Here is a 56,622-nt window from a genome sequence, read left to right on the forward strand (position 1 = left end):
AGTTGAGAGCAGGCTTCGCGCGAAAAACCGTTGCCACTTTTTCGCAGCCTGCTCTAGGCGGCAACCGTCTCGCACGGGAGCGCGACTGCGGTCGAGGGCTTGGGCCATGCGACGAGGGCACGCTCGCGCAGGGTCTGCGGCCCGAGCGTGATCGCGAAGAAGTCGTAGGCGCCGCGCCGGTCGTTCGACATCAGGAATTGGAAGTGCATCCGGAACGGGCGAAACCGGACCTTCCGATAGGTCTCGTCGTCGATGATCTCGCGGAAGCGGGCGGAGCGGATGATCGGGTTGGCGACCACCGGGTCCGGCCCGAGCTGCAGGTCGAGGTCGTGGAGTGGATTGAAGTGCGGGAAGTTCAGCCAGTCCTGCGGCGCCACGTAGTCGACCCAGACGATCCTCCGCGATTGAACGAGGCTGGCGATGTCGGTACGCACGCGACCGGCCTGGGGCTGGAGCGCCACCAGGGGCAGGCCGGAGCCGAGGGTGGCGAGCGACAGGATCGGGCCGCGCGTGCCGATCTCCGGGTCGCGCGCAAGGAGCCGGGCGGCGACCTCGACCGCCGTCAGGCCGCCGCTCGAATGTCCGACGATCAGGATTTCGTCGATCGCCTCCCCGTTCCGCGCGAACCCGTCGAGGCGCGCCGCGACGTGATCGGTGAAGACGTCGAGCCGCGCCCGGTAGTCGGGCCGCCGGCCCTGGCCGTGCTGCCAGTGGAACACCCAGTCGTTCAGGATCTGCCAGAAGAAGATGCGATTGAGCAGCGCCTCCATCGCCCGGACCCAGCCGAGCCCGACCGCGATGCCGAGGGGGATCGTAGCCCAGGCGGGCAGGTGCACAGAATGCGCATACCAATCGCCGAGATGGGCGTGGACGAGGAGCGCCAGGAGCGCGGTCACCACACCGAGTAGCATCAGCATCACGAAGGGGTAGATGATGATGTTCCCGTACTTCCAGTTGAGCCGGTAGAACGTGAACAGCTTGCCCCGGACCATCGCATGCAATGTGCCGATGACGAGGAGCGCGACGCTGATGAATCGCGAACGCGCCGCGTCGCGCGCGACGATGTCGTCCCAGAACAGCACGTCGTAGCTGGCCTCGGCGCCCCCCGTGGCGGTATGGGCCTTGACGGTCCAGCTCTGCACGAGGCCATCTTCCGAAAGGGTGGCGCGACTGATCTCGCGCTTGCCCTCGCCGAAGCGCTTGGCGTGGCGCAGCAACTCCCTCACGAAGAGCAGGCGATAGCGCGTGCGCGCTTCCGGATCGTAGCCCGGCAGATAGAAGACATGGCGGCGGCGGATCGGCGCGGTCACGCGCTGATCGGGCAGATCCGGCGGCGTGTAGCTGACGGGCTTGTTCATCGATCCCGACCGGCGACGGCCGCTCTCTGCAATCGAACGTCGTCGATCCCTGTTGGCCGAGGACGGCAATATTGCGGCCTTCAGTCTTTGCCGTGACAGAATTCTGTCGAGGCGCAGATAGGCGGAAGCCCTGGGTTTACATCGGCTCCGCCGGCCACGCTGTGGGAATCGGGGAGCGCGAGCTCCGTACGCCGGTCCTCGGATCACTGTGACTGCCTCGCCACGGACAGGCTCGGTGGTTTGGGCTAGGCAGCAGGTCCAAGGAAACCGACAGGCCATCCTGTATGCGCTCCATTCCCCTTGCCCTATGCGTCGCGCTGGCGGCCTCGGGCTGCTCGTATCTGCCGGCGTCTGGTCCGACGTCGCGTGCGATCGTGGACGGGGCGGACGTCGCGACGCCCCAGGGGGTGTATGCGCGCTACGAGCTGATCGACGTCGACCCGGCGATCATCGAGGCGCTGCGCTCGCGGCCGCTCGACAGCCTGCTCGCGGCCTTCGGCGACTATCGGAATTCGGCCGAGCCGCTGATCGGGGTGGGCGACTCGGTGGCGATCCAGGTCTGGGAGGCCGGTTCGGGCGGGCTGTTCTCGGGGCCACTGGTGGCCGACCGCTTCTCGGCCGGCTCGAAATCCGCGCAGATCCCGGAGCAGGTGGTGAGCCGCGACGGGGCGATCTCGGTGCCCTATGCCGGGCGCATCCAGGTGGCGGGGCGGCGTCCGCAGGACGTTCAGGTGCTCATCGAGAACGAGCTCGCCGGCAAGGCGATCCAGCCGCAGGTGCTGGTGACGGTGTCGAAGCCGATCTCGCAGTCGGTGACGGTGACCGGCGAGGTGACGAGCGGCGCGCGGATCCCGCTGTCGGGCAAGGGCGACCGGCTCCTCGACGTGATCGCCTCGGTGGGCGGGGTGCGGGGTGCTGTGAGCGAGACCTACGTGCGGCTGTCGCGCGGGCCGACCACGGTGACGGTGCCGATGACCGCCGTGGTGTCGAACCCCCGTGAAAACATCTTCATGCGGCCGAACGACGTGCTGACGCTGGTGCGTGACCCGCAGACCTTCATGGCGCTCGGCGCGCTCGGCAACGCCACCGAGCTGCAGTTCTCGGCCGAGGGCATCACGCTGGCCCAGGGTCTCGCCCGGGCGCGCGGCCTCTCGGACGTCCAGGCGGATGCGGAGGGCGTGTTCCTGTACCGCTTCGAGCCGAACACCCTGGTGCGCCGCCTGCGGCCGGGCTCGCCGCTCTTGAGCACGAAGCTCGTGCCGGTGGTCTACCGCTTCAACATGCGCGATCCCAACGGCCTGTTCCTGGCCCAGGCCTTCCGCATGCGCAGCCGCGACGTGCTCTACGTCTCGAACGCGCCGTTCTCGGAAGTCCAGAAGGTGCTCAGCGTGTTCTCCACCGTCGCATCGCCCGTCACCTCCGCCGCGTCCGTCTACAGCGTCTCGCGGTGATTGCAGGGCCTCGACGGTCGCCGCGGGCGGCCGTCCTCGCGAAAATCGGTTCGCAGCGGCAGGCTTCGTAACATTCGCGTCTTGCCAAAAGCTCCGCTCGCATCGTTCCATGGCGGCCGGCGCCGCCCACGCGCGGGCAGCGCCTTCACGCCCTCCCGCTCGACCTTGACATGGCCTTCCGCCGGCTCGGTTTGGCTGACAGAACAAGAGCGTTAGAAGGGGCGGGATGACGATCGGACGCCTTCTCTCGCTCGGCGCGCGCCTCGCCGGATCGCTGCCGCGGATACTGTTGGGATCCGCCCTCCTCGCAATCACAGCCTGTCCGGCTCGCGCCGACGTGGTGGTGGGTGTCGCGGTGCCGCGCTCCGGCCCCTATGTCGCCATCGGCGAACAGGTCCTGCGCGGCGTCCAGGCGGCGGCCAAGGACACCAACGCCAAGGGGGGCCTCGACGGCGAGCCGATCGTCCTCGACGTGCAGGACGACGCCTGCGACTCGAACCAAGCGACGGCGGTGGCCAACCACTACGTCCAGGCGAACGTGCGCCTCGTCGTCGGCCATGTCTGCTCGAACGCCTCGCTGACCGCCTCCGACATCTACGCCGCCAACGGCATCGTGATGATCACCGCGGCCTCCGTCGCAGCGAAGCTCACTGATCGCGGGCTGCCGACGATCTTTCGCGTGTGCGGGCGCGACGACGATCAGGCCAAGCTCTCGGCGGCCGTACTCGCGGAGCGGTTTCGCGACCGAAAGATCGCGATCCTCTACGACCCCTCGCCGCCGTCGCGGGCGCTCGCCGCCTCGACCAAGGACAACCTCAACCGGATCGGCGTGAACGAGGCCCTGTTCGCGGCCTTCCAGCCGTCCGACACCGACGACGCGGCGCTGGCCGACCGCCTCAAGGGCCTGGGCATCGACGTGGTCTATTACGGCGGCGGCGCACCGGAGATGGGCCGGCTCGTGAAGATCGCCGCCGACCGCGGCTTCCGCCCGCAATGGTTCGGCACCTCGTCGATCGCGACGCCGGAATTCGCCAAGATTGCCGGCTCTGCCAGCAACGGCGTGCTGATGACGTTCTACCTCGACCCGAGCCGCAAGACGGACGCGCAGGCCGTGGTGAGCGCGGTGAAGGCGCAGGGCGGCGATCCCGACGGCTCGCTGATCTACGGCTACGCGGCCCTCCAGGCGCTGGTCGAGGCGGGCAACTTCGCCCGAAGCACCGATCCGCGCGCCATCGCCAAGGCGCTGCATACCGAGCGCTTCGATCTCGTCCTCGGTCCCGTCGGCTTCGACGCCAAGGGCGACGTCACCGCCCAGGGCTACGTGCTCTACGTCTGGCGGGACGGAAACTTCAATTACGCCAAGACGAACTGAGCCGGTTCAGCCGGTGATCGCGGCTTCGACCTCTTCCGAGCGGTTGAGGCTGCGCATCAATGCGTCGAGGCTCGGGTTCTTTGCGAGTTGAATCCCGTGCAGACGGCGCACGGCCTCGACCAGGGTGCCGTCACGGCCGAGCGCGTCGTCCGCGAAGCCGATCATCCGTGCGTTCGGCCAGGCCCCGTCCCGCAGAGCGTGGAGGCGTGCGATCAGCTCGGTTGCCGGGGTCTCCGGCTCGGCCTGAGCGAACAAGCTCGCCAGCGCCGCGGTCGAGCGCGAGAGGCCGAGATGGCAATGGACGAGGACATGGGCCTCTTCGGCCTCGTCCTCGTCCATTGCCCGTCCGAAGGCGAGGATCGCCTCGACGTCGTGACGCTCCGGCAGAACGAGGCCGGGTCCCGGTGCGATGGCGTCGTGGAAGCGCAGGGTGGTCCGCCGATGCGCGCTATAGCCGCCGAAATCCGGATCGGGCCAGCCGGGATCGAGGATCGAGAGCACGTGGCTGACGCCTTTGGCGCCGTGCGCGGGCAGTTCCTCGAGCCCGCAGACGGTGTGCAGGGTGACGCGAGAGTGTTTCACGCGGCCGCTGCTAGCACGGGAGCGATCGATGGGCGAACCCGGCGCGACTTCGCGCCTCGGAGCGTGTATGCCGCGCCGAGCGGATACCGGAGACGAGCGACCAACGATGCCGAACACGCTGCCGCGACGGGCCCTCCTCTCCGCGGGCCTCGCGACCGCCGCCGCGCCTCTGGCGGCGCCTGCCCTCGCCGAGGCCGTGCCCGAGCTGACATGGCGGCTCGCATCGGGCTTTCCCAAGAACCTCGACATCCTGTTCGGTGCGACCGAAAGCTTCGCCCGGATCGTCGGGGAGGCGACCGACGGTCGTTTCAAGATCCAGCCCTCGGCGGTCGGCGAGATCGTGCCGGCCGAGGGCCTGCTCGATGCGGTCGGATCGGGCAAGGTCGAGATCGGGCATGCGTCGGCCTCGGCAGCCGTGGCGAAGGATCCCGTCTTCGCGCTGGCGACGGCGACGCCCTTCGGCCTCAATGCCCGCGGTCAGAGCGCTTGGTGGCTCCAGGGTGGCGCGGCCGAACTGTTCGCCGAGATCTTCGCCAAGCACGGGCTGACGGCACTCCCCGGCGGCAATACTGGCGCGCAGATGGGCGGCTGGTTTCGCAAGGAGATTAAGACGACGGCCGATCTGCAGAACCTGAAGTTCCGCGTCGCCGGCCTCGGCGGTCAAGTGCTGGCGAAGCTCGGCGTCTCGCCCCAGGCGATCGCGGGACCCGACCTCTACGGCGCCCTCGAATCGAAGGCGCTCGACGCCGCCGAGTGGATCGGCCCGCACGACGACGAGAAACTCGGCCTGCAGAAGGTCGCACCAATCTACCATTTCCCGGGTTTCTGGGAGGGTGGCGCGGCGGTGCTGTTCTGGTTCAATGCCGAGAAATGGAAGGCCCTGCCGAAGACCTACAAGGCCGTTCTACAGGCTGCCGCGGCTCAGGTCGCCGCCGAGGTCCAGGCGAAATACGATGCGCGCAACCCGCAGGCGCTGCGCCGTCTGGTCGCCGGCGGCGCCCAGCTGCGCCCATTCCCGCAGGACGTGATCGAGGCGGCGCTGAAGGCGGCAAACGACCTCTATGGTGAACTGTCTGCCAAGAATGCCGACTTCAAACGCATCTACGACGCGATGAAGGCCTTCCGGAACGAAGAATATCTCTGGTTCCAGGTCGCCGAGTACACCTACGACAACTTCATGATCCGCGCCCGCGCGCGAGGCTGAACAGCAACCCGGCCTCGACGCAAAAAAAAGCCGCTCGTGAGAGCGGCCCGTAGTCTAGGGAGGAAACGCCCAAGGAGGGCAGCGGGAGCGAAACGCCATCGATCCCGCGACGCACAATCTGATCCTTCGGCGACGAAATGCAAGGCCGTCCCATCCCAGGGTGCGGCGTTTGGCGTGTTGCCGCGCACATTGATGCGGCGATGTAACCAAAATGTCGCAGGATGTCGCGCGACCGTCCGGTCAATTGTCGTCGACCCGACGGAAATATAGCCACGCTTAAGCGTTTGTGAATGCTGATGTTCCGCTCCCCTTCGGCCAGGCGTCACTGGCAGACCGCGGGTGCGGAGCACTTCGGAGCCGACGAGTTCATGGATCTCCCTGCCCGAAGCAAAACCTTGAACCGGAATGGAGATTTTTGATCGGCATGGCGATTCAAGCGGAGCGTCTCAGGGTCCTCGCCGACGTCGAGCCCCGGGAAAAGGGGGCCTACGTCCTCTACCTGCTGCAGCAGGCGAATCGCGCCGATTTCAACCCGGCCCTCGAATTCGCGATCGAGGAGGCGAACCGCCTCGGCTGCCCCGTGGTCGCCTGCTTCGGCTTGCTCGACGGCAAGAGCGGCTTTCCGGAAGCCAACGCCCGCCACTACGCCTTTCTGCTGCAGGGGCTGGCCGATTGCCGTGAGCGCCTGTCCGCACGCGGTATCGGCTTCGTCATGCGCAAGGCTTCGCCTGCTGCGGTCGCCATCGATATGGCGAAGGACGCCAAGCTGCTGGTGCTGGACCGCGGCTATCTGGCGATCCAGAAGCGCTGGTACGGGGAGATCACCAAGGCTGTCGAGACGCGGATCGTGCAGGTCGAGGGCGACGTGGTCGTGCCCGTCGAGACTGCTTCGGGCAAGCACGAATACGCCGCGCGTACCTTGCGGCCAAAGCTACACAAGCTCTGGGACGACTATCTGGAGCCGCTGCAGGCCCGCACGGTGAAGCACAAGGCCGACGGCTTGGCGCTGAAGAGTGAGATCGACGTCTCGAACCCCGAAAAGGTGCTGGCCGGCATGAGCCTCGACACCTCGGTGGCGCCGGTGAAGCGGTTCAAGGGCGGCCATGGGGAAGCGAAGCGGCGTCTGAAGGCCTATCTCGCCGGCCCGTTCGCGGGCTACGGCGCCGACCGCAACAAGCCTGAGGCGGACGCCGCCTCGCATATGAGCCCCTACCTGCATTTCGGGCAGATCTCGCCGGTCGAGATCGCGCTAGCCGTGCGAGAGGCGAAGGCGGGCAGCAAGGAGGATCGGCAGACCTACCTGGAAGAGCTGATCGTCCGGCGCGAGCTCGCGATGAACCACGTCTTCTACACGAAGGGCTACGACCGCTACGAAACCGCGCTGCCCGACTGGGCGAAGAAGACGCTCGCCGAACAGGCCGGGGACGCGCGGCCTCACCAGTACAGCGAAGCGCAACTCGCGGAGGGCAAGACCCACGAACCCTACTGGAACGCGGCGATGCGCGAGATGCGCGAGACCGGCTACATGCACAACCAACTGCGCATGTACTGGGGCAAGAAGATCCTCGAATGGTCTCCTTCGCCCGAGGAGGCTTTCGCGCGCACGCTCAGGCTCAACAACCGCTACTTCCTCGACGGGCGCGACGCGAACTCCTTCACCAATGTCGCCTGGGTGTTCGGCCTGCACGACCGGCCCTGGCAGCGGCGCAAGATCTTCGGAACCGTGCGCTACCAGAGCGAGAACTCGCTGAAGAAATTCGACGCCAAGGCCTATCTGAAGACGGTGGAGAGGCTCTGCGCTGCCGAGGATTGAGGCCGCCCGGAACTGGCTTATGCCGGCCAGGGCAGGAATGGTGATCCGCCCTCCCCGCTCTCCCGACGCCCGAGACCATGCAGCTACGCCCCCGGCAGATCCGACGCACGCTGCTGCGCCTGCGCGGCGCCTCGCTCGACAGCTGGGAGGTCTGGCGGCGCCGGCTGCTGTTCCTCGTCGGCGGCCTGTGCGTGGGCCTCGCTGCCGTGGTGATGGCGAAGCTCGCCGACGGGGCGCAGGCGCTGTTCAAGCAGGGGCTCGCGCTCTCGCCCTGGTTCACCCTGGCCGCCACGCCCGCGGCCTTCGGGCTCGCGGCCCATCTCGCCCGCACCGTGTTTCCGAATTCGCAGGGCTCGGGGATTCCGCAGGTCATCGCCGCCCGCGCCATCGGCGACGCGAAGGCCCGGCATGCCCTGGTCTCGCTCAAGGTGGCCGCCGGCAAGATCGTGGTGATGACGCTGGGACTGCTCGGGGGCGCCTCCGTCGGACGCGAGGGGCCGACCGTGCAGGTCGGAGCAGCGATCATGGCCGCGTTCGGCCGGTTCTCGCCCGCCCGCATGCCCGGGCTGCTGCTCGCCGGCGGTTCGGCCGGGGTCGCTGCCGCCTTCAACACGCCGCTCGCCGGCATCGTCTTCGGCATCGAGGAACTCGGCCGCGCCTATGACAGCCGGGCGAGCGGGCTGATCGTCGCCGCGGTGATCGCCGCCGGCCTGACCTCCCTCGCGATCCTCGGCGACTATACCTATTTCGGCACGACTTCTGCCACCCTGCCCTTCTCGGCGAGCTGGCTCGCGGTGCCGGTCATCGGCGCGGTCGGCGGCCTCATGGGCGGCCTGTTCAGCCGCATCGTCATCCTGTTCGGGACGGGACTGCCCGGTCGCGCCGGTGGCTGGATCGCGGCCCACCCCGTCTGGTTCGCCCTTGCCTGCGGGCTCTGCGTCGCGCTCTGCGGGCTCCTCTCCGGCGGCACGGTCTACGGCACCGGCTACGAGGAGGCGCGGGCGATCCTGCACGGCGAGGACGCCGTGGACCGGAGCTTCGCCCCGCTGAAGTTCGCGGCCACCGTCTTCTCCTCGATCAGCGCGATTCCCGGCGGTCTGTTCGCGCCGTCGCTTGCCGTCGGGGCGGGATTGGGTGCCGAGGCCGGGTTGCTCTTCGCCGACGCTCCGATCGGCGCGCTCGTCCTGATCGGCATGGTCGCCTACCTCACGGGCGTACTGCAGGCACCGATCACGTCCTTCGTCATCGTCACCGAGATGACCCAGGACCACGCCATGATGATCCCGCTGATGATCGCGGCGGTGATTGCCGATGCCATGTCCAAGCTTGTGTGCAAGGAGGGCATCTACCGCGCTCTCGCCGAAGCGCTCGTTGCCAAGGCCGAGCCGGCCTGCGAGGGTTTTTCCGCGGACGCCGCACCCACAGGGGAACGCGGCGACGCCCGGTCGGGTTGATGCCCGGTTTTCCCTCGACACGTATTCTGGAGTATCCCCGATGAAGCTGCTGCGGTGGGCCCTGATCGCCTTCGTGATCTCGATCATCGCCGGAGGCCTCGGCTTCACCGGCATCGCCTCGGGCGCCCGCTCGATCTCGAAGATCCTGTTCGGCATCTTCCTCGCCATCGCTATCGTGATCGTGCTGGTCGCCGTCCTCATCGGTAAGGCGGTCTTCTGAGCACCCCAGCTTCCATGCAGGGCAAGACCTGTCTCGTCACCGGTGCCTCCTCGGGCATCGGTGCGGAGACGGCGCTCGGACTGTCGCGTCTCGGCGCCCGGGTCGGCCTCGTCGGGCGCGATCGCGAACGCACGGAGGCCGCCGCCGCCGGCATCCGTGCGGAGACGGGCGGACAGGTCGACGTCTTCGTCGCCGACCTGTCGTCGCAGGCGGAAATCCGCCGCCTCGCGGCCGAGATGCTCGGGCTCTATCCCCGTCTCGACGTTCTGGTGAACAACGCCGGCGCGATTTTCGACAAACGCACGCTCACCGTCGACCGGCGCGAGCGTACCTGGGCGCTCGACCACCTCGCCTACGTGCAGCTGACCCTCGCGCTCCTCGACCGGCTGAAAGCCAGCGCGCCGGCTCGCATCGTCAACCTGTCCTCCGCCGCGCATACCCGCGGCCGGATCGCCCTCGACGATCTCGACGCCGCCCGCTCCTTCGGCGGCATGAAGACCTACTCGCAGGCCAAGCTCGGCAACGTGCTCTTCACCTATGCCCTCGCCAGGCGGCTGGCGGGCAGCGGCGTCACCGTGAACGCGGTGCATCCCGGCGTGGTCTCGAGCGGCTTCGCCATGAACACCGGCGGCGCCCTCGGCTTCCTCTGGAGCCTGATCCGCCCGTTCCTGATCTCGACGGAGGACGGCGCCAGGACCTCGCTCCACGTCGCCACCGCGACGGAGCTCGACGGCGTGACGGGCCGCTATTTCGCCAGGAGCCGCGAGACGGCCTCCTCCGCACTCAGCCACGACCGCGACCTGCAGGAGCGGGTCTGGGCGGCAAGTCTCCAGCAACTCGGCCTCGCCGACGGCACGGCATAGTTCCGACCGGTTTGGGGCAAAGCCGTACGCACAAATCGGGCGCCTGTGGACAGTTCGATCGGCCCGTGGATAACCGCGAATGCCGCACCCTGGCGTCGGAACACCGCCGGTCGCGTCCTGTTGCTCGACTCCGCGGAGGCAGACGCCCTCCGACGGGAGTGTTTTGCAGCTACGGACCGCGATGCTTTTTCCCCGTGACGACCACGACCACGTGCGTGCCCAGGCGTTTCGCGACTTCATCGGCAGCCGGCCCTTCCCCTGCGTCGGGGCCAAATCCGCCGTCGCCAAGGGGCGCATGAAGATCGTCGTCGCCCGCGACATCACCTCGGGTTGGGACGACATGCGGATCTATCCGGCGCTGCTGGCCTTCATCGCCCGCTACCGGCGCGATCCGGCGATCTTCCAGAGCTTCGCCGTCGTGTTCGAGGGGCCGGGCGACCTCTCCGAGGAGCAGTTCGAGAACCATCTCTGGACCCGCGCGCAATCCCTGTCGGACAAGGATTCCTGGCTCGGCCAGCCCCTCGACGGCCGGGTGAACGACGATCCCGAGAACCCGCACTTTTCGCTGAGCTTCGGCGGCGAGGGCTTCTTCATCGTCGGCCTGCATCCGCGGGCGAGCCGGCCGGCGCGCCGGTTCTCGTCGCCGGTGCTCGTCTTCAACCTGCATGCGCAGTTCGAGCAGCTGCGTGTGGAGGGCCGCTACGAGACCCTGCGCAGCTCGATCCTGAAGCGCGACGAGGCGCTGGCCGGCTCGACCAACCCGATGCTCGCCCGCCACGGCGACTCGTCGGAGGCACGGCAGTATAGCGGCCGTGCCGTCGACGCGTCCTGGCAATGCCCGTTCCAGGGTCGCGCCAAGGAGGCCGCACTCGATGGCCGCTGAATGCTGCAACCACGAGATTCCGCCGCGCTCCGGCACGGCCTTCACCCTCGATAGAGGCGACCGCCTGACGGTGATCGACCCGCGCGGTGAGCAGGTGGCGGACCTCGTCGCTTATAACCGCCACGACACGGCCGAGGTGATCTCGTCGGGGCGGACTCTCGACTATGCGAGCCGGATTTACCTGACCACGGGGGATCCGCTCTATTCCAACCGCTCGACGATCCTGCTGCGCATCGTCGAGGATACGGTCGGCAGGCACGACTTTCTGCTAACGCCTTGCTCCGCCGACACGTTTCGCATCATCTACGGCGACGCCGACCCACATCGCGGCTGCTTCGGCAACCTCGCTGCGGCGCTGGAGCCCTATGGGATCGGGCCGGATGCGATCCCGGTGGCGTTCAATTGCTTCATGAACGTGCCGATCGATGCGGCGACCGGAGCGATCACCGTCGCGCCGCCCCTGAGCCGAGCCGGGGACCGCATCGTGTTCGAGGCCGAGACCGACCTGATCATCGGGCTGACCGCCTGCTCGGCGCTGCAGTCGAACAACGGCAGCTTCAAGCCCATCCACTACGCGATCGAGCGGGCCGTCGTTTCCTCTAGAGCGGGCATTCCGGGTTCCGCTGCGCGGCCCCAGAAAGACGGTGGAGTGGTTCGTCAGAAGTGACTGAACGACGCCCTTGCAAATGCCCGTTCGGCGCCGTTCTCATCCAGAAAAATAGGCGGCCCCTCCCCGGCTTCGATCGATCCGATATCCGTCATTGCCACGCCGGCAGCCTGAGAACCCGCGAGGAAATCGTCGCGCGCATCGGGCGGAACGGCACAGAGGATCTCGTAGTCGTCGCCGCCGGTCAGCGCAGTTTCGAGCAGGGTCGGGTCGGAGGCTATCACGCGGCGCGCCGCATCCGAGAGTGGCACGTCGGCCAGGATCACCCGTGCGGTCACGCCCGTCAGCATCTTGGCGAGATCCCCAGCCAGCCCATCCGAGACATCCATCGCCACGCGGACATGCCGACGTAAGACCGGGGCCAGCATCAGGCGTGGTTTCGGATGTCGGTAGCGTTCAATCAGGGCAGCACGGTCCGCCGCGTCGACCGGTCCCGTCCAGCCGCGCCGGTTCGCGGGATGCAACCGCAGGCCGAGGGCTGCATCGCCGATCGTGCCGGACACGCAGATCCGGTCGCCGGGGCGGGCGCCCTGCCGCTTCACCATCGTGCCGGCGGGAACCTCGCCGAAGGCCGTGATCGCGATCATCGCAGCGCCGTTGGTGCGCACGGTGTCGCCGCCGAGCAGCGGGCATCCGAAGTCTCGGCTCGCCGCGCCAAGCCCTTCCGCGAAGCCGGCAAGCCAGGTCTCGGTCCAGTCCTCGGGGAGCGCCAGCGTCAGCAGGAATCCGCGCGGCGTCGCGCCCTTGGCGGCGAGATCCGACAGGTTCACGCCGAGCGCCTTGCGGGCGATCGAGGTCGGCGGGTCGTCGGGGAAGTAATGCACGCCCGCGACGATGGCGTCCGCCGTGACGACGAGGTCGTGGCCCGGCGTCGACGTGAGAGACGCCGCATCGTCGCGAAGCTCCTCGGCCCCTGGGCCTGCGAGCGGCGCGAAGTAACGCGCGATCAGCGCCTCTTCGCCGGCCCGCGCATTACTCACCTGCGGCTCACCCCTGGCGGCCGGCGGCCGGCAGCGCCAGTTCCTCGGCGCGCACGTCGCGGGCGACGCGGTCGAGGACGCCGTTGACGAGGCCGGGCTCGTCGCCGTCGTAAAAGCTGTGGGCGACGTCGACATATTCGGAGATGGCCGAGCGGGCCGGCACGTCGCGGCGAAACAGCAGCTCGTAGGCGCCGGCGCGCAGGATGGCGCGCAAAACCGCCTCGATGCGCTTCAACGGCCAGCCCTTCACCAGCGCCTTGTCGAGCACAGGATCGATCGCCCGCTGCTCGTCGACGGTGCCGCGCAGCAGGTCGCGAAAGAAGACGGCGTCGGCGGGGGGGTGCTGGATGCCCTCGACCTCGCTGCCGATCCAGAAGGCCTCGAACTCGGCCAGCGCCTCAAGCGTACCCTTGCCCGAGATCTCCATCTCGTAGAGCGCCTGGACCACGGCGAGGCGGGCGCCGCTGCGCTCGGATTTCGTCTGGGGCGATTTGCTCATCGGGCGCGCTCCGCGTCGCGCTTCAGCGCGAGGATCGTGAGCGCGGCGCGGGCCGCGCCGCCGCCCTTGTCCATGTCGTCGGCCCGGGCGCGGGCCATGGCCTGATCGTGGTTCTCGACGGTGAGGATGCCGTTGCCCAGCGGCAGCCGTTCCCGGACCGAGAGGTCCATCAGGCCGCGCGCGCTCTCGTTGGCGACGGTGTCGTAGTGGCTGGTCTCGCCACGGATGACGCAGCCGAGCGCCACGACGGCGTCGAAGGGCTGGCCGGCCGCCCGCGCCCCGTCGAGCAGGATGGCGATCGCCGCGGGCAGCTCCAGCGCCCCCGGCACCGTGACGAAGGACGCCGCCGCCCCGGCCGCGCTCAGCGCGCGGCGCGCCCCGTCGAGAAGGGCGTCGGCGACGTCGTCGTAGAAGCGCGCCTCGATGACGAGGACGCGCGCGCCGGCGGCATCGATCGGCGCGGCCGCATCCCGGCTGTGTGAGACCATGGAGTCCAAAAATCCGAAGAGGAGAAGCGGCGCATCCTCGCAACGCCCTCGCCGGCTTCGTGGTGGCGCGGCGTCGGGGCGTGGGCGAGCGTTAGCCCGGAACGGGCCGGAGCGGCAAGGCGGGGGGAGCGAGGCAGGCCAGCGTCCGGTTTTCAGGCCGACGGCGCCCCAAACTCCGGACAGTATCGTTCGCGCATTCGCGCCTCGTAGGCCACGAGGTTGGGCTGAGCTTCCATCGCCGTGCGCAGCGGGGTCTCGAATACCGGGCAGAGGGTGGCGGCGACGAAGGCGTAGGCCGTGGCGTCGGCGCCGGAGGGGGTAGGGCCGAGGAGGTACGGCTTGTCGCCGAGGATGTCGCCGAGCGCCGCGATCGAGCGGAGGCCCAGTGCCTCGATCGTGGGCCGGTCGTGCCGGCCGAGGCCGTGGGCGTGCAGGTTGCCGCGGACCTTGCGGCGGATCAGCGCCTGGATGAGCGGCCGGACCGGGGCCGGCACCGCCTTGAAGAAGTTCGCCGGGCCGCGCGCGAAGTTCGCGTTGTCGACCCAGCGGGCATGGACGATCGCCCAGTAGAGGTGGTCCTCCAGCATCTTTTCCACCGTCCAGCCGGTGGCGGTCTTGGCCGGTGCGTAGCCGGCGTCGAAGGCGATGCCGTGGGCTTTTTCGAGGTGCCAGCGGATCAGGGTCGAATCGGCGACCACGGTTGCGCCGTCGCGCAGATATGGCAGCTTGCCCTTGGGGGCCTGGCGAAAACCGCCGCTGTCGGTGGTGAAGGGCAGGCCCGACATGGCGAGCAGCACCTGCGCCTTCATCACGAAGGGGCTCGGATCGGGCAGGCCGAATTGCGGGCCGAAGGTGTAGAGCGTGATCATCGGCCTGTCCGTCCCGGTCGGGGCGGAGCCTCGGCCGGGCCGGCGCGGGTGGTCAAGCCCGGGGCCGGGGGCCGGGAAAATTTTCGAGCGCGTGTCGGCCCGTCTCCCGCTCCTGCGTCTTCAGGTCGAGGCCGGCACGGCCTCTACACCGGGGAGACACGGCGATGCGCGTGATGGTTCTGGTCAAGGCGACGGCGGAGAGCGAGGCCGGCGACATGCCCGCCGCGGAGATGCTCGCGGCGATGGGGAGGTTCAACAACGAACTCGCGGCCGCCGGCATCCTGCTGGCGGCCGACGGCCTCAAGCCGAGCGCGGCGGGCAAGCGCGTCGCCTTCGACGGCTCCGGCCGCAGCGTGAGCGACGGCCCCTTCGCCGCGACGAACGAGCTCGTCGCCGGGTTCTGGCTCTGGCAGGTCAAGGATCTCGACGAGGCCGTGGCCTGGGTGAAGCGCTGCCCCAACCCGATGCCCGGCCCAAGCGAGATCGAGATCCGGCCGCTCTACGAGATGTCCGACTTCGCGGATGTCTGAGGCCGCGCCTCGGTCAGCCGCGCGGCATAGCGGGCGATCAGGTCGACCTCGAGGTTGACACGGTCGCCGGTGCGGCGCTCGCCCCAGGTCGTGACCGCGAGCGAGTGCGGGATCAGCAGCACCGAGAACAGGTCGCCGTCCACCGTGTTGACGGTGAGCGAGGTGCCATCGAGGCAGACCGAGCCTTTTTCGGCGATGAAGCGGGCGATCTCCGACGGGGCGCGCAGGGTGAAGCGGGTGCTCGCGCCCCAGGGGCTGTCGGCCTCGGTCACCTCTTCGCGCGAGACGATCTCGCTGACGCCGTCGACATGGCCGGTGACGAGGTGGCCGCCGAGTTCGTCGCCGATCTTCAGCGAGCGCTCCAGGTTGATCCGGGTGCCCTCCCCCCAGGTGCCAAGCGTGGTGCGGGCCAGCGTTTCGGCTGCGGCGTCGATGGAGAAGCGGCAGCCGGTGCCATGCGGCGCGATCTCCACCGCCGTCAGGCAGGGGCCGGAACAGGCGATCGAGGCGCCCAGCGCGATGGTCGCCGGGTCGTAGGCGCTCTCGATGACGACACGCCGCAGCCGATCGTCGCCGGTAATTGATACGACATGGCCGACGTCGCTGATCAGGCCGGTGAACATTTCTTCTCAGGTTCTCCGCTCGTAGGTGACGGCGTGGTCGGGGCCGAGCATCCGCGCCGCGCTTTCGCACAGGTGGCCATCGCGGATCGCCGTTTCGAGATGCGGGCCGATCGCCGGCAGGCCGCCAGCGGGGCCCAGCGCCTCGGGACCGGTGAACAGGGTCAGCACGTCGATGAGGCCGGCGGCGGCCAGCGCGTCGGCGAGATGCGGGCCGCCCTCGCTGCACAGACGGGTGATGCCGCGCTCGGCCAACGCCGCGAGGGCTGCGTGCAGGTCGACCCGGCCGGCGGGATCGGAGGGGACCAACAGGACCTCGACGCCGAAGGAGGCCAGCATCCGTTTGGCATGGACCGGCGCGGAGCGCGTGGTGAGCACCAGGGTCGGCACTTCCCTTGCGCCGCGCACCAGCCGCGAGGCCGGGTTGAGCCGCAGGGACGAGTCGAGCACGACCCGCAGCGGCGAGCGCGCGTCGAGGCCCGGCAGCCGCACGGTCAGCGCCGGATCGTCGGCCCGCACCGTGCCGATCCCGACGAGGATGGCGTCGGCATGAGCGCGCCAGAGATGCACCGCGCCGTCCGCGATCGGGCCGGTGATGCGCAGGCGCTCGTCGCGGGCATGCGCGGCGAAGCCGTCGCGGGTGCGGGCGAGCTTGAGGTGGAGGCTCGGGCGGCCGCGCGTCACCCGGCTGATATGGCCGCGATGGTCGCGCGCGGCCTCGTCCCGCAGCAGGCCGGTCTCGACAGCGATGCCGGCCTCCCGCAGGAGGGCATGGCCGCGCCCGGCGACCCGCGGGTCGGGATCCTCGATCGCCGAGACGACGCGGCCGATCCCGGCCGCGACGATCGCGTCGGTGCAGGGAGGCGTGCGGCCGTGATGCGAGCAGGGTTCGAGCCCGACATAGAGCGTCGCGCCCCGAGCAAGCTCCCCGGCCATGGCCAGGGCCGTCGGCTCGCCATGCGGACGCCCGCCGGGCGCCGTCACCGCCTGCCCGACGATTTCTCCATTGGCCACGACCACGGCGCCGACCGACGGGTTCGGCCAGGTCCGGCCCTGGTTGCGCCGCCCCAGCGCCAGGGCCAGCCGCATGAAGCGGAGATCATCCGCGGATTCCGAAAAACTCACGCGCGCGACCGGGCCGTGCGGCTGCGCGGGCGGGGGGCGTCCGGTTCGGGCGCATCGCCGAAGGGCAGCGTGCCGACGTCCCCCAGGGTGCCGAGCAGGTCCTTGAAGTCCTGCGCCTCGCGAAAGTTCTTGTAGACGGAGGCGAAGCGCACATAGGCGACGTCGTCGAGGCCCTTCAGCCCCTCCATCACCGCCTCGCCGATGGCCTCGCTGGTCACCTCGCCCTCGCCGCCGCTCTCGAGCCGCCGGGTGATGCCGGAGACGAGCCGCTCCACGCGCTCGGGGTCGGCCGAGCGCTTGCGGAGCGCCACGTCGATCGAGCGCTGCAGCTTGTCGCGGTCGAAGGGTACGCGCTTGCCGGAGCGCTTGAGCACTGTGAGCTCGCGCAGCTGCACCCGCTCGAAGGTGGTGAAGCGGCCGCCGCAATCCGGGCAGACGCGCCGGCGGCGGATGGCGGAAGCGTCCTCGCTCGGGCGCGAGTCCTTCACCTGGGTATCGGGGCCGCCGCAATAGGGACACCGCATCGGCCGGCAACCTCAGTGTCGAAAACGAAAACGGCCGCGGACGAACGATCCGCGGCCGCTTCTAGCGTGGTGACGGAGGCGCCGAAAGGGCGCCCGCGGCTACTGGTAGATCGGGAAGCGCGCGGTCAGGGCGTGGACCTTCTCCTTGACCGCGGCCTCGATCGCCGGATCGCCGCCCTCGCCCTTCTCGACGAGACCGTCGAGCACTTCGACGATGAAGCCGCCGATCTGCTTGAACTCGGCGACGCCGAAGCCGCGCGAGGTCGAGGCCGGGGTGCCGAGGCGGATGCCCGAGGTGATGGTGGGCTTGGCCGGATCGAACGGCACGCCGTTCTTGTTGCAGGTGATGTCGGCCCGCGAGAGCGCGGCCTCGGCGGCCTTGCCGGTGAGGCCCTTCTTCTGCAGGTCGACCAGCATCAGGTGGTTGTCGGTGCCGCCCGAGGTGATGTCGTAGCCGCCGGTCATCAGGGTGTCGGCGAGCGCCTTGGCGTTCTCGATGACCTGCTTCGCGTAGATCTTGAACTCGGGCTTGAGCGCCTCGCCGAAGGCGACGGCCTTGGCCGCGATCACGTGCATGAGCGGGCCGCCCTGCAGGCCGGGGAAGATCGCCGAGTTGAACTTCTTGGCCAGCGCCTCGTCGTTGGTGAGGATCATGCCGCCGCGGGGGCCGCGGAGCGTCTTGTGGGTCGTCGTGGTGGCGACGTGCGCGTGCGGGAACGGCGACGGGTGGACGCCGGCCGCGACGAGACCCGCGAAGTGGGCCATGTCGACGAAGAAGATGGCGCCGACCGCGTCGGCGATCTCACGGAACTTCGCGAAGTCCCAGTGGCGCGGATAGCCCGAGCCGCCGGCGATGATCACCTTGGGCTTGTGCTCGTGGGCGAGCTTCTCGACCTGCTCCATGTCTATGCGCTGGTCCTCGCGGCGCACGCTGTAGGAGACCGGCTTGAACCACTTGCCCGAGACGTTCGGCGGAGCGCCGTGGGTGAGATGGCCGCCGGCGGCGAGGTCGAGGCCGAGGAAGGTGTCGCCCGGTTGCATGAGGGCCATGAACACGCCCTGATTCGCCTGGGAGCCGGAATTCGGCTGCACGTTGGCGAAGCCGCAACCGAACAGGCGCTTGGCGCGCTCGATGGCCAGCGTCTCGGCGACGTCGACGAACTGGCAGCCGCCGTAATAGCGGCGACCCGGATAGCCCTCGGCGTACTTGTTGGTGAGCACCGAACCCTGAGCGTCCAGCACCGCGCGGGAGACGATGTTCTCCGAGGCGATCAGCTCGATCTCGTGCTGCTGGCGTCCGAGCTCCTGTTCGAGCGCCTTGGCGAGCTCCGGATCGGTCTCGGTGACGCGGGCGGAGAAGAACTGGCTGGTGGAATCGTTGGCGGCAGCGGTACCGGCACTCATGGATGGCCTCATTCTTGGTTGTCGGGCGTAACGCACCCATCGTCCCGTGGGCGTTCACGGGGGGCGTTTCTCAGATTGCAGTTAGTACACGCGGCCACGAGGGCCGCCAACCGCAGGGGTTTTTGCCGCAAGGCTCAAAAAAATTAGCCGCGGACCGCCTTTTGCGCGTGGCGACGTGCCGCCGCAGCGTCGTCAGAACGCAGAGACCAACCCCACGCCGACGATCATCAGCGCAGCGCCCAGCAGCCGCCCTGCTCCGACCTCCCGCACCGGCACGCCGAGAAGCCCGAACTGGTCGAAGACCAATGCGCACAGGATCTGGCCGACGATGAACAGCCCGACCACGGTCGCCGCGCCGAGGCGGGGCACCAAGAGGATCGTGCCGACGATGTAGAGGACGCCGAGCAGGCCGCCGGTCCAGGCGTACCAGGGTGCGCGGGAGGCCGCGTCCAGCGACGGAACCGGCTCGCGCATCGCGGCGAGCAGGGCGGCCAGGGCGACGGCGCCGACCACGAAGTTGGTCAGCCCGGCCCAGAACGGCGAGCCGAGCGCGCCGCGAAGGCCGGCATTGACCGTCTGCTGCAGGACGAAGGCGACGCCGCCGAGCAGCGCGGCGAGATAGAGGCCGATCGAGAGGAAGGGCGCCAAGATCCGTTGCTTTCCAAAGATCCGTTGCTTTCTCGCGGGCCGGACAGAGAAAGACCCGCGCCTCCTAGACGAAAGCGCGGGTCTTTCAAAGCCTCTGCCGCCGGGGTCGAGCCACCCCGGCAAACCACCAGAACTAGTTCTCTTCGTCGCCGCCTTCGAACTGCTCGAAGCGCTGCGGGGTGGTGGCGGCGGCGCTCGCCACCGGGGTCGGGGCCTCGATGGTCGAGGGCACGTTGACGCCGTCGCGCTTGTAGATGTCGTCGCGGAACTGCACCGTGCCGTCCGGCGTCGACCAGGCGGTGATGTAGGTCCAGTAGACCGGCACGGGCGTGGTCAGCGTCGCGTCGATGCGCTGGCCGCTCTCCACGGCCTGCTCGACATGGGCACGGTCCCAGCCGGGCGTGTCCTTGAGAAGCCAAGTGATGTACTCGCGCACGTTCTGCAGGCGCACGCAGCCTGACGAGATGAAGCGGAAGTCGTCGCCGAACACGCCGCGCGAGTTCGTGTCGTGCATGAACACGCCGTAGGGGTTCGGGATGTTGATCCGCACCACGCCCATCGAGTTGAAGTCGGCGCCCGAATCCTGGCGGTAGCGGTAGCGCGTGCCCTCGTCCGAGTTCCAGTTCACCGAACGCGGCGAGACTTCGGTCTCACCGGTGAAGATGCGGATCTTGTTGTCGGTGAGGTAGTTCGGATCCTTCTGCATCTTGGGGATGAGGTCCTTCTTCACGATGGAAGCCGGAACCGTCCAGAAGGGGTTGAAATTGATCTGCGTCGCCTTGGTGTTCATGATCGGCGACTGACGGTCGATCTTGCCGACGCCGGCGGCGTGCAGGGTCACGACCTGACCGTTCTCGACCGTCTGGACGAGGGCGGCCGGGATGTTGGTGATGACGAAGCGGTTGCCCAGGTTGCCCGAATAGGAGCGCAGGCGGATCAGGTTGGTCTCGAGTTGGCGCAGGCGGATGTCGGCCGACACGTTCATGGCCGCTTGCGTGGCCGGGCTCATCTGGCCGGTCTGGCTGAGGCCGTGGCGGGCCTGGAAGCGCTTCACGCCGGCCGCGACGTAGGAATCGTAGACGCCGCCGCCGCCGGCCTGGGCGTCGAGGTCGCCGGTGACGATCAGGCGCTGGCGCAGCGCCCCGACCGCGGGGCCGCGCGAGCCGACGCGTAGGGACGCTGCGCCGGAGACCGGCTGCCAGCCGCCGCGGGAGACGATGGCGCGATACTTCTCGATGATCTGCTCGGTCGCCTCGATGGTCAGGGGCGACAGGATCGGGGTCGAGGAGCGGCGCACCTGCATGGTCGCGGGCGAGGCGTAGTCCTGGGCCCATTCGGCCTGGGCGCCGTCGCCGGAATCGCGCGCGAGCGCGGGAAGCGCGAACACGGCGGAGCCGGCCAGCAGCGCGAGGCCGAGGCGGAAGGCGGGGCGGGTGGTGGAGGCCTGATTCAGCATCGATCCAATGCTCTGATCCGGAAGGGGGCGGAGAATACGGATCCGGCCTGATCCGATACGCGCCGGAATGCGTCTACCGCTTGTGATGTCGGTCTCACGTTAAGAACACATGATCTCCGGGCTATAATATGGCGCGCCACAGCTTGACCGTGCGTGGCCGCACGCTCAGATGGATTTCGGGATGGGCTCGTGCGCGATCTGGCGGAACGGCCAGGGCCGGTCTAGAGAAACGGCGATGACCAGGGCGAGCATCGGTGACGGCGGAGGCGTGCGCGGCTGGCGCGTGCTGACGGCCGTCGTGGCGCTCTATGCCCTCGTGATGCAGGCCTTCCTCGGCGGGATCGTGGCTTCGGCCGCCGCCGCAGCGCCGTCCGCCCTGCCCTTCGACGTGCATTGCCTCGACAAGGCCGAGGCGGCCGGGCGGGCCGATCCGTCGACGCCGCAGGCTCCGGCCCACCATCACGCCGGCTGCTGCACGGCCGCGCATCCCGCCGCCGGCACGCCGCCGCCGCTCTCCGCCATGACGTCGATCGTCTGGCCGGCGCGGCGCGTCGTCCGCGTGATCTGGCGGATGGAGGGCTTCGCCTCCGCCCGCGCGCCCCCCTTCACCCTCGCCAGCGCCCGAGCGCCTCCCGCCGCCTGAACCGATCGCACCGCCTTCGTGCTCCAGATCCTTCAGACGCCGGATTTTTCCATCATGTCGAACCGCTTTTATCGGGCCGCCCTCCTCGCCGCCTTCCCCATCGCCTTCGCTTCCGCCGCAAGCGCCCACGCCGTGCTGGAGCGCAAGGAAGCCAGCCCGAACGCAGCCTATCGCGGGGTCGTGCAGATCATGCACGGCTGCGAGGGGGCGGCTACGACCCGCGTCACGGTGACGATCCCCGAGGGCGTGATCGGCGCCAAGCCGATGCCGAAGCCCGGCTGGCAGCTCGGCACCACCAAGGGCAGCTACGCCAAGGCCTACCAGTCCTTCCACGGCAAGGTCTCGGAGGGCGTCACCGCGATCACCTGGAGCGGCGGCAGCCTCGGCGACGACGAGGTCGACGAGTTCACCTTCTTTGCCCGCATCACCGACGAATTTTCGCCGGGCGCCACCGTCTACTTTCCCGTCGAGCAGGAATGCGCCGGCGGGGCCGACAAGGGCGGGATCGCCTGGACGCAGATCCCGCAGGCGGGCCAGGATCCGCACGATCTCAAGACCCCTGCGCCGGGCGTCAGGATCATCGCCGCCAAGGCGATTGAGAAGGTCGGTTCGAAGGGCGACGCGCCGGCTCCGATCAAGGCGGGCGATCTCACGATCGAGACGCCGTGGCTGCGCGCCACCCCCGGCGGCGCCAAGGTGGCCGGCGGCTACGTCTCCGTGAGCAATGCCGGAGCCCAGCCCGACCGGCTGATCGGCGCATCGATTCCTCAGGCGGGACGGGGCGAGATCCATTCGATGTCGACCGAGGGCGGCGTGATGAAGATGGCGCCCGTCGAGGGCGGCCTTGCGGTTCCGGCCGGCGGCAACGTCGCGCTCAAGCCCGGCGGCCTGCACCTGATGTTCCTCGACCTGCACGACGGCCTCAAGGCCGGCGAGACGGTGCAGGGCACGCTCGAATTCGAGCGGGCCGGCAAGGTGCCGGTGAGCTTCACGGTCGCACCGATCGGCGCGCAGGGTCCTGCTGCCCAGGGTCCCGGTATGCAGGGCGCGGCCTCGGCTGCGGCCGAGCACCAGCACTGACCGTTTCCCTGCGCCCGGCCGCCGGCCGGGCGCGACGGCCCCGCCCCATCCCTCTGTCGACGACCCGCAGCCCCTCGCCTTTCGTGGCGGGCGCGGCGCGGGCGTGGAGCCAGCCATGCCCTTCTCCCGTTCTGGCGGAGCCTGCGCGCTCGCCTGCTGCCTGCTGACCTCGCCCGCCGCCCTCGCGGTGCCCGCCACCGAGACCTCCACCACCCTTGCCGAACTCAGCGTCGAGGGCGGTGGCCCGGCGGGGGGCGGCTCTCTCACGGTTCCGAGCGTCGCCGAGCAGCGTAGGGCGGTGAATTCCACCGTCGGCTCCGTCGCCTTCGTCGATGCGGATGCGTTCAAGAACAGCTACGCCAACACGCTGCGCGACGTCCTCAAGGATACCCCCGGGGTGTTCGTGCAGGAGCGCTACGGACAGGAGTTGCGCCTCTCGATCCGTGGATCGGGCATCGCGCGCGGCTTCCACCTGCGCGGCATCGAGCTCCTGCAGGACGGCATCCCGCTGAACTTCGCCGACGGCAGCGGCGACTTCTACCAGGTCGATCCGCTCTCCTTGCGCTCGGCCGAGGTCTACAAGGGCGGCAACGCGCTCACCTTCGGCGCGACCACCCTCGGCGGCGCCGTCAACTTCGTGACGCCTACCGCCTACACCGCCTTCGCGCCGAACATTTTTCGCGTGGACGGCGGCAGCTTCGGCACGATCCGCGAGAACGTGCAGATGTCGCGGATCGAAGGGCCGGTCGACGCGCTCATCAACGCGACGATCACCAATTCCGACGGCTACCGGAGCCACGAAACCCAGCGCACACAGAACTTCAATGCCAATGTCGGCTACAAGATCGCCCCCGGTATCGAGACGCGGTTCTACGCGGGAATCTACCTCACCGACCAGAAGCTGCCGGGCACGCTGAGCCTGTCCGACGCGCTGAACAACCCGCGGCTCGCCAACCCCAGCGCCATCACCGGCAACCAATCGCGCAAGGTCCAGACCGAGCGGCTCGCCAACCGCACCGCGTTCGAACTCGACGTCGGCCGCCTCGACGTCGATTCCTGGGTGATCCACAAGAACCTCTACCACCCGATCTTCCAGGTGATCGACCAGGACGGCCTGACCTACGGGATCTCGCCGCACTGGTCCGGAACCTTCGATGTCGCCGGCTTTCGCAACGACACGATCCTGGGCTTGCGGGCGTTTGCCGGGGTGAATCAGGCGAACCAGTTCGTGAACATCGCCGGCCGCAGCGGGGCCCAGACCGTCAACGCCCTCCAGAGCGCCTCGAACTACGAGGCCTATGGCGAGAACCGCTTCTGGTTCCTGCCCGACGTGGCGCTGATGACGGGGCTGAAGGCGTTCTCCTCGAACCGCACCTTCTCGAACAAGGGCGGCCTGCCGGCGAGCCCGGCCGCCCGCTTCGGCAACGTGACCTACGAGGGCGTCAACCCGAAGGTCGGCCTGCTCTGGCAGCCGCTGCCGGACATCCAGGTCTTCGGCGACGTCACCCGCTCGCGCGACGTGCCCGACTTCTCGGACCTCGCCCAGATGAACACCCTCGGCGTCACCTTCGTACCGCTCCAGGCCCAGCGCGCCTGGACCTACGAGGCGGGCACGCGCGGGCGCATCGACCGCCTGACCTGGGACGTGACGCTGTACCGGGCCGACATCCGGGACGAGCTGATCAACTTCGCGATCAATCCCGGCCTGAACATCCCGGCGGCGACCTTCAACGCGCCGCGCACGGTCCACCAGGGCGTCGAGGCGGCGGTCTCCGTGGAGGTGCTGCGCGACCTCACCGGCCTCGGCGATACGCTCAACGTCGCCCAGGTCTGGACGCATAACGACTTCCGTTTCGTGAACGACCCGACCTTCGGCAACAACAGGATCGCCGGCATCCCGCAGGACGTGCTGCGCACGATCGTGACCTACACGCAGCCGGGCGGCTTCTACCTCGCGCCCTCGATCGACTGGGTGCCGCAGGGTGCCTTCGCCGACCATGCCAATTCGCTGAAGGTGCCGGGCTACGCGCTGTTCAACGTGCGGACGGGCATCGACTTCGCCAACGGCATCTCGCTGTTCCTCGACGCCCGCAACCTCGCCGACGCCCGCTACGTCTCCGACATCTCGGTGGTGACCAATGCGGCGACGGTCGCCGGCGGCCCGGTGGCGTTCTATCCGGGCAACGGCCGCAGCGTGTTCGGCGGGGTCAGGGCGTCGTTCTGACGCCCGTCCCTTCGAAAACCGCGGCGTGCATCGCCCTCGGCACGGGCGCTTGGCCTCGATGCGCGCCCGCGGCTAAGTGCTTCCCACGAAACTCTCGCGTCACCGTTGCAGTCGTGGGATCACGCCCGATGACCGGGCGTTTCGTGAGAGACACGCGACGGAGCCGATGCTCGCCACCCGACAGCAGGACGCCGCCACGCCCTCCTCCTCTGCTGCCGAGGTGCATGTCGGGCGCGACGGCTGGCTCTTCCTCACCGGCGGCCGCAACCGCGTCCTCGACCAGTTCGGCAGGCCGGGCTTCTCGCGACGGACGCTGTGGCGGTGGCGGAGTCATCTCGCCGAGCGGGTGCGGCGGAGCGCGCGGTTCGGGGCGGCCTATCTCCACGTCGTCGCGCCGGAGAAGCTCACGATCTACCACGACGCCGTCGATGGCCTCGCCTTCGACCCGGAGCGGGCTCCGGCGCTGCGGCTCCGGCGCTGGCTGCGCGGTTCGGCGGGCGCGAAGGCGCTGGTCGATCTCGTCGGCCCGATGCGGGCGGCGCGCTGGGAGGTTCCGCTCTACCGGCGCACCGACACGCACTGGACCTTTGCGGGCTGCGATCTCGCCTACCGCACGATCCTCGCCCGCCTCGACGTCGCGCCCCGCGACGACATCGCCGCCCGGCGGCTGCAGGAGACGTTCTCGTATTCCGGGGATCTCGCGACCAAGCTCACGCCGATGCCGGTGGAGACGGTCGAGAACTGCCGGTTCGAGAGTGCGGCGCGGCGCATCCACGCCAACGGCCTGCTGAGCCATTTCGAGGCCGCCGGCCGGCCGATGGACGCGCATATCGGCGCCCATGCGGTCTTCCGCAACGACGACCCCGAGGCCGATCCGCGCCGGATCGTGATCTTCGGCGATTCCTATGCGCAGCACAGCGCCATGAGCCCGGTGGCGACGCTGACGCCATTCCTCGCCGACAGGTTTCGCGAGGTCCATTTCCTGTGGTCGACGAGCATGGACTGGGACTATCTGGCCGAGGTCCGGCCCGATGTGGTGATCGGCGAGATCGCCGAGCGCTTCATGATCGATGCCCCGGCCCGCAACATGCGGATCGGGGCGCTGGCCGACCTCGCCATGGCGCGCAAGGCATCTGTCTGAGGGAGGATCGCAAGCGCCGCGATCCCTGCGGTTCTCCGCCGGAGGCATGGCCGAGACAGCCCGATGACGGGATGATGCGGGGCGCAGGTCGTCACGAACCAAGTCGGTTCCGCGGCGGCCCGCGTCCTGGCCGTCGTGAGGGACCGTTTCGAACGTATGCCGTCGCGTCAGCGTCGCGGCAACGTGGAACGCACCTGATCGTCCGTCTGCATCGCCACCACGGGCGTCTCCATGAAACGGACCTCGAGCTGGAACAGGACGAGCCCCGCCTCGTCGCTGACCTCCATCGTCCAGCCGTTGCCGGATTGAAGCTTGTCGCCCTCGTTGATCAGGATGAGGCCGGCCATGCGGATGGCCTCGCGGCGGGCCTGCTGCCAGTCGATCAGTTCGGTTCCGTCCGTGTCGGTCGTGCCGGTGCCGTCGAAGACGTTGAAGAAGAAACGAGCTATGGCAGGCTCCACGCAGGACAGGCGGGAGCACACGCAACTCTCAGCCACCGGCGCCCAAGATCGTTGGCCGGTGATGGGACAAACATACGACTATGTCGGGTTTCCGACAAATCCTTCGATCCGATTTGTCGAAGTTTCCTCAGGCCCGGTCGAATAGTTTCCGATGTACCGCCGGCTCATGCCGTTTCTGGTTGATTGTATCGGGCATCGAAACAACCGGTGCCTGCTTTCGCAAGGACGGAGGCGGACCTGTCGGTTCCGTCGGAAGCCGTCTCAGGGCGGCGCGTTCGGCGGAAGGCCGCCGCTGCACCGCGACGCAGGACGAGTCGCGCTCGGCCCCTGTCGGGATCAGTAGACCCCGCCGGTCTGCGCGGCGGCGCCGGCGCCCTCGGGCACCATGGTCGGCGCGTCGGGCTGGGCGACGTAGGCGTCCGGCGGTGCGGTGCCCGGCTTGAAGGCTTCGAGGATCGTGCCGGCGCCCTCGCCCGAGCCGGCACGGGTGCCGGAGCCGGCCGAGACGCGGATCAGCTTGATTCCCGGCGGCACCCGGAACGGGGTCGGCGGCTTGTCCTTGAGGGCGACCTTGAGGAAGTCGAGGGCGATGGGCGCAGCGAGCCCGCCACCTGTGGCGCGGTCGCCGAGCGACTTCGGCTTGTCGAAGCCGAGATAGACGCCCACGGCCAGGTCCGGCGAGAAGCCCACGAACCAGGCGTCCTTGGCGTCGTTCGTCGTGCCGGTCTTGCCGGCGAGCGGCTTGCCGATCTGCTTCAGGATCGTCGCGGTGCCGCGCTGGACCACGCCCTCCATGATCGAGACCATCTGGTAGGCGGTGAGCGGATCGAGCACCTGCTCGGATTCGTCGACGAGCTTCGGCTCGTCCTGGCCCGACCACTTCTCCGCGTCGCAGCCGACGCATTTGCGGTTGTCGTGGCGGTAGATGGTCTCGCCGGTGCGGTCCTGGATCCGGTCGATCAGCGTCGGCCTGATGCGGCGGCCGCCATTGGCCAGCATCGAATAGGCGGTGACCATTCGCAGCACCGTGGTCTCGCCGGCGCCGAGCGACATCGGAAGCACGGGGAGCAGATCGTCGTAGACGCCGAAGCGGCGGGCATATTCCGCGATCAGCGGCATGCCGACGTCCTTGGCGAGGCGCACCGTCATCAGGTTCTTCGAGTGCTCGATGCCGTAGCGCAGCGTATGCGGGCCGCCGGACTTGCCGTCGTAGTTCGACGGGCTCCAGGCTTCCTGGCCGGGACCGGCCTCGATGGTGATCGGCGAATCCTGCACGATCGAGGACGGGGTGTAGCCGTTGTCGAGCGCCGCAGAGTAGACGATCGGCTTGAACGACGAGCCGGGCTGGCGCATCGCCTGCGTCGCGCGGTTGAACTCGGATTCGTCGTAGGAGAAGCCGCCGACCATGGCGTGCACGCGGCCGGTATAGGGGTCCATCGCGACGATGGCGCCGGAGATCTCGGGCTTCTGGCGCAGGCGGTAGCGTCCGGTTCCACCCTCGATGGCCTCGACATAGACGATGTCGCCCGAACTCAGCGCCGAGGCGACGCCCCGGCCGGTCCACTTGACGCCGTCGGCGCCGATGATGCCGGTCTCGCGGTCCTTGCTGACGGCGCCGCCGCCTTCGCGTCGTGGCTGCAGGCCGATCTGCGCATTGCCGCCCTGGGTGTTCAGGACGACGGCGACACGCCAGGGGGCGATATCGCCGAGCACCGGCACCTCGGAGACGGCGAGGCCCCAGTCGCGCCCGGTCAGGTCGACCTTGTGCTCGGCGCCGCGCCAGCCGTGGGACTGGTCGTAGCGTACGAGGCCGTCGACCAGCGCCTTGCGGGCCCAGGCCTGCATCTTCGGGTCGACGGTGGCGCGCACCGAGAGGCCGCCTTCGTAGAGCTTTGTCTGGCCGTAGCGCTCGGCGATCTCGCGGCGGACCTCTTCGGTGAAGTAGTTCGAGACGGCCGCGTTCGGGAAGGCGACGCGCGGGTTGATGCCGAGCGGCTTCTTCTTGGCGTCGTCCGCCTCCTGATTGGTGATGTACCCGTTCTGGGCCATCAGGCCGATGATCTCGTTGCGGCGCGCCAGCGCCGCCTGGGTCTTGCGGTAGGGGTGGTAGTTGTTCGGCCCCTTCGGCAGCGCGGCGAGATAGGCCGCCTCGTTGATGGTCAGCTCATGGACCGACTTGCCGAAGTAATCGAGCGAGGCCGCCGCGACGCCGTGCAGGTTGCGGCCCGGGACGATGGTGCCGAGGAAGATCTCGTTGAGGTAGAGTTCGAGGATCTTGTCCTTCGAGTAGGCCGACTCGATCCGGAGCGCGATCAGCGCCTCCTTGATCTTGCGGTCGTAGGTCTGCTCGGCCGAGAGCAGGAAGTTCTTGGCGACCTGCTGCGTGATGGTCGAGGCGCCCTGCTTCTTGCCGGTGGCCTGGTTCGTCACCAGGGCGCGCACGATGCCCTCGGGATCGATGCCGCCGTGCTTGTAGAAGTTCTTGTCCTCCGCCGAGAGGAAGGCCGCGACGATGACCTTCGGCATCGCCTGGATCGGCAGGTAGAGGCGGCGCTCGTGGGCGTATTCCGCCAGCATCGAGCCGTCCGCCGCGTGGACGCGGGTCATCACCGGCGGCTCGTAATTGGCGAGCGCGGCGTGGTCCGGCAGGTCCTGGCTGTACTTCCAATAGAAGAACGCGCCGACGGCCGCCGCGATGCAGAACAGCACGGCGCCGGCCGAGAACAGGATCCCGAAGAACCGCAGGATGAATCGCATCCGGATGTCCGTTCCGTCGCTTGGCCGCCCGCCGACGGCCCCGCGGGGCCGGCCGGTAGTGGATGCGGCCTCAAAGGCTGTGTGCGTCGGCGCGGTCGCGAGCCATTCGGCGGCTTCGGCCCGACCGGGCTTGATCGAGCCCGTATCGACACCGGTTCTATGGTGAAACTGCGGCGACCTCTACCGCGACCCGCCCAACCGCGGCATCGTCATGGCCGAGCCGGTGAAAGCGCTGCCCTTGCCGAAGGGCACCGAGCCGGTGGTGCTCGGCGGTGCGCCGATCGGCTGGGCCGAGGTGTTGCGCCCGGCGAAGAACAGGTCGACGGCCTTGGCCATCGAGCCGGTGACGTTGGTGCGCCATTCCTCGGATTGCAGCTTCTCGAGGTCGCTCTTGCTCGACAGGTAGCCGAGCTCGACCAGCACCGAGGGTACGTCGGGCGAGCGCAGCACCACGAAGCCGGCCTCGCGATGGGGCTTGCCGCTCATCTCCATCACCGGCGACAGCTGGCCCATCAGGCGGTGGGCGAAGCCCGAGGAGAAGCCGCGGGTCTCCCGCAGCGTCAGCTCCTGCAGGATGTCCGACACGTCGGCCGGGCCGACGGCCGAGTCGGTGCCGGCGGCGGAATCCGCCTTGTTCTCGCGCTCCGCGAGCTTGGCGGATTCGGCGTCGGTCGCCTTCTCGGAGCCGGTATAGATCGTGGCGCCCTTCACCTGCGGGGCGGCCGAGATCGAATCCGCATGGATCGAGATGAACAGGTCGGCCCTGGCCTCGCGGGCGATGCGGACGCGATCGGCCAACGGCACGAACACGTCGCGGTCGCGGGTCATGGTCACGCGGTAGCGACCCCCAGCCTTCAGGCGCTCCACCAGCGATCGCGCGAAGCCGAACACGATGTCTTTCTCGAGCACGCCGGTCTTGGCGATGGCGCCGGGATCGGTGCCGCCATGTCCGGCGTCGACCACCACGAGCGGACGACTGTCGACAGCCTCCGCCGGAAGGGTCTTGCGCAGCGACGGCGAGGGGTCGCTCGCGACGGCCGCCTTGCGGAACACGTCGCGCTCGGCCCGCCTGAAGGCGATCGACAGGAGCGTCGCGCCGTCGCGCCGCGTCTTCGTCTCGATCCCGTCGACGACGGCCGGGCCGGCGAGATCGACGACGATGCGCGAGCGGCCCGGCGCGAACAGGCCATAGCGGTAGGAGGTGACGACGCCCTCCCGCTTGATTCCGGCCTCCGGGCCGATTTGGAAGTTGACCTCCGGCAGGTCGATCACCGCCCGGTCCGGCCGCTCCATCACGAAGGCGCGGGCCTCGACGGGTTTGGACAGGATCAGGGTGAGGGTGGTCGCGGTGCCCTGCGTGGCGAGTTCGGCTCCGATCGCCACCGCGCCCATGCGTAGCTTGTCGTTGTCCTGGGCGAATGCCGGCACGCTGGCGGAGAGCGCCAGCGCGAGCAGGACGGTCGGAAACGGGCGGGCGCGTGTCGGCATCGGCGGGCGTCTGGTTCCCCGGGGCCTGTCTCTAGGACTTAGAGCGATCGTGGTTAAGCATTCCTTTTCGGCCGGAATTCGGCCCTCGATCCATCGCTGCCGAGCGGCGGCGTCCGGAACGCGCGCACCGGGCTTTGGTCGCAGGGCTGCGACCATCGCGAAAACCTGTCATCGAAACAGACTCTTGCCAAACGCGCGTGACAAACGCTAATGAAACCGACCCCATCCGGTCCCGATGGTCACACTTGCGGCCTTCGGACGCGGAAAGCCCCCTCGCGTGCTTCTCGCAGCCGGCTCCTCGTGGTGATCTTCGGACACGTTTCGAGGCCGGATCGGTGTCGGCAAGCGCGACGGGGATTTTTGTCCCGCCGCACCTGTTTCGAATGACATGCGGCCGGCATGACCGGTCAGGAATCTTCGTGAGGCCGGAAGGGATGGGGGGACACACAGCATCGGTTGCCGTTGCTCGTGCCTCCCGCGCACGCCCGTCGCGTTGCGCCGTCTCCTTCCTCCCGCCGGCCATGTTCAACCCCAGGCGCGCCGATCACCGGCGCCGAGCGGCGGTTGACGGCAAACCCTTTTCCCGAAGCCTCTCGCCCCTGAGCCTCCAGGCCACGGCGACGAGCCCGACACGCGCCCTCCCCGTTCCGGCCTCACGGCCGCGGAAGGCGCCGCCGGGACGGCAAGGTCCAAGGTGTGCCCCGTCCGCCGCCATGTCGAAAGTTCGTCATGGCCAACACCAACAAGATGCTCATCGACGCGATGCACCCGGAGGAGACCCGGGTCGTCACGGTCCACGGATCTAAAGTCGAGGAATTCGACTTCGAGTCGGCCAGCCGCAGGCCCCTGCGCGGCAACATCTACCTCGCCAAGGTGACGCGGGTGGAGCCCTCGCTCCAGGCCGCCTTCGTCGAATACGGCGGCAACCGCCACGGCTTCCTCGCCTTCAGCGAGATCCATCCCGACTACTACCAGATCCCGATGGCCGACCGCCTCGCCCTGATCGAGGCGGAGCGGCGGGAGGAGGAAGAGCACCACGAGCGCGAGGAACGCCGTTCGCGGGGCCGCCGCCCGCGCGGGCGCCGCGCCGAGGCCGCCACCGCCAAGACCGACGAATCGGTCAGCGCCGAGGACGAGCACGCGCCGGCCTCCGGGGAGCATGACGCGAATCACGCCGACGAGGCGCGGTCCGACGCGACGGCGCACGAGCCGGGCGTCAGCGGCGACGCTTCGGAACTGCCGCCTGGCGTCCTCGACGCCGCCGACCGTACGGACGACGCGCCCGCAGAGACGTCTGCCGACGAGCCATCGCCGGAGCCCGCCGACGTTGCCGCCATCTCCGAGGCGCCGCATCCGGCCGAAGCCGATGCCGAGCCAGCCATCGCGGCGGCGCCGACCGAGGCCGAGTCCGATGCGCACGTCTCCGAGGAAGAGGACGAGCACGACGCCGACGCGGATGAAGACGAGGACGACGATTCCGACGAGGATTCGGAGGACGACGAAGACGAGGACGATTCCGACGAGGATGACGATTCCGTCGACGAGGACGGCGAGCCCCGCGTCGCGCAGACCGGCGGCGCCGGCGATGCGATGGCCGAAATCCCCGAGCGTCCCCGCGCCTATCGTCGTCACTACAAGATCCAAGAGGTGATCAAGCGCCGCCAGATCATCCTGGTCCAGGTCGTCAAGGAAGAGCGCGGCACCAAGGGCGCGGCGCTCACCACCTACCTGTCGCTCGCCGGCCGCTACTCCGTGCTGATGCCGAATACGGGTCGTGGCGGCGGCATCTCCCGCAAGATCACCTCGGCGGCCGACCGCAAGCGCCTGAAGGAGGTCGTGGCCGATCTCGACGTGCCGGAGGGCATGGGGATCATCCTGCGCACGGCCGGCGCCTCGCGCACCAAGCCCGAGATCAAGCGCGACTTCGAGTACCTGATGCGGCTCTGGGAGAGCGTGCGGGAGCTGACGCTGTCCTCGACCGCGCCGGCGCTGGTCTACGAGGAGGGGTCGCTGATCAAGCGGGCGATCCGCGATCTCTACAATAAGGAACTCGAGGAGGTCCTGGTCGCGGGCGCCGACGCCTACCGCGAGGCCAAGGACTTCATGCGGATGCTGATGCCCACCTCCTCCAAGGTAGTGAAGCCCTATACCGACGCGACGCCGATGTTCACGCGCTACGGCATCGAGCAGCAGCTCGACGCGATGTTCTCGACCCACGTCACCCTGCGCTCTGGTGGCTACCTCGTCATCAACCCGACCGAGGCGCTGGTCTCGGTCGACGTGAATTCCGGGCGCGCCACCCGCGAGCACGACATCGAGGATACCGCACTCAAGACGAACCTCGAGGCGGCCGACGAGGTCGCCCGCCAGGTGCGCCTGCGCGACCTCGCCGGCCTCGTCGTGATCGACTTCATCGACATGGAGGAAAAGCGCAACAACCGCGCCGTCGAGAAGCGCCTCAACGAGGCCCTCAAGAACGACCGCGCCCGCATCCAGGTCGGCCGGATCTCGCCCTTCGGCCTCCTGGAGATGAGCCGTCAGCGCATCCGTGCCGGCGTGCTCGAATCCTCGTCGATCCAGTGCCCGCATTGCGGCGGCTCGGGCTACGTGCGGGCCACCTCGTCGGTGGCGCTCCACACCCTGCGCTCGATCGAGGAGGCGCTGGTCAAGAGCGCGACCCACAACCTTGTGCTCCGCACCCGCACGGAAGCCTGCCTCTACATCCTCAACCAGAAGCGCGCGCATCTGCACGAGCTTGAGATGCGCTTCGGCGTCACCGTCACCATCGCCGCCGACGACAGTCTCGTGGCGAGCTCGCCTTACCTGCTGGAGCGCGGCGAACTCGCCGTGAAGGCGGCAGGGCCGGTCACGGGCGTGCGCGCCCTCGCCATCTCTCCGGTCTACGAAGCCGAGGACGACGAGATCGAGGACGAGGTCGCGGAGGAGACAGAGGTCGAGACCGAGATTGAGGCGAAGGACGGCGCGGAGACCCGCGAGGCCGGCGACGAATCGAGCGACGAGAACGGCCGTCGCCGTCGTCGCCGTCGTCGCCGTCGCGGCGGCCGCACCGGGTCCGACGAGGAGAACGGCCGCGAGGGCGACGAGTCGGACGAGTCCGGCGAAGCGTCCGACGAGATCGAAGCCGGCTCCGACGAGGGGAGCGACGCCGAGATCGGTGAGACCGGAGTCGCGGCGAATGCCGACCGCGACGAGACCGCGACCGACGCTGACGGCGACGGCGCAGGACGCCGCCGCCGCCGTGGCCGCCGCGGTGGCCGTGGGCGCGAGCGCGAGCGTGGCGGACGTGGCCGCGCCGACCGGGGTGACGACAACGGATCGGAGGAGTCAGAGTCCGGCGATGTCGCCGCCGCCGAGGAGCCGGTCAGTGCCGAGACGGTCATGGCCGTCTCCGCCGAGGCTGCCCAGGAGCCGGTGCATCAAGAGCCCGTGGCCAATGGCGCCGACGCGGAACCGGCCGCGCAGGCCGACGCTCCGATCCAGGATGCCGTCGATCTGCCGGTCGAGCCTGCCCTGGCCTCTCCGGAGGCCGAGCCGCAGCCGGTCCCCGTGTATCAGCCCGCGCCGGAGCCGGTCGCCGTGGTCCTGACTCCGATCGATCCGGACCGTCCGAAGCGTGCCGGCTGGTGGTCGCGCACGAAGGCCGCCCTGACCGGCGAGTAAGCCCTTCCCGGCGAACCGGATCCCGGTTCGCCGTCGGGACCTGAGAGATTCCAAGGCCGTCGCACCGAAACATTCGGTTCGGCGGCTTCGTTCTGTCGCGACCGCCCCATCACCCAAGTATCGGATCTTCCTCCGAACCGGGATCGCGGGCATGCGCATGTATTTCGCAACCTAAGTTGTTTCTGCGGTGCAGCATCCGTTGGCTATTGCCGAAGGCGTCCCGACAAGTTGCGTTAACCAGCGCTTTGCATCTGTGGTTTAATGGTGGGCGCTGTCGAGCCGGTTTCTGCGGCTTGCGGGGGGACTCCACCACAATGCTCGGACGATTCCGCAAGTCTCGCGTCAGTGTGGACGCCGTAACCGCCTCTACGCTCGTGTCTCTCGTTGCGCCGGCCGTGATCGTCGAGCCGGCGCCCGTCGCCATCGACATGGATCTCCTGCGCCGTCAGGCGGGGATTGCCGCCGACGCTTCCGAGGCCGGTACCGCGATCGGCTGGCTCACCCACGACGCTGCGCAGATCGCCGACCAAGCTCGTACCATCGCCGCCGCGAGCGAGGAGGTTGCGGTCTCGACCGCCGAGATCGCCGCGCGCTCGCAGAAGGCCGCCGCCACCGCCGAGCGCGCCCGCGCCGGCATCTCCGATTGTGCCGGCGACATCGCGCAGGCCGGTGCCCGCATGGGCGCCATCGAGACCCATTCGGCCAAGATCGCCGGCTGCCTCACCGCCTTCGAGCGGGCGGCCGCGCAGATCGAGGAGATGGCCACCGCCATCGCCAGCATCTCGGCCCAGACCAATCTGCTGGCGCTCAACGCCACCATCGAAGCGGCCCGCGCCGGCGAGGCCGGTCGCGGCTTCGCGGTCGTCGCCGGCGAGGTGAAGGCATTGTCGGGTCAGACCGCCAAGGCGACCGAGGAGATCCGCACCCGTCTCGACGGCCTGCGCGGCGAGCTCACGACCATGCGCGATACCGTGGCCCATACCCGCGAAGCCGTCGCCGCCGGTGCCGGCGCCGTGCAGCGCGCCAATCTCCGGGTCGAATCCGAGAGCGGTGCCGTCGCCGAGGCGGCCGCCGAGATGCGCGCCCTCGCCGACGTCATGGACCAGCAGCAGCAGGCCACCGGCGAGATTTCGTCCAGCGTCGAGCGCATCGCCGCCGGCACCGACAAGGCCCGTACGGAAATCTCCGCCGCGATCACCCGCCTCGTCGGCCTGGAGACGGCGAGCCGCGCCATGTTGATCGGCGACGAGGCCGACAAGGCCGGCACGCTCGTCGCGCGGCTGCCCTCCGATCTCGCCACCTGGAAACGCGGCCTCGCCGGACTCCTCGTCGGTCTCGCGCCGGCCGACGCCGCCGCGGCCCAGCGCCCCGGTGCGGACGCGGCAGTGGAATCCGGACTCGACATGGCTCTTCGCAACATGCTCGCCGAAGCCGGCCGTCAGGCCCGTCTCATGGTCGACAGCGTGCGCGCTTCGGACTGGGACAAGGCCTCGACCGCCTTCACCGCGTTCGACGCCACCTGCACCGAGGCCGTCCGTGTCAGCGGCAACGGTGTGACGGGCCGGATGGCCGCCTGAGCGGACGCGATCGAGGGGGCTGTGACGCCGGAGCCGACGGCTTCGTCGTCTTCACTGTTTCCCGTCGCGTCTAGCACAACCACGCCCGCAATCGCCGCACGGCCTCGGTGCACTCGCCCTGGGAGCCGGCGAACGAGAATCGGACGTGATGGTGGCCTTGCGCCGGGTCGAAATCGAGACCCGGCGTCGCCGCCACCCCCGCCTCGTCGAGCATCCGGCGGCAGAATGCGGTGGCGTCGTCCGTGAGCCGCCCGACATCGGCGTAGAGGTAGAAGGCCCCGTCGACGGGATGCGCCTCGCCGAGGCCGAGGCCCGGCAGCGCGTCGAGCAGGATTTTCCGGTTTTCGGCGTAGCCGTCGCGGATCGCGCCGATCGCGTCGAGGGTATCGAAGGCCGTCAGCGCCGCCACCTGCGAGAGATACGGTGCCGAGATGTAGAGGTTCTGGGCCAGCCGCTCGATCGGGCGGACCAGGGTCTCGGGCACCACCATCCAGCCGACGCGCCAGCCGGTCATGCAGTAGAATTTCGAAAACGAGTTGATGACGACCGCGTCCGGGTCGAACTGCAGCGCGGTGGCGGTGGGCACGCCGTAGCTCAGCCCGTGATAGATCTCGTCCGAGATGAAGGGCAGGCCGAGCGCCTTCGTGGTGGCGCAGAGTTCCGCGAGGCGGGCAGGCGCGATCACCGTGCCGGATGGGTTGGCCGGGCTCATCACCAGCACCCCGTCGAGGTTTTCCGCCTCCCGGATCAGCGCGCTCGTCGGCGCGAAGCGGTCGGCCCGGCGCAGAACCAGCGGTACCGGCACGAGGTCGAGGGCATGCAGGATGCTGCGATAGGCCGGATAGCCCGGCTGCGGCACCGCCACCCGCGCCCCGGCATCGAACAGCGCCAGGAAGGCGAGCACGAACCCCGCCGACGAGCCCGTGGTGACGACGACCCGCTCCGGCGCCACCGCGACGCCGTAAGTCTCGGCATAGTGCCGGGCGATGCGCTCGCGCAAAGCCGGCATGCCGAGCGCCTCCGTGTACGGCACCCGGCCGTCGGCGAGGGCGGACTGCGCCGCCGCGATCACCGCCCGCGGGGCAGGGGCCGAGGGCTGGCCGACCTCCATGCGGATCACGCTGTCGCCGGCCCGCACTTTCGCGGCAGCGGCGGCCATCACGTCCATCGCCAGGAACGGCGCCACGGCCTGGACGCGCCGCGAGATTTTTTGGGAGTTGGTCATCGCGTCTCGATCGATCGGGATTCCATTGCTGGCAAGCTCAATCCGCATTGCCGACTTTGCCACCCGCGCCGCCAACCGCTTCGGCGCGATCAGCCGGTAGCTGCGGGTGACGAGTGCCCTCACCTCCTCCCAGTCCGGCGCAGCGTCGAGCCGCATGCCGACCCAGCCCTTGGGGCCGACATAGGGCGGCGCGAAGAAGCGCGCCGGGTCGGCGCCGATCAGGATCTCCTGGGCGTGCGGCGGCGCCTTCATCCAGACCGAGAGGCGGCCGTCACCGGATTTCGGCATCGCGAAGATCCGGTCGCGCACCCGGAAGGTCGGGTCGCCCCAGGCGCGTTTTTCGCTTGCCTCCGGCAGGGCGAGGCAGATCCGGCGCAGGCGCTCGATCGGATCGTCGGACATCGCGACGGACCTTCGCTGCCGGGGCCGGCGGCGAATCCGCCGACGCGCCCGTGATTTGACCACGCGCCGCGAAAACGCCTAACCCCGCCGCTAACGCAAGACCCGAAGCGCACCGCCTCCCAGCGCCCGTTGCGAGGCCCGCCCCGATCTCGTCGAGGACATCGATGCCCCTGCTCCGCTCCGTCTCCGCGCTTGCCCTCGTCCTGGCCGTCGCCTTCGGTGCCGTCTCCTCCGTGTCGGCCGAGGATGCGGCTGCGTTCACCGACTCGCAGCGCAAGGGGATCGAGGCGATCGTCAAGGACTACCTCGTGAAGAATCCCGAGGTGCTCCAGGAGGCCGTCGCCGAGGGCGAGCGCCGCCAGCAGGAGACCCAGAAGCTCGCGCAGGCCGCCGCCCTCAAGGAGGCGAGCGCCACCCTCGTCGATTCCCCCCACAGCGTCACGGCGGGCAACCCGGCAGGCGACGTCACCGTGGTCGAGTTCTTCGACTACAATTGCGGCTATTGCCGCAAGGCGCTCACCGACGTGCAGACGCTGATGAAGGGCGACCCGAAGCTGAAGGTCGTGCTCAAGGACTTTCCCGTGCTCGGCAACGAGTCGGTGGAGGCCAGCAAGATCGCGCTCGCCGCCAAGCAGCAGCTCAAGGGCGACAAGATGTTCGACTTCCACGTCAAGCTTCTGGAGAGCAAGGGACGCATCAACGCGGAGCGCGCGCTCGCCGTCGCCAAGGAGTTCGGCCTCGATCTGGAGAAGCTGAAGAAGGACGCCGCCGGCCCCGAGGTGAAGGCCGCGCTCGCCGAGAACATGGGTCTCGGCGACAAGCTCAGCCTGTCGGGTACCCCGGCTTTCATCATCGGCGACGAGATCCTTCCGGGCGCCGTCGGCGTCGAGCCGATGAAGAAGACGATCGCCGACATCCGCCAGTGCGGCCACGCCAGCTGCTGAGCGCGACCGATCGCGCGACGGGGACATGATCGCGTGTCCCCTTGTCGCAGCCTTCGCCGGTCGTTTAAGACCGGCTCCGCCCCGGCCGGACGCTTTTTCGCCCGGCCGCCGCAACCTTAAGGGTCCATGCGCGCCATCCACGTCCTCAACGGGCCGAACCTCAACCTGCTCGGCCGCCGCGAGCCGGGCATCTACGGCTCGACCACCCTCGCGGAGATCGAGCGGGACTGCGTCGCGCGCGCCGGCGAGCTTGGGCTTGCGCTGACCTTCCGCCAGACCAACCACGAGGGCGAGCTCGTGACGTTCGTCCAGGACGCGGGCGAGGCGGGGGCCGGCGTGCTGATCAACGCCGCCGCCTACACCCACACCTCGATCGCGCTGCGCGATGCGATCACCGGCTCCAGGGTCACCGCGGTCGAGATCCACCTCTCGAACGTCCATGCCCGTGAGGATTTCCGCCATGTCTCGCTGATCGCGCCGGTCTGTGCCGGGGTGATCAGCGGATTCGGCGCCTACAGCTACCGCGCGGGGCTCGACGCGCTCGCGCATCTCCTTCAGGGGCGTCAGCCCCCTTCACCCGACGCATAAGACGGCAGGCGATGGCCAAGAACGAACCCTTCGATCCCGAACTCGTGCGCGAACTCGCCAAGATGGTCGCCGAGACGGATCTCACCGAGATCGAGGTCGAGAAGGGCGACCTGCGCATCCGCGTCGCCCGCAAGATCGAGCAGATCGCGGTGCAGGTGGCGCCCGCCCCCCTCGCCGCGGCCGCTCCGTCGCCCGTGGCGGTCGCCGCCTCCGCTCCCGGCACGCCCGCGGTGCCCGCCAAGGGCGCGGCCCATCCCGGTGCGGTGCCCTCGCCGATGGTCGGCACCGCCTATCTGCGCCCCTCGCCCGAGGCGAAGCCCTTCATCGATGTCGGCTCCAAGGTCGCGGCCGGCGACAGGGTGCTGCTCATCGAGGCGATGAAGACCTTCAACGACATCGTGGCGCCCCGCGCCGGCACCGTCACGGCGATCTTCGTGGAAGACGGCACGCCGGTAGAATTCGGCGAAGCCCTTCTTGTGATTGAGTAAGTCCGAAAAGATGTTCGACAAGATCCTGATCGCCAACCGCGGCGAGATCGCACTGCGCATCCTGCGGGCGGCCAAGGAGCTCGGGATCGCGACCGTCGCCGTCCACTCCACGGCGGATGCCGACGCGATGCATGTGCGGCTCGCCGACGAGAGCGTCTGCATCGGCCCGCCGGCCGCCCGCGACAGCTACCTCAACATCCCCTCGATCATCGCCGCCTGCGAGATCACCGGGGCCGACGCCGTGCATCCCGGCTACGGCTTCCTTTCGGAGAACGCCCGCTTCGCCGAGGTGCTCGGGCACCACAATATCGGCTTCATCGGCCCCAAGGCCGAGCATATCCGCACGATGGGCGACAAGATCGAGGCGAAGCGCACGGCCAAGCGCCTCGGCATTCCCTGCGTGCCCGGCTCCGAGGGCGGCGTCACCGACACCGACGAGGCGAAGAAGGTCGCAGCCGAGATCGGCTATCCGGTGCTGGTCAAGGCGGCGTCGGGCGGCGGCGGGCGCGGCATGAAGGTCGCGCGCACCGAGGCCGACCTCGAAGAGGCGCTGAACATGGCCCGTACCGAGGCCAAGGCCGCCTTCGGCGACGACGCGGTCTATCTCGAAAAGTACCTGGAGAAGCCGCGCCACATCGAGGTTCAGATCCTCGGCGACGGCCGGGGCAATGCCATCCATCTGGCCGAGCGCGACTGCTCGCTGCAGCGCCGCCACCAGAAGGTTTGGGAAGAGGGCGGCTCGCCCGCGCTCAACGCCGAGATGCGCGCCGAAATCGGCGGCATCTGCGCCAAGGCCATGCAGGAGCTGAGCTATCTCGGCGCCGGCACCATCGAGTTCCTCTACGAGGACGGGCGCTTCTACTTCATCGAGATGAATACCCGGATCCAGGTCGAGCATCCGGTCACGGAGATGATCACCGGCATCGACCTCGTCAACGAGCAGATCCGGGTCGCGGCCGGCAATCCGCTCTCGGTCGGCCAGTCGGACATCCACGTCACCGGCCACGCCATCGAGTGCCGGATCAATGCCGAGCACCCCTCGACCTTCCGGCCCTCTCCCGGCCTGATCACCTATTTCCACCCGCCGGGCGGCCTCGGCGTGCGCGTCGATTCCGCGGTGTTCCAGGGCTACCGCATCCCGCCGCACTACGATTCGCTGATCGGCAAGCTCATCGTGCACGGCCGCACCCGCAACGAGTGCCTGATGCGTCTGCGCCGGGCGCTCGATGAGTTCGTCGTCGACGGCGTCGACACCACGCTGCCGCTGTTCCGCACGCTGGTGCGCAACGCCGATGTCCAGAACGGCCTCTACGACATCCACTGGCTCGAAGGGTTTCTGGAGACCGTCGGCCTGGACGGCGTCTGAGGCGGCTGGCGTTCGCAGGCTCGGCGCGCGAGAACGGGGGATGCACGATCGCACTCCCGTGGACATCACGCCGGACATCCTGCTGAAGGCCTATGCCGCCGGCATCTTTCCGATGGCCGAGGACGCGGACGATCCGACGATCTACTGGGTCGAGCCCCGCGCCCGCGGAGTCCTACCGCTCGACCGCTTCCACGTACCCCGGCGTCTTGCCCGCACCGTGCGCTCGGACGTGTTCGAGGTGGTCTCGGACCGCGATTTCGAGGCGGTGATCTCGGGTTGCGCCGCACCCAGGCGCGACACCGCCCGGACCTGGATCAACGCTCGGATCCGCGATCTCTACGGCGCGCTGTTCGATGCCGGCCGCTGCCACACGGTCGAGGTCTACAGCGAGGGCCGGCTGGTCGGCGGCCTCTATGGCGTCTCGCTGGGTGCGGCCTTCTTCGGCGAGAGCATGTTCCACGAGGTCAGCGACGCCTCGAAGGTGGCCCTCGTCCACCTCGTCGCGCGGCTGCGCGCCGGCGGCTATCAGCTGGCCGACACCCAGTTCCTCACCGACCATCTCGGCCAGTTCGGCGTCGAGGAAGTGCCGCGCCACATCTACAAGCGCCGCCTGAACGAGGCGGTGGCGCAGGAGGCGGACTGGGCGATCTGGCCCTGCGACCGGGGTGTCGGTGGGGCCCAGGCCCTTGCGGCACTCGCCTCCGAGCGGCCGTGATTGGGCCGTTCCGCCTTTGAAGGACGGCCAGTGCGGTGGAGCGCTCCACTGGCCGGCTGCCGGCGAGGAACTTGCCCACACGATCGGCATTGCGCCTATGCTGACCGCCTCGGCAGGAGACGCGGCCATGACGGACCAGACGGACCCAAAAGCCCCGCCTATCGGCCCCGGACGAATCTCCGTCGATCTCGGCGGCTATCCCGATCTCGTGGTGGTCTATCTCGGCTTCCGGGTGACCACCTGGCGCGGCCTGAAAGCACTCCTCGGCATCGGCCGCCGGCTCGGAGATCTGAACCGCGAAAAGCCCGACGGGCTGCTGGCGCACGAGAGCGTGCTCTATGCCCTCAACCACGTCGGCATGCGGCAGTACTGGCGGGATTTCGAGAGCCTCGAGGCCTTCACCCGCTCGGAGCCGCACAAGGGCTGGTGGAGTCGATTCGCGAAGGATCCCGCCGGCTCCGGCTTCTGGCACGAGACCTATCGGCGGTCCGGCGGGATGGAGGCGATCTATCTCGGCATGCCGAAGCCGATCGGGCTCGGCTCGTTCGCAGCCGCCCGCGCGCCGGTCGGCCCGTTCATGAGCGCGCGCGGCAGGATCGCGGCTTGAAGCATGATGCGGAAAAGTGGAATCCGGTTTTCCGAAACCATCATGCGATCGCGATAACGCAAAGCGTGCTGCCGTTTCTGTGAAACGGCAGCACGCTTTGATGCCTCAGCGAAAGATCCGGTCGAAGATCGTCTCTTCGCGCTGCGGCGGGGGGGCCGGACCCGGGCCTTCGTTCGTCGGGAAGAATTTTCGGGACGGCTTCTGCTTGGGCTGCACCGGCACGCCGCGCGGACCTTCGACGTCGACCTGGCCCTGCTGGTTGACTTGGGCCGTCGCCTTCGTCGGGTCGCCCGCCTTGTCGCGTTTCTTCTTGTCGGTGCGGGAGGCGAGCGCCGGCGTGTCCTCCTGCTCCTTGAGCTCGGCGATCACGTCGGTGCCGCCCTTACAATCGACGAGCCAGACGTCGTAGATCGGGTGCTCGATGGCGTGGAGGCCGGGGCTCGAGGCGAACATCCAGCCCGTGAAGATGCGGCGATACTTGTTGTCGAGGGTGACCTCGTCGACCTCGAGGAAGGCCGTGGTCTTCGGCGTCTCGGTGGGCGGGCGCGAATAGCAGACCCGCGGCGTCAGCTGCAGCGCACCGAACTGCACGGTCTCGTCGACGGCGACCTCGAACGACACGATCCGGCCGGTGATCTTGTCGAGGCCGGAGAAGACGGCGGTCGGATTCTTGATCTTGTCGGCTTGCGCGGGACCCACGGCGAGGCCGAGGGCCGCCAGCACCAGGGCGGCGGGACGAAGAAAGCGTGCGGATCTGCGGCTCAAGGCGCGCCCCTCTCGAAACTGTGCTGGGCGTGAGGCCGGAGCTGCGCCGGCATGGGGCGCTATGGACACGGGAAGCTTGGTGGAAAAAGGGCGGCTTGAGCAGCGCTCCGCGACGCTTGCAACGGTTCGCGGACAGGAACGATGCGGAGCGGGATCAGGCCGGGGCGTCTATTCCCCCGGCGACCACGGCACGTAATCGCCGGTCGCGGCGGGACGCGCTCCCCGCGAGAGCTGCGACCCCCTCGGCCGATAGGCCTCGGAGGTGCCTGTCGTATTCGCGACGTGGGCCTTCTGCCATTCGCGGGGTTGATAGTCTTCCTCGCTCGGGGGGATGTCGCCGTTGTGGCAGAGCCAGCCGCGCCAGCCGGGCGGCACCTTCGAGGCGTCGGCATAGCCGTTGTAGATCACCCAGCGCCGCTCCGGGCCGACCGATCGGTCGATCAGGGGACCGAGCGCCTTGTAGTACTTGTTGCCGAACTCGTCCGCGCCGACGAACTGACCGCTGCGCGCGGTCATGATGGCCAGCGAAACGGTCTGACCGTTCCACCAGGTGAAGATGCGAAGCAGCGTGTCCTTGAGGGCCATGGTTCCTCGTCGCGGCGCGCGGGCCTGCCGTCGGCGCCGCTCTTATGAGCGGGGCCCCTGCTCAAGTCCAGCGTGGCGGACGGCCCGGGCAGGCGGCGACAGCCCCCGGTCCTGGCCCCGCCAACTGCTGCATGTGCGACACGTCCGCCACATTCCGACGGTTCGAGCGAGGTCTCCGACGCGGCACTTGCCAGGGAGGCTGTGGAGCAAAAATTTTATGCCGGGCAATCGGCGAGGCCGGATCGGCACTTAGCGCGACGCCGGGGTTTTCCACAGATTTTGGTGCGCAAAACACTACATCTTGGGGCAACCAGCCGGCAAAGCACCAGTTGTTGACGAGCCGCGTGCCCCAGCGTTAGGGTCCGGTCAACGCTTCGGACGGCGCGGAGCGGGGTACGCACCCCCCGCACGCATGTCGCGGCGAGGTTCGGCAAATCTCTGCATTTGCTGCCGAATCCGTTGTCCGGCCGGGCGATTGTCTCATGTGTTCAAGCCATGCCGACGGGGTCGTCGGCGGGGCGCGCCCTGCGCGTCCAGGGAGAAGCGATTCATGCGGTTCGAGCGGCGCTACACCACGGCAGGCCAGTCCCCCTACGCGACGATTCCGTTCCGCGAGGCGGTGAGCGAGATCCGCAACCCCGACGGTTCGGTCGTGTTCCGGCTCGACGGCATCTCGGTTCCCGAGAGCTGGAGCCAGGTCGCCGCCGACGTGCTGGCGCAGAAGTATTTTCGCAAGGCCGGCGTGCCCGCGCGGCTGAAGAAGGTCGAGGAGAATTCCGTCCCCTCCTTCCTCTGGCGCTCCGTCGCCGACGAGGCGGCGCTGGCCGAGCTGCCCGAGGCCGAGCGTGTCGGCTCCGAGATCACCTCCACGCAGGTGTTCGATCGGCTGGCCGGCTGCTGGACCTACTGGGGCTGGAAGGGCGGCTACTTCACCTCGGAAGAGGACGCCGCCGCGTTCATGGACGAGCTGCGCTTCATGCTCGCCCGCCAGATGGTCGCGCCGAATTCGCCGCAATGGTTCAACACCGGCCTGCATTGGGCCTACGGCATCGATGGCCCGAGCCAGGGCCACTATTACTGCGACTACCGCACCGGCGAGCTGACGAAGTCGGCATCGAGCTACGAGCACCCGCAGCCGCATGCCTGCTTCATCCAGGGCGTCCAGGACGACCTCGTGAACGAGGGCGGCATCATGGACCTGTGGGTGCGTGAGGCGCGCCTGTTCAAGTACGGCTCCGGCACCGGCTCGAACTTCTCCATGCTGCGGGGCGAGAACGAAAAACTCGGCGGCGGCGGCAAGTCGTCGGGCCTGATGAGCTTCCTCAAGATCGGCGACCGGGCGGCCGGCGCGATCAAGTCCGGCGGCACCACACGCCGCGCGGCCAAGATGGTCATCGTCGACATCGACCACCCGGACATCGAGGCCTTCATCGACTGGAAGGTGAAGGAGGAGCAGAAGGTCGCCGCCCTCGTCACCGGTTCGAAGGTCGTCTCGAAGCACCTTACCGCGGTGATGAAGGCCTGCACCCAGTGCGAGGCCGAGGGCGACGCCTGCTTCGACCCCGAGCGCAACCCGGCCCTCAAGCGCGAGATCAAGGCTGCCCGCAAGGCGATGGTGCCCGATGGCTACACCAAGCGCGTCGTGCAGTTCGCGCGTCAGGGCTTCACCAAGATCGACTTCCCCGTCTACGACACCGACTGGGACTCGGAAGCCTACCTCACGGTGGCCGGCCAGAATTCCAACAACTCCGTCTCGCTGACGGACGACTTCTTGCGCGCGGTGGATGCCGGCGGAAAGTGGCAGCTCAAGGAGCGCAACTCGTCGAAGACGCGTGAAGTCGACGCCCGCCACCTTTGGGAGAAGATCGGCGAGGCGGCCTGGCAGTCGGCCGATCCGGGCCTGCACTTCAACACCACGATGAACGACTGGCACACCTGCCCGTCGGGCGGCAGGATCCGGGCGTCGAACCCGTGCTCCGAGTACATGTTCCTCGACGACACCGCCTGCAACCTGGCCTCGGCCAACCTGCTGACGATGTACGACCGCGCCTCGAAGCGCTTCGACGTCGAGGCCTTCGAGCATCTCAACCGCCTCTGGACGGTGGTGCTCGAGATCTCGGTGATGATGGCGCAGTTTCCGTCGAAGGAGATCGCGGAGCTGTCCTACAAGTACCGGACGCTGGGCCTCGGCTACGCCAATATCGGCGGCCTGCTGATGACCATGGGCCTCGGCTACGATTCCGATAAGGGCCGGGCGCTCGCTGGCGCGCTCACCGCGATCATGACGGGCGTCAGCTACGCCACCTCCGCCGAGATCGCGGCCGAGCTCGGGCCGTTCGCGGCCTACGAGGACAATGCCGACGCGATGCTCAAGGTCATCCGCAACCATCGCCGCGCGGCGCATGGCGAGGCGGAGGGCTACGAGTTTCTCTCGATCGCGCCCGTCCCGCTCGACCACGCCAACATCCCGCAGGGCGACCTCGGCGACCATGCCCGTGCGGCTTGGGATCGTGCGTTGTCCCTCGGCGAAGCCCACGGCTACCGCAACGCCCAGGCCACCGTCATCGCGCCCACCGGCACGATCGGCCTCGTGATGGATTGCGACACCACCGGCATCGAGCCCGACTTCGCCCTGGTGAAGTTCAAGAAGCTGGCCGGCGGCGGCTACTTCAAGATCATCAACCGGGCCGCCCCCGATGCGCTCCGCTCGCTCGGCTATCGCGAGAGCGATATTGCCGAGATCGAAGCCTACGCCGTCGGCCACGGCTCCATGGGCCAGGCTCCGGCGATCAACCCCGGTTCGCTGCGCGCCAAGGGATTCACGGACGACAAGATCAAGGCGATCGAGGGCGGCCTGAAATCGGCCTTCGACATCAAGTTCGTCTTCAACCGCTGGAACCTCGGCGACGACTTTTTGCGGGACACGCTGAAGGTGCCCGAGGAGAAGCTCACGGATCCGACCTTCGAGCTGCTGCCGTTCCTCGGCTACTCGAAGAAGGACATCGAGGCGGCCAACATCCACATCTGCGGGGCGATGACGCTGGAGGGCGCACCCTTCCTCAAGCTCGAACACTACTCCGTGTTCGACTGCGCCAATCCCTGCGGCCGTACCGGCAAGCGCTACCTCTCGGTCGATAGCCACATCCGCATGATGGCGGCGGCGCAGCCCTTCATCTCGGGGGCTATCTCCAAGACCATCAACATGCCGAACGACGCCACGGTCGAGGATTGCAAGGCGGCCTACCGCCTGTCCTGGACCCTGGCGCTCAAGGCCAACGCCCTCTACCGCGACGGCTCCAAGCTGTCGCAGCCGCTGAACTCAGCGCTGATCGCCGACGAGGACGACGAGGAGGATGCGGTCGAGGCCCTGATCCAGGCGCCCGCCGCCGCGAAGGCGACGATCGCCGCCGAGCGCATCGTTGAGCGTGTCATCGAGCGCATCGAGCACATCCGCTCCCGCGAAAAGATGCCCGACCGGCGGAAAGGCTACACCCAGAAGGCCGTGGTCGGCGGCCATAAGGTCTACCTGCGTACCGGCGAGTACGACGACGGGCGCCTCGGCGAGATCTTCATCGACATGCACAAGGAGGGCGCCGCCTTCCGCTCGCTGATGAACAACTTCGCCATCGCGATCTCCCTCGGCCTCCAGTACGGCGTGCCGCTCGAGGAATACGTCGAGGCCTTCACCTTCACCCGGTTCGACCCCTCGGGCTTCGTGCAGGGCAACGACGCGATCAAGAACGCCACCTCGCTCCTCGACTACGTGTTTCGCGAACTGGCGATCTCGTATCTCGGTCGTTCGGACCTCGCCCACGTCAATCCGTCCGAGATCGGCTCGACCGTCCTCGGCGGTGGCGAGAGCGACACCACCCGCGAGGCGGGCAAGCCCGGCCCCGCCGCCTCCAGCGTGGTCTCCCGCGGCCTGCTGCGCGGCTCGGCCGACCGGCTCACGCTGATCCACGGCGGCCCGGCCGGCGCCGTCACCGGAGTCGCAGCCGCCTCCACCGGCCTGAGCGCCCCAGCCGGCGGCACGGTCCACGCCATGCGGGGTTCGACCGCGCTGAAGCTCGACCCGGTTCTCGCCGGCAAGGCCGAGGCCCTCGTCGACGCACTTCCCTTCGCCAAGCCCGAGCGTACGGCTGCCGACCGCCGGGCCGAGGCGAAGATGAAGGGCTATGTCGGCGAATCCTGCCCCGAATGCGCGAACTTCACCCTCGTGCGCAACGGGACCTGCCTGAAGTGCGACACCTGCGGCTCGACGACGGGCTGCAGCTGAAGCCGAGAGCCGTTGGCATCGGAGCAACGAAACTCTCCGCAATTCGGCTGAGGGAATCCTGACGTAAGCGAGCCGGCCCCGCAGCTGCGGGGCCGGCTTCGTCGGTCCTGTCGCGACATCCCGCGGGTTAGCGGCGGGCCGTCCCGTTCTGATGCGACCGCTGCGTGACCGATCCGGTGGTCAGGCTGTCGTAGGTGCCCGGCGTGGCGGCGGTCCAGCCGTGGCCTGCGCCCTGCTCGACGGAGGTGCCCGGTGCTGCTTGAGCCGGGATGCCGGCCGGTGCGTTGTAGCTTTGGGCGAGGGCGGCGGCGGGCACGGCGCCGACGAGCGCGAGGGCCAGGGCGGATGCGGTGAGAAGGCGGGTCATCGTGGTCTCCATCAAGTCCGGGCGGTGGCGGGGCGCTGCCCGCCATCTGATGGAGTGAAGATGACCTTCGCTGGTCTCCCGGAAAACCTGAAAAGCTTAGAAGGAGACGTTTGAGAAAATCGAAAAGCCGTGAGCCGGAAGGATCGCGCCTGCGGATGATGCCGGGTTAGGTTTCGATCTCGCTGACATGGGCCGCGACGACCTTCCAGCCATCGGGAAACCGTATCCAGGTCTGGCTCTGCCGCCCGACGCGATCCGAGGCGCCCTCGCGCGTGAACAACGTCATCGCGACGGCGAGATCGCGTCCGTAGGTGGTGATGACCGTGCCCGAGAGGTTGCGGGCGAGACCTTGCGGCGAGCGGGACCGGCGGAAGGCGCGGATCGCGTCCATGCCGTAGAGGTTTTCTGCCCCGCCGTAGCGGATCGTACGCGGATCGTCGTGGAACAGCGCCTCCAGCGTCTCGACGTCGTTGCCGACGAGCGCCGCCTCGTAGCGGGCGAACGCCGCTTCGACCTCGGCCTTCGCCACGGGATCGTCGATGCGCATCGGTGTCACGCGAGGTTCGCGACGGGCGCGCGGATAATGCCCGCGCATTCGAGGTGGTGGGCCACCCGAAGCGCGAGGTCTTCGCGCCAGGGGGCGGCGATGATCTGCACGCCGAGCGGCAGACCCGCGTCGAGCCGGACCGGCACGGCGACGACCGGCAGGCCGATGAAGGAGATCGGCTGCGTGAACAGGCCGATATTGGGGCGCACCGGTAATTCGACACCGTCGAGCACGAAGGTCGCCTGGCCCGAACGCGGCGCCCGGTAGGGCGTGCTGGGCGCCAGGATGACGTCGACCTCGCGAAACAGATCGAGCACGGCTGCGCGGTACCAGCGGCGGAAGCGCTGGGCCCGTTCGACGAAGGGCGCCGGCAGCATCGCTCCGGCGATCAGCCGGTCCCTGACGGCCGGGTCGAACTCTCCTGCCCGCTCGCGCAGGCGGTCGAGATGCAAGCTTGCGCCCTCGGCGGCCGTGATCACGTAGGCCGATGCCCGGGCACGGGCGGCTTCGGGGATCTCGACAGAGCGCGTGCAGGACAAGGCGTCGGCCACCCGCGCGACGGCCGCGAAGACGTCCACGTCACCGCTGCGGGCGAAATAGCCGCCCGCGACGGCGATTCGCAGATCCGCCATATCCTCGTCGAGGCCGGGAGAGGCGGGCTCCGTGGCTCGGCCGGCGATGGCGGGATCCGCCGGATCAGGCCCCTGCATGGCGTCGTAGGCGAGGGCGAGGTCTCGGGTCGAGCGCGCCATCGGCCCGAGATGGTCGAGGCTGCCGACGAAGGGAAAGCTCCCGGCCCGGCTGAGCCGCCCGTAGGTCGGCTTGAGGCCGAAGCAGCCGCAGAAGGCGGAGGGCACCCGGATCGAGCCGTTGGTGTCGGAAGCGAGCGCCAGCGGCACGAGACCCGCCGCTACCGCTCCGCCGGACCCGCCCGAGGAGCCGCCGGACATGTGCCGGAGATCGTGCGGGTTCCGGGTGTCGCCGTCGTGGATGTTCTCTCCGGTGAAGTCGTAGGCGTACTCGCCCATGTTGAGCGCGCCGACGAGGATCGCGCCCGCGGCCTCCATGCGGGCGATCAGCGTCGCATCCCGTTCGGCCGGCGCCCGCTCCCGGTTGATCAGCGACCCGGCCCGCGTCGGCAGGCCGGCGATGTCGAACAGATTCTTCACCGCGAAGGGGACGCCCGCGAGCGCTCCGGGCGCCTCGCCTCGTCCGCGCGCCGTGTCGAGACGATCCGCACGGGCCAGAGCGCGATCCGCCAGGACGTCGGTGAAGGCGTTCACGGCGGGGTCGATCCGGCCGATCCGATCGAGCGCGGCGGAGACGATCGTCCGGGCGCTCACCGATCCGGCCGAGACGGAAGTCGCGATCGTCGCCGCCGAGGCGGTGGCCCAATCCTGTTCGCTCACGTGTCTCTGCCTCACGCCGTGAAGATCGAAGCGGCTTCGGCCTCGTCCGGCAGAGGGAAGGTGCCGACGTGATCGGCCGCGGCGTGGAGCACGCGCAGGTTCGCCACGATCGTCGGCATCCAGGCGGGGTCGATCGGCAGCGCGAGCATGGCGGCGGCGGCCGAGGCGTAAGCCGCGTGATCGAAGGCCGGGTTCTTCGGTGTATCCGTCATGCATCCCTCCAGACGGTCCGGACGAGGTCCGCCCGCAAATCCTATTCCGCAGGGGCGTGCGCCGGTTGCGCCATCGCCGGAACCGGGACCGCGCCGCGCGCCGCCGCGAAGAGGAGGCCCGCGACGAGCATGTAGGCGAGCGCCAAGGTCGGGGTCACGGCGAAGCCGACGGCCGGTCCGTGCATGAAGCCGAAGAAGGTCAGCACCCCGCCGGCCGCCGCGAAGGCCGAGGCCCGCAGGAAATCCCGCTCGATGATGAAGGCGGCGATGGCGCCGAGGATCAGGCCGCCGAGGATGGCGCCTTCGCCGAGCACGGCGAGCCCGTGATAGAGCACGCCGACTTGCCCGAGCTTGTCGATGCCGACCACCGCCGCGCTGGTGCCGGCCGCCCCCAGTGCCCCGTCGATCAGCGTCTTGGCCCAGGCCGCGAGATGCGGCGCGAAGGCCAGGACGATCGCAGGCGCGTGCGAATGCGGCGTCTCCTGGAAGGCCTGCGCCCCGATCAGCATGCCGATGTAGAGCAGGATCGGCGAGATCGCGACGACCGGGACCACGCTGGAAATGAGCGAGATCAGGTTAAACCAGGCCAGCAGCAGGACGACGATGCCGGTGGCGAAGGAATAGCCGATCCGCCCGCCCATCGCCTTCCAGCCGGGATGGCCGATATAGACCGCGTTGATGAAGGGGTTGCCCATCAGGCAGCCGATCAGGCTGACGACGCCGTCCGCCGTGAGCACCCGCGTGGTCGGGTAGGCATCGCCCGCGACCTCCGCGCTCTCGACGTTGTCCATCGCCTCGACGAGATCGTAGATGCCGAAGGGGATCGCGGTCACCAGGATGATCCCGATGAACTCGAAGCCGCCGAAGACGTGGTCGACGGCCGGCAGCGGCACCGAGAAGCCGATGCCGGAGAGCGCGCTCGTCAGGCCGGGGCCGCTGACCCCACCGATATCGATCCCGAACAGCTTCGCCCCCCAGGCGACCGCCATGCCGAACAGGATGGCCACGAGCCCGGCCGGAAGGCGGCCCGGGTAGCGCACGCCGCCGAACCAGGCGAGCAGGATGATGGCGAAGGCGACGACGCCGATCACCGGCGTCTGGATGAGTTCGAGCGCCGGCCGCATGGCGATGAAGGTGACGGAGACGCCGGCCAGCGTGCCGAGCAGCGCCGCGCGCGGCGTGATGCGGCGGATGAGGGGGGCGATGAAGCCGCCGGCCATCAGCATGAAGCTCTGGATGAACACCCAGGCGAGCCCCGCCTCCCAGGCCTTCACCGGATCGCCGGTGGAGAGCTTGATCGGCAGCATGATCACGAAGACCACGATGAACATGTGCGGCACGCTGATGCCGGAGGGCAGCGCGCAGACGTCGTCGCGGCCGGTCGCCTTGGCGAGGCGATAGCCGAGCCAGCCGTAATAGGCGGTGGAGAGGAAGAGCATCAGGCCGACGGCGGGCAGGATTCGCCCGAAGGTGATCGCGTCGGGCATGCCGAGGACGAAGCGCAGCAGGCCGGTCAGCACCAGCATGTTGACGAGAATGTTGGTGCCGAAGCCGAAGAAGGCGTTCCAGTCGCCGGGCACCCAGAGGGCCGGTCGGCCGCTCGCCGCGGCCGTCGTGGTCATGCCACTTGCCATGATGCCCTCCGTTACGTCCGGCGGGGCGGCGGCACCGCGCCCGCGCAGTGGATCACGTGTGTCGGCTGAGGGCGGCGATCACGCTGCCCGAGTCCGAGACCCAGCCGAAGATGCCGCCCTGCGCCTTGATCATCGCGAGGCCGGCTTCGTGAAATTCTGGGATGTACGACCCGCAGGCGTCGGCGACGACGACGCAGCGATAGCCGCGGTCGTTGGCCTCCCGCACCGTCGTGTGCACGCAGACCTCGGTGGTCACGCCGCAGACGAGAAGCGTCGCGATGTTCCGGGCCGCGAGCACCTCGGCGAGCTCGGTCGCGTAGAAGGCGCCCTTGCCCGGCTTGTCGATCACCGGCTCGCCGTCCCACGGCTTCAGTGCGGGGATGATGTCGTGCCCGGGTTCGCCGCGGATCAGAATCCTGCCCATCGGGCCTGGCTGTCCGATCCGCGCGGTCGGCTCACCGCGCTCCAGCTTGGCTGGCGGTGCGTCGGAGAGGTCCGGGCGATGGCCCTCGCGTGTATGCACGACGAGCAATCCAGCCGCGCGGGCCGCAGCGAGCAGAGCCTGCGTCGGCGGCACGGCGGCGGCGAGGAGCGAGACGTCGTTGCCGAGGCTTTCGCCGAAGCCGCCAGGCTCCAGGAAGTCGCGCTGCATATCGATGATCACGAGAGCCGTGGTCGACGCAGCGAAGGTGAGCGGTGACGGCTGGGCTTCGAGAACGCTGGGCATGCGGACTGCCTCGCAGGCCGTTGAATCGGATCAACGTCCGGCGATCATGTATGCAAGCGGACAGAAACGCCTGCACAAACCATACACTTCTCTGCGCGAAGTTTCGGCCGTTCTGGCAATCCGATGGGCAGTCGGCCCGGTCGAATCGCAGGCCGTCAGCGCGGCGGGCGCGCCTTGCCGGCGCGCACCGGCGCCGCAATCCGCGTGCGACGCTCCCGGACCCGCTCGCCCGCGGCTTCACGCGCGGCCGCGCTTTCGGCATCGACCGCCACGAAGGCATCCTCGACGACGCTCATATGGACGAGCATGGCGGAGTTCGCGGCCGCTGCGTCGCGCGCGAGGATGGCCCGCACGACGAGACCGTGCTCGGCATGCGAGCGGGCGAGCCGCCCTGCGGCCTGGAACTGGATCCGGCGGTAAGGTGTCAGGCGCCGCCGCAGGTTGCGGGCGATCTCGTCGACCACGGAATTGTGGGCGCCAGCGTAGAGAAGCCCGTGAAACTCCTGGTTGGCGACGACGTAGCTGTCGTGGTCGCCGGCCTCGGCGAGAGTTCCCATGTGTTCGTGGAGCACCCGAAGCCCGCCACGTTCCGCCGACGACATGCTCAGCGTCGAGAGGCGTGCGCAGGTCGCTTCGATCTCGCCCATGGCGATGAACAGCATGTCGAGTTCGTCCGGCGTGATCGTCCGGACGGTCGCCCCGAACCGCGGGCGCAGGTCGATCAGGCCGGTTCCGTTGAGCAGCCGTAAGGCATCGCGCACGGGCGTGCGCGAAACACCGAAGTGCTTGGCAAGGATCTGCTCGTCGAGATGGGTTCCAGGCGCGAACTCGCCGGCCAGGATGGCGTTGGCGATCTGGTCCGACAGGCTTTCGGCGCGGGTTGGGGACGCAGGCACTTTTGTCTCGGTTCCCGACACGCGACCTGCACGGCGTTCGTATGCATTCGCCCCGGTGATTAAGACCAGTTTCGCACCGCCTGCAACGTGGCATCGGCAGGCCTCTGGGCGGCCCGTCGGCCGTCGCCGTATCGGTCCAGCCGGTGAGCGCGCGCAGATCGTCATCGGTTCGATCGCGTGCCGGCATTATGGCTACCGATCGCGCAGACCGGCCGCAAATCGCGCCCCGCGGTCTCCGCTGCTTCTTAAGCGTGCATACACAGCCGCGCCGCGTGCCGCACATCGCCTTGCCGTTCACGGGCCGTTTTGAGGGCTGGCACTCGGGCGAGGCTTCGGGCAGCTCAGAAGATGTTGCGGTTTTGTAACAGCAGGATCCGACGTCGATCCGACTGCTTTCGATGGCATATCGGTTGCTGCCCTTCCCTCAGATTTTGCGAATGAGGAGAAGAACGATGTTCGCAAGGGGGCTCACGACGGCGGCTGTGTCGCTCGGGATGATCGGGTGCGCCGTGGCGGCCGATCTCGACACGGTGAAAAGGAACAGGGCCCTCGAGGCGGCACCGGTGAAGGAGGTGCCTTTCTTCCTCTTCGCCGATACGCAGATCAGCTATCGCCATGTCTTCAACGGCTCCGAGCCGGGCGTGCCGAAGCCCGGCTCGACGAACCCGCTGCAGGGCGCCGACATCCCCAAGGACGTGCTCAACATCGCGCATGCCGATGCCTGGGAGTACGGCACCAACTTCTTCTCGCTCGACATTCTGAGGTCGGGCAACCAGGACCCCGCCGGAACCGCGAACGCCCCCGGGGGGCCCCTGCTGTACGACTTCGGCGCCACCGAAGCCTACGGCCTGTACCGTGGGTCTCTCAGCCTGAACAAGCTCACGAACACGACCGCCTTTGCTTATACCGGCATCGTCAAGGACGTTTCGCTGTCCTTCGGCTTCGATGCCAATGCGAAGAATACCGTCTTCGGGCCGATGAAGCGCGACGTGGTCGGCGGTCTCGTCTTCTCGTTCGACGTGCCGATCGGCTTTCTCAACATCGCGGTGCACGCCTACAAGGAGTGGAACCGCAACGGCTTCGTGCCGCAGCCTTTCCGCAGCACGGAATTCAACACCGTCCCCGAATTCGAAATCGTCTACAGCATCCCGCTCGACGGTTTCTTCGGCGGATTCCCGCTGAAGCTCGCCGGCTTCAACAACATCGTCCTGCCCAAGGGCAACGGCCAGATCCCCGGTGCAGCCCAAACGAATGTCGAGTTCCTGTCGCGCACCAACCTCGTCCTCGACGTCGGCAAGCTGATCTGGGACCAGCCGGGCAAGCTCGATGCCTTCATCGGCTTCGAATACTGGCGCAACAAGTTCGGCGTCGACCAGGACATCACCTTCGCCCAGGGCGGTGCCGGGCCGGGCGCCGAGCAGAAGGCGTTCTTGGCCGGCATCGCCGTGCACGTATTCTGACGATGGATCCGCCGGCCGTTCGGCCGGCAGCTCCCACGACAACCGAGAGAGGCTGGATGACGGCATTGTCGAGGAAGGGTTCGCGCCTCTGGATCAAGAACCCGCTGGCGATCCTGGCGGAGGACGCAGCCGGCGGCATCGTCGTCGAGGGGACGCGCATCGTCGAGCGGGTACCCTCGGGCGGCCAGCCGTCGGCGCCGGTGCACGAGACCTTCGATGCCGCGCGGCACGTGGTCATTCCAGGCCTCGTCAACACGCATCACCACTTCTTCCAGACGCTCACCCGCGCCCATCCGCTGGCGATCAACAAGCCGCTGTTTCCCTGGCTGAAGGCCCTCTACACGGTCTGGGACAAGCTCACCCCGGAGGCGTTCCGCCTCGCGACGCGGCTCGCGTACACCGAGTTGCTGCTGTCGGGCTGCACCACGGCGGGTGACCACCACTACCTGTTTCCCAAAGGCCTCGAGGCCTCAGTCGACATCCAGGTCGAGGAGGCGCGGAGCTTAGGCATCCGCGCCCACGTCACCCGCGGCTCGATGAGCGTGTCGGTGCGCGACGGCGGCCTGCCCCCGGACGCGCTGGTCCAGGACGACGACACCATCCTTTCCGACAGCGAGCGCGTGCTCTCGCTGTTCCACGACACTGCGCCCGGCGCGATGGTGCAGATCGGGCTCGCGCCCTGCTCGCCCTTCAACGTGACGAAGCGGCTGATGCGCGAGAGCGCAAGCCTCGCCGAGCGCTTCGATTGCCGCCTGCACACCCACCTCGGCGAGACCCTCGACGAGGAGGCCTACTGCCTCGCAACGTTCGGCCAGCGTCCGGTCGACTACCTCGATGAGGTCGGCTGGATGAACCCGCGCGCATGGCTCGCCCACGGCATCCACTTCAACGACGACGAGGTTCGCCGCCTCGGCAAAGCGGGCGTCGGCGTCTGCCACTGCCCGACCTCCAACATGACCCTGGCCTCCGGCCAGTGCCGGACCTGCGAACTGGAGGCCGCCGGTAGCCCCGTCGGCCTCGGGGTCGACGGCTCGGCCTCGAACGACAACTCGAACCTGATGGAGGGTGTCCGCCACGCCCTGATGCTGAACCGCCTCACCTACGGTGCGGAGCGGGTCACCCATCTCGACGCGCTGCGCTGGGCGACGGAAGGCTCGGCCGCCTGTCTCGGGCGCTCCGACATCGGCCGGATCGCGGAGGGCCGCGAGGCCGACCTCGCCCTGTTCACCCTCGACGAACTGCGCTTTTCCGGCAGTCACGATCCGCTGGCGGCCCTCGTGCTCTGCGGCGCGCACCGCGCCGACCGGGTGATGGTCGCCGGGCAATGGCGGGTGATCGACGGCCATC

General features: G+C 68.7%; 50 protein-coding genes and 1 pseudogene (1 of these 51 only partly in view). 25 read left to right on the top strand and 26 right to left on the bottom strand.

Features of this window, described 5'->3' with window-relative positions:
* Positions 1-53: 53 nt before the first annotated feature.
* Positions 54-1,358 carry an alpha/beta hydrolase gene (locus tag MFF07_RS17500; RefSeq protein ID WP_238232497.1) on the bottom strand — a complete coding sequence of 435 codons (1,305 nt, stop codon included), beginning with the start codon at positions 1,356-1,358 and terminating at the stop codon, positions 54-56.
* A 284-nt stretch (positions 1,359-1,642) separates the two neighbouring features.
* Between MFF07_RS17500 and MFF07_RS17505 the strand changes: the two genes are divergently transcribed.
* Positions 1,643-2,809: a polysaccharide biosynthesis/export family protein gene (locus MFF07_RS17505; RefSeq protein ID WP_238232498.1), complete on the top strand. Its 1,167-nt coding sequence runs from the start codon at positions 1,643-1,645 to the stop codon at positions 2,807-2,809.
* Positions 2,810-3,035: 226 nt separating this feature from the next.
* A complete protein-coding gene (locus tag MFF07_RS17510) occupies positions 3,036-4,181 on the top strand; it encodes a branched-chain amino acid ABC transporter substrate-binding protein (protein WP_147818605.1) in 1,146 nt (381 codons plus the stop codon).
* Positions 4,182-4,187: 6 nt separating this feature from the next.
* On the opposite strand, the gene MFF07_RS17515 is transcribed toward MFF07_RS17510, so the two are convergent.
* Positions 4,188-4,763 carry a tyrosine phosphatase family protein gene (locus MFF07_RS17515; protein ID WP_147818606.1) on the bottom strand — a complete coding sequence of 192 codons (576 nt, stop codon included), beginning with the start codon at positions 4,761-4,763 and terminating at the stop codon, positions 4,188-4,190.
* 106 nt (positions 4,764-4,869) lie between these two features.
* On the opposite strand from MFF07_RS17515, the gene MFF07_RS17520 reads away from it, so the two are divergent.
* From MFF07_RS17520 to MFF07_RS17550, 7 genes are all read left to right on the top strand, one after another.
* Positions 4,870-5,967, top strand: coding sequence for a TRAP transporter substrate-binding protein (locus MFF07_RS17520; protein WP_147818607.1), 1,098 nt, complete (start codon positions 4,870-4,872; stop codon positions 5,965-5,967).
* A gap of 424 nt (positions 5,968-6,391) precedes the next feature.
* Complete coding sequence (locus tag MFF07_RS17525; RefSeq protein WP_147818608.1) at positions 6,392-7,780, top strand: deoxyribodipyrimidine photo-lyase; 1,389 nt, start codon at positions 6,392-6,394, stop codon at positions 7,778-7,780.
* Positions 7,781-7,857: 77 nt separating this feature from the next.
* On the top strand, positions 7,858-9,234 hold the full coding sequence (locus MFF07_RS17530) for a chloride channel protein (protein WP_147818609.1): 1,377 nt from the start codon (positions 7,858-7,860) through the stop codon (positions 9,232-9,234).
* Positions 9,235-9,274: 40 nt separating this feature from the next.
* Positions 9,275-9,454, top strand: a complete 180-nt coding sequence (locus tag MFF07_RS17535; protein ID WP_147818610.1) for a DUF1328 domain-containing protein — start codon at positions 9,275-9,277, stop codon at positions 9,452-9,454.
* Positions 9,455-9,468: 14 nt separating this feature from the next.
* Positions 9,469-10,317, top strand: coding sequence for an SDR family oxidoreductase (locus MFF07_RS17540; protein ID WP_238232499.1), 849 nt, complete (start codon positions 9,469-9,471; stop codon positions 10,315-10,317).
* A gap of 181 nt (positions 10,318-10,498) precedes the next feature.
* Complete coding sequence (gene gntA / locus MFF07_RS17545; RefSeq protein WP_147818612.1) at positions 10,499-11,200, top strand: guanitoxin biosynthesis heme-dependent pre-guanitoxin N-hydroxylase GntA; 702 nt, start codon at positions 10,499-10,501, stop codon at positions 11,198-11,200.
* Positions 11,190-11,867 (top strand): DUF1989 domain-containing protein, encoded by a 678-nt coding sequence (locus MFF07_RS17550; RefSeq protein ID WP_238232500.1) that lies wholly within the window; start codon positions 11,190-11,192, stop codon positions 11,865-11,867. Before gntA ends, MFF07_RS17550 begins: the two co-directional genes overlap by 11 nt.
* Here the strand turns inward: MFF07_RS17550 and thiL are convergent.
* From thiL to MFF07_RS17570, 4 genes are all read right to left on the bottom strand, one after another.
* A complete protein-coding gene (gene thiL / locus MFF07_RS17555; RefSeq protein ID WP_147818613.1) occupies positions 11,858-12,847 on the bottom strand; it encodes a thiamine-phosphate kinase in 990 nt (329 codons plus the stop codon). The genes MFF07_RS17550 and thiL overlap by 10 nt on opposite strands.
* A gap of 7 nt (positions 12,848-12,854) precedes the next feature.
* Positions 12,855-13,346 carry a transcription antitermination factor NusB gene (gene nusB / locus MFF07_RS17560; RefSeq protein WP_147818614.1) on the bottom strand — a complete coding sequence of 164 codons (492 nt, stop codon included), beginning with the start codon at positions 13,344-13,346 and terminating at the stop codon, positions 12,855-12,857.
* Positions 13,343-13,834 carry a 6,7-dimethyl-8-ribityllumazine synthase gene (gene ribH / locus MFF07_RS17565; protein ID WP_147818615.1) on the bottom strand — a complete coding sequence of 164 codons (492 nt, stop codon included), beginning with the start codon at positions 13,832-13,834 and terminating at the stop codon, positions 13,343-13,345. Before ribH ends, nusB begins: the two co-directional genes overlap by 4 nt.
* A 152-nt stretch (positions 13,835-13,986) precedes the next feature.
* Positions 13,987-14,703 carry a glutathione S-transferase family protein gene (locus tag MFF07_RS17570; protein ID WP_238232501.1) on the bottom strand — a complete coding sequence of 239 codons (717 nt, stop codon included), beginning with the start codon at positions 14,701-14,703 and terminating at the stop codon, positions 13,987-13,989.
* 164 nt (positions 14,704-14,867) lie between these two features.
* Here MFF07_RS17570 and MFF07_RS17575 point away from each other — a divergent pair, with 164 nt between their 5' ends.
* Entirely contained in the window at positions 14,868-15,233 is a 366-nt protein-coding gene (locus MFF07_RS17575) for a YciI family protein (RefSeq protein WP_147818617.1), read from the top strand.
* On the opposite strand, the gene MFF07_RS17580 is transcribed toward MFF07_RS17575, so the two are convergent.
* From MFF07_RS17580 to MFF07_RS17605, 6 genes are all read right to left on the bottom strand, one after another.
* Complete coding sequence (locus tag MFF07_RS17580) at positions 15,203-15,856, bottom strand: riboflavin synthase (RefSeq protein ID WP_147818618.1); 654 nt, start codon at positions 15,854-15,856, stop codon at positions 15,203-15,205. The two genes, MFF07_RS17575 and MFF07_RS17580, sit on opposite strands and share 31 nt — an antisense overlap.
* Positions 15,857-15,862: 6 nt before the next feature.
* Positions 15,863-16,978, bottom strand: a complete 1,116-nt coding sequence (ribD, locus tag MFF07_RS17585; protein ID WP_348641974.1) for a bifunctional diaminohydroxyphosphoribosylaminopyrimidine deaminase/5-amino-6-(5-phosphoribosylamino)uracil reductase RibD — start codon at positions 16,976-16,978, stop codon at positions 15,863-15,865.
* Complete coding sequence (gene nrdR / locus MFF07_RS17590; protein ID WP_147818620.1) at positions 16,975-17,502, bottom strand: transcriptional regulator NrdR; 528 nt, start codon at positions 17,500-17,502, stop codon at positions 16,975-16,977. The genes ribD and nrdR overlap by 4 nt, the downstream gene beginning before the upstream one ends.
* 99 nt (positions 17,503-17,601) lie before the next feature.
* Complete coding sequence (glyA, locus tag MFF07_RS17595; protein ID WP_147818621.1) at positions 17,602-18,906, bottom strand: serine hydroxymethyltransferase; 1,305 nt, start codon at positions 18,904-18,906, stop codon at positions 17,602-17,604.
* A 192-nt stretch (positions 18,907-19,098) separates the two neighbouring features.
* The gene (locus tag MFF07_RS17600; protein WP_147818622.1) at positions 19,099-19,554 is read right to left on the bottom strand and encodes a DMT family transporter; all 456 of its coding nucleotides are present in this window, start codon (positions 19,552-19,554) and stop codon (positions 19,099-19,101) included.
* A 133-nt stretch (positions 19,555-19,687) separates the two neighbouring features.
* Complete coding sequence (locus MFF07_RS17605) at positions 19,688-21,010, bottom strand: L,D-transpeptidase family protein (RefSeq protein WP_147818623.1); 1,323 nt, start codon at positions 21,008-21,010, stop codon at positions 19,688-19,690.
* Between the two features lie 235 nt (positions 21,011-21,245).
* Between MFF07_RS17605 and MFF07_RS17610 the strand changes: the two genes are divergently transcribed.
* The 4 genes from MFF07_RS17610 (at position 21,246) to MFF07_RS17625 (ending at position 26,098) form a co-directional block, all read left to right on the top strand.
* Entirely contained in the window at positions 21,246-21,653 is a 408-nt protein-coding gene (locus tag MFF07_RS17610) for a hypothetical protein (protein ID WP_238232502.1), read from the top strand.
* A 54-nt stretch (positions 21,654-21,707) separates the two neighbouring features.
* On the top strand, positions 21,708-22,733 hold the full coding sequence (locus MFF07_RS17615) for a copper chaperone PCu(A)C domain-containing protein (RefSeq protein ID WP_147820253.1): 1,026 nt from the start codon (positions 21,708-21,710) through the stop codon (positions 22,731-22,733).
* 115 nt (positions 22,734-22,848) lie between these two features.
* The gene (locus MFF07_RS17620; RefSeq protein ID WP_238232503.1) at positions 22,849-24,957 is read left to right on the top strand and encodes a TonB-dependent receptor family protein; all 2,109 of its coding nucleotides are present in this window, start codon (positions 22,849-22,851) and stop codon (positions 24,955-24,957) included.
* Between the two features lie 166 nt (positions 24,958-25,123).
* Positions 25,124-26,098 carry an alginate O-acetyltransferase AlgX-related protein gene (locus tag MFF07_RS17625; RefSeq protein ID WP_147820257.1) on the top strand — a complete coding sequence of 325 codons (975 nt, stop codon included), beginning with the start codon at positions 25,124-25,126 and terminating at the stop codon, positions 26,096-26,098.
* Positions 26,099-26,265: 167 nt separating this feature from the next.
* Here the strand turns inward: MFF07_RS17625 and MFF07_RS17630 are convergent, their stop codons facing one another.
* From MFF07_RS17630 to MFF07_RS17640, 3 genes are all read right to left on the bottom strand, one after another.
* On the bottom strand, positions 26,266-26,580 hold the full coding sequence (locus tag MFF07_RS17630; protein WP_238232504.1) for a DUF6894 family protein: 315 nt from the start codon (positions 26,578-26,580) through the stop codon (positions 26,266-26,268).
* A gap of 315 nt (positions 26,581-26,895) precedes the next feature.
* Positions 26,896-29,316: a penicillin-binding protein 1A gene (locus tag MFF07_RS17635; protein WP_147820259.1), complete on the bottom strand. Its 2,421-nt coding sequence runs from the start codon at positions 29,314-29,316 to the stop codon at positions 26,896-26,898.
* 180 nt (positions 29,317-29,496) lie between these two features.
* Positions 29,497-30,804, bottom strand: a complete 1,308-nt coding sequence (locus MFF07_RS17640) for an N-acetylmuramoyl-L-alanine amidase (protein ID WP_147820261.1) — start codon at positions 30,802-30,804, stop codon at positions 29,497-29,499.
* Positions 30,805-31,533: 729 nt separating this feature from the next.
* On the opposite strand from MFF07_RS17640, the gene MFF07_RS17645 reads away from it, so the two are divergent.
* Both MFF07_RS17645 and MFF07_RS17650 read left to right on the top strand, forming a co-directional pair.
* Positions 31,534-34,485: a ribonuclease E/G gene (locus MFF07_RS17645; RefSeq protein ID WP_238232505.1), complete on the top strand. Its 2,952-nt coding sequence runs from the start codon at positions 31,534-31,536 to the stop codon at positions 34,483-34,485.
* Between the two features lie 374 nt (positions 34,486-34,859).
* Positions 34,860-36,062 (top strand): methyl-accepting chemotaxis protein, encoded by a 1,203-nt coding sequence (locus tag MFF07_RS17650; protein WP_238232506.1) that lies wholly within the window; start codon positions 34,860-34,862, stop codon positions 36,060-36,062.
* A 70-nt stretch (positions 36,063-36,132) separates the two neighbouring features.
* On the opposite strand, the gene MFF07_RS17655 is transcribed toward MFF07_RS17650, so the two are convergent.
* Positions 36,133-37,287 carry a pyridoxal phosphate-dependent aminotransferase gene (locus MFF07_RS17655; protein ID WP_238232527.1) on the bottom strand — a complete coding sequence of 385 codons (1,155 nt, stop codon included), beginning with the start codon at positions 37,285-37,287 and terminating at the stop codon, positions 36,133-36,135.
* A 102-nt stretch (positions 37,288-37,389) separates the two neighbouring features.
* Positions 37,390-37,689, bottom strand: a pseudogene (locus MFF07_RS17660) (MmcQ/YjbR family DNA-binding protein); the annotation flags it as partial.
* A 164-nt stretch (positions 37,690-37,853) separates the two neighbouring features.
* Here MFF07_RS17660 and MFF07_RS17665 point away from each other — a divergent pair.
* From MFF07_RS17665 to MFF07_RS17690, 6 genes are all read left to right on the top strand, one after another.
* The gene (locus tag MFF07_RS17665) at positions 37,854-38,633 is read left to right on the top strand and encodes a DsbA family protein (protein ID WP_147816898.1); all 780 of its coding nucleotides are present in this window, start codon (positions 37,854-37,856) and stop codon (positions 38,631-38,633) included.
* A 126-nt stretch (positions 38,634-38,759) separates the two neighbouring features.
* Positions 38,760-39,221 (top strand): type II 3-dehydroquinate dehydratase, encoded by a 462-nt coding sequence (gene aroQ / locus MFF07_RS17670; RefSeq protein WP_147816899.1) that lies wholly within the window; start codon positions 38,760-38,762, stop codon positions 39,219-39,221.
* An 11-nt stretch (positions 39,222-39,232) separates the two neighbouring features.
* Positions 39,233-39,709, top strand: coding sequence for an acetyl-CoA carboxylase biotin carboxyl carrier protein (gene accB / locus MFF07_RS17675; RefSeq protein WP_147816900.1), 477 nt, complete (start codon positions 39,233-39,235; stop codon positions 39,707-39,709).
* Positions 39,710-39,719: 10 nt separating this feature from the next.
* Positions 39,720-41,075, top strand: a complete 1,356-nt coding sequence (gene accC / locus MFF07_RS17680) for an acetyl-CoA carboxylase biotin carboxylase subunit (RefSeq protein ID WP_147816901.1) — start codon at positions 39,720-39,722, stop codon at positions 41,073-41,075.
* Between the two features lie 40 nt (positions 41,076-41,115).
* Positions 41,116-41,790 (top strand): leucyl/phenylalanyl-tRNA--protein transferase, encoded by a 675-nt coding sequence (gene aat, locus MFF07_RS17685; RefSeq protein ID WP_147816902.1) that lies wholly within the window; start codon positions 41,116-41,118, stop codon positions 41,788-41,790.
* A 127-nt stretch (positions 41,791-41,917) separates the two neighbouring features.
* On the top strand, positions 41,918-42,397 hold the full coding sequence (locus MFF07_RS17690) for a DUF4188 domain-containing protein (RefSeq protein WP_147816903.1): 480 nt from the start codon (positions 41,918-41,920) through the stop codon (positions 42,395-42,397).
* A gap of 105 nt (positions 42,398-42,502) precedes the next feature.
* Here the strand turns inward: MFF07_RS17690 and MFF07_RS17695 are convergent, their stop codons facing one another.
* On the bottom strand, positions 42,503-43,162 hold the full coding sequence (locus tag MFF07_RS17695; protein ID WP_147816904.1) for a DUF2155 domain-containing protein: 660 nt from the start codon (positions 43,160-43,162) through the stop codon (positions 42,503-42,505).
* A gap of 168 nt (positions 43,163-43,330) precedes the next feature.
* The gene (locus MFF07_RS17700) at positions 43,331-43,747 is read right to left on the bottom strand and encodes an NADH:ubiquinone oxidoreductase subunit NDUFA12 (RefSeq protein WP_147816905.1); all 417 of its coding nucleotides are present in this window, start codon (positions 43,745-43,747) and stop codon (positions 43,331-43,333) included.
* Positions 43,748-44,297: 550 nt separating this feature from the next.
* On the opposite strand from MFF07_RS17700, the gene MFF07_RS17705 reads away from it, so the two are divergent.
* A complete protein-coding gene (locus MFF07_RS17705) occupies positions 44,298-48,023 on the top strand; it encodes a vitamin B12-dependent ribonucleotide reductase (RefSeq protein WP_147816906.1) in 3,726 nt (1,241 codons plus the stop codon).
* A gap of 127 nt (positions 48,024-48,150) precedes the next feature.
* Here MFF07_RS17705 and MFF07_RS17710 read toward each other — a convergent pair whose 3' ends face one another.
* From MFF07_RS17710 to MFF07_RS17740, 7 genes are all read right to left on the bottom strand, one after another.
* Positions 48,151-48,390, bottom strand: coding sequence for a hypothetical protein (locus MFF07_RS17710; protein WP_147816907.1), 240 nt, complete (start codon positions 48,388-48,390; stop codon positions 48,151-48,153).
* Between the two features lie 166 nt (positions 48,391-48,556).
* Positions 48,557-48,937 (bottom strand): oxalurate catabolism protein HpxZ, encoded by a 381-nt coding sequence (hpxZ, locus tag MFF07_RS17715; protein WP_147816935.1) that lies wholly within the window; start codon positions 48,935-48,937, stop codon positions 48,557-48,559.
* A 5-nt stretch (positions 48,938-48,942) separates the two neighbouring features.
* Positions 48,943-50,346, bottom strand: a complete 1,404-nt coding sequence (locus tag MFF07_RS17720) for an AtzE family amidohydrolase (protein ID WP_238232507.1) — start codon at positions 50,344-50,346, stop codon at positions 48,943-48,945.
* 11 nt (positions 50,347-50,357) lie between these two features.
* Positions 50,358-50,558 (bottom strand): DUF4089 domain-containing protein, encoded by a 201-nt coding sequence (locus MFF07_RS17725; protein ID WP_147816909.1) that lies wholly within the window; start codon positions 50,556-50,558, stop codon positions 50,358-50,360.
* Positions 50,559-50,599: 41 nt separating this feature from the next.
* A complete protein-coding gene (locus MFF07_RS17730; RefSeq protein WP_210245130.1) occupies positions 50,600-52,192 on the bottom strand; it encodes a regulator in 1,593 nt (530 codons plus the stop codon).
* Positions 52,193-52,244: 52 nt separating this feature from the next.
* Positions 52,245-52,919 (bottom strand): cysteine hydrolase family protein, encoded by a 675-nt coding sequence (locus MFF07_RS17735; protein ID WP_147816910.1) that lies wholly within the window; start codon positions 52,917-52,919, stop codon positions 52,245-52,247.
* Positions 52,920-53,074: 155 nt separating this feature from the next.
* Positions 53,075-53,815, bottom strand: a complete 741-nt coding sequence (locus MFF07_RS17740; RefSeq protein ID WP_147816911.1) for a GntR family transcriptional regulator — start codon at positions 53,813-53,815, stop codon at positions 53,075-53,077.
* Positions 53,816-54,267: 452 nt separating this feature from the next.
* Here MFF07_RS17740 and MFF07_RS17745 point away from each other — a divergent pair, with 452 nt between their 5' ends.
* Both MFF07_RS17745 and MFF07_RS17750 read left to right on the top strand, forming a co-directional pair.
* Complete coding sequence (locus MFF07_RS17745) at positions 54,268-55,275, top strand: hypothetical protein (protein ID WP_147816912.1); 1,008 nt, start codon at positions 54,268-54,270, stop codon at positions 55,273-55,275.
* Between the two features lie 56 nt (positions 55,276-55,331).
* Positions 55,332-56,622, top strand: partial view of an 8-oxoguanine deaminase gene (locus tag MFF07_RS17750; protein WP_147816913.1) — the 5' portion only. Its footprint extends 74 nt past the window's final position; 1,291 of the gene's 1,365 nt are visible here — the first part of the coding sequence; the start codon lies at positions 55,332-55,334; the stop codon falls past the right edge of the window.

The sequence above is a fragment of the Methylobacterium thuringiense genome (assembly GCF_022179645.1).
GTDB lineage: Bacteria > Pseudomonadota > Alphaproteobacteria > Rhizobiales > Beijerinckiaceae > Methylobacterium > Methylobacterium thuringiense.

Excerpts from the sequence above, each read along its gene's own strand:
- MFF07_RS17500 (WP_238232497.1), bottom strand. The coding sequence starts at position 1,358 with ATGAACAAGCCCGTCAGCTACACGCCGCCGGATCTGCCCGATCAGCGC.
- MFF07_RS17505 (WP_238232498.1), top strand. The coding sequence starts at position 1,643 with ATGCGCTCCATTCCCCTTGCCCTATGCGTCGCGCTGGCGGCCTCGGGC.
- MFF07_RS17510 (WP_147818605.1), top strand. The coding sequence starts at position 3,036 with ATGACGATCGGACGCCTTCTCTCGCTCGGCGCGCGCCTCGCCGGATCG.
- MFF07_RS17520 (WP_147818607.1), top strand. The coding sequence starts at position 4,870 with ATGCCGAACACGCTGCCGCGACGGGCCCTCCTCTCCGCGGGCCTCGCG.
- MFF07_RS17525 (WP_147818608.1), top strand. The coding sequence starts at position 6,392 with ATGGCGATTCAAGCGGAGCGTCTCAGGGTCCTCGCCGACGTCGAGCCC.
- MFF07_RS17530 (WP_147818609.1), top strand. The coding sequence starts at position 7,858 with ATGCAGCTACGCCCCCGGCAGATCCGACGCACGCTGCTGCGCCTGCGC.
- MFF07_RS17535 (WP_147818610.1), top strand. The coding sequence starts at position 9,275 with ATGAAGCTGCTGCGGTGGGCCCTGATCGCCTTCGTGATCTCGATCATC.
- MFF07_RS17540 (WP_238232499.1), top strand. The coding sequence starts at position 9,469 with ATGCAGGGCAAGACCTGTCTCGTCACCGGTGCCTCCTCGGGCATCGGT.
- gntA (WP_147818612.1), top strand. The coding sequence starts at position 10,499 with ATGCTTTTTCCCCGTGACGACCACGACCACGTGCGTGCCCAGGCGTTT.
- MFF07_RS17550 (WP_238232500.1), top strand. The coding sequence starts at position 11,190 with ATGGCCGCTGAATGCTGCAACCACGAGATTCCGCCGCGCTCCGGCACG.
- nusB (WP_147818614.1), bottom strand. The coding sequence starts at position 13,346 with ATGAGCAAATCGCCCCAGACGAAATCCGAGCGCAGCGGCGCCCGCCTC.
- ribH (WP_147818615.1), bottom strand. The coding sequence starts at position 13,834 with ATGGTCTCACACAGCCGGGATGCGGCCGCGCCGATCGATGCCGCCGGC.
- MFF07_RS17570 (WP_238232501.1), bottom strand. The coding sequence starts at position 14,703 with ATGATCACGCTCTACACCTTCGGCCCGCAATTCGGCCTGCCCGATCCG.
- MFF07_RS17575 (WP_147818617.1), top strand. The coding sequence starts at position 14,868 with ATGCGCGTGATGGTTCTGGTCAAGGCGACGGCGGAGAGCGAGGCCGGC.
- MFF07_RS17580 (WP_147818618.1), bottom strand. The coding sequence starts at position 15,856 with ATGTTCACCGGCCTGATCAGCGACGTCGGCCATGTCGTATCAATTACC.
- nrdR (WP_147818620.1), bottom strand. The coding sequence starts at position 17,502 with ATGCGGTGTCCCTATTGCGGCGGCCCCGATACCCAGGTGAAGGACTCG.
- glyA (WP_147818621.1), bottom strand. The coding sequence starts at position 18,906 with ATGAGTGCCGGTACCGCTGCCGCCAACGATTCCACCAGCCAGTTCTTC.
- MFF07_RS17605 (WP_147818623.1), bottom strand. The coding sequence starts at position 21,010 with ATGCTGAATCAGGCCTCCACCACCCGCCCCGCCTTCCGCCTCGGCCTC.
- MFF07_RS17610 (WP_238232502.1), top strand. The coding sequence starts at position 21,246 with ATGACCAGGGCGAGCATCGGTGACGGCGGAGGCGTGCGCGGCTGGCGC.
- MFF07_RS17615 (WP_147820253.1), top strand. The coding sequence starts at position 21,708 with ATGTCGAACCGCTTTTATCGGGCCGCCCTCCTCGCCGCCTTCCCCATC.
- MFF07_RS17620 (WP_238232503.1), top strand. The coding sequence starts at position 22,849 with ATGCCCTTCTCCCGTTCTGGCGGAGCCTGCGCGCTCGCCTGCTGCCTG.
- MFF07_RS17625 (WP_147820257.1), top strand. The coding sequence starts at position 25,124 with ATGCTCGCCACCCGACAGCAGGACGCCGCCACGCCCTCCTCCTCTGCT.
- MFF07_RS17635 (WP_147820259.1), bottom strand. The coding sequence starts at position 29,316 with ATGCGATTCATCCTGCGGTTCTTCGGGATCCTGTTCTCGGCCGGCGCC.
- MFF07_RS17640 (WP_147820261.1), bottom strand. The coding sequence starts at position 30,804 with ATGCCGACACGCGCCCGCCCGTTTCCGACCGTCCTGCTCGCGCTGGCG.
- MFF07_RS17645 (WP_238232505.1), top strand. The coding sequence starts at position 31,534 with ATGGCCAACACCAACAAGATGCTCATCGACGCGATGCACCCGGAGGAG.
- MFF07_RS17655 (WP_238232527.1), bottom strand. The coding sequence starts at position 37,287 with ATGACCAACTCCCAAAAAATCTCGCGGCGCGTCCAGGCCGTGGCGCCG.
- MFF07_RS17665 (WP_147816898.1), top strand. The coding sequence starts at position 37,854 with ATGCCCCTGCTCCGCTCCGTCTCCGCGCTTGCCCTCGTCCTGGCCGTC.
- aroQ (WP_147816899.1), top strand. The coding sequence starts at position 38,760 with ATGCGCGCCATCCACGTCCTCAACGGGCCGAACCTCAACCTGCTCGGC.
- accB (WP_147816900.1), top strand. The coding sequence starts at position 39,233 with ATGGCCAAGAACGAACCCTTCGATCCCGAACTCGTGCGCGAACTCGCC.
- accC (WP_147816901.1), top strand. The coding sequence starts at position 39,720 with ATGTTCGACAAGATCCTGATCGCCAACCGCGGCGAGATCGCACTGCGC.
- aat (WP_147816902.1), top strand. The coding sequence starts at position 41,116 with ATGCACGATCGCACTCCCGTGGACATCACGCCGGACATCCTGCTGAAG.
- MFF07_RS17690 (WP_147816903.1), top strand. The coding sequence starts at position 41,918 with ATGACGGACCAGACGGACCCAAAAGCCCCGCCTATCGGCCCCGGACGA.
- MFF07_RS17700 (WP_147816905.1), bottom strand. The coding sequence starts at position 43,747 with ATGGCCCTCAAGGACACGCTGCTTCGCATCTTCACCTGGTGGAACGGT.
- MFF07_RS17705 (WP_147816906.1), top strand. The coding sequence starts at position 44,298 with ATGCGGTTCGAGCGGCGCTACACCACGGCAGGCCAGTCCCCCTACGCG.
- MFF07_RS17710 (WP_147816907.1), bottom strand. The coding sequence starts at position 48,390 with ATGACCCGCCTTCTCACCGCATCCGCCCTGGCCCTCGCGCTCGTCGGC.
- hpxZ (WP_147816935.1), bottom strand. The coding sequence starts at position 48,937 with ATGCGCATCGACGATCCCGTGGCGAAGGCCGAGGTCGAAGCGGCGTTC.
- MFF07_RS17725 (WP_147816909.1), bottom strand. The coding sequence starts at position 50,558 with ATGACGGATACACCGAAGAACCCGGCCTTCGATCACGCGGCTTACGCC.
- MFF07_RS17730 (WP_210245130.1), bottom strand. The coding sequence starts at position 52,192 with ATGGCAAGTGGCATGACCACGACGGCCGCGGCGAGCGGCCGACCGGCC.
- MFF07_RS17735 (WP_147816910.1), bottom strand. The coding sequence starts at position 52,919 with ATGCCCAGCGTTCTCGAAGCCCAGCCGTCACCGCTCACCTTCGCTGCG.
- MFF07_RS17745 (WP_147816912.1), top strand. The coding sequence starts at position 54,268 with ATGTTCGCAAGGGGGCTCACGACGGCGGCTGTGTCGCTCGGGATGATC.